General features: G+C 66.3%; 54 protein-coding genes, 1 tRNA gene and 1 pseudogene (2 of these 56 running past the window's edge). 27 read left to right on the forward strand and 29 right to left on the reverse strand.

The window, feature by feature from the left end; genetic code table 11:
* Window positions 1-1,324, forward strand: partial view of a glycosyltransferase family 4 protein gene (locus AC1RU4_RS07475; RefSeq protein WP_492890423.1) — the 3' portion only. The gene continues 341 nt to the left of window position 1, outside the view; 1,324 of the gene's 1,665 nt are visible here — the last part of the coding sequence; the start codon falls outside the window, past its left edge; it ends in the stop codon at window positions 1,322-1,324.
* 26 nt (window positions 1,325-1,350) lie between these two features.
* Here AC1RU4_RS07475 and AC1RU4_RS07480 read toward each other — a convergent pair whose 3' ends face one another.
* The 3 genes from AC1RU4_RS07480 to AC1RU4_RS07490 form a co-directional block, all read right to left on the reverse strand.
* The gene (locus AC1RU4_RS07480) at window positions 1,351-1,827 is read right to left on the reverse strand and encodes a DUF192 domain-containing protein (RefSeq protein WP_492890424.1); all 477 of its coding nucleotides are present in this window, start codon (window positions 1,825-1,827) and stop codon (window positions 1,351-1,353) included.
* 124 nt (window positions 1,828-1,951) lie between these two features.
* Entirely contained in the window at window positions 1,952-2,554 is a 603-nt protein-coding gene (locus tag AC1RU4_RS07485) for a cold-shock protein (RefSeq protein ID WP_492890425.1), read from the reverse strand.
* A gap of 130 nt (window positions 2,555-2,684) precedes the next feature.
* On the reverse strand, window positions 2,685-3,446 hold the full coding sequence (locus tag AC1RU4_RS07490) for an SIR2 family NAD-dependent protein deacylase (protein ID WP_492890426.1): 762 nt from the start codon (window positions 3,444-3,446) through the stop codon (window positions 2,685-2,687).
* Window positions 3,447-3,503: 57 nt separating this feature from the next.
* On the opposite strand from AC1RU4_RS07490, the gene AC1RU4_RS07495 reads away from it, so the two are divergent.
* Window positions 3,504-3,926 (forward strand): VOC family protein, encoded by a 423-nt coding sequence (locus AC1RU4_RS07495; protein WP_492890427.1) that lies wholly within the window; start codon window positions 3,504-3,506, stop codon window positions 3,924-3,926.
* 70 nt (window positions 3,927-3,996) lie between these two features.
* Here AC1RU4_RS07495 and AC1RU4_RS07500 read toward each other — a convergent pair whose 3' ends face one another.
* Window positions 3,997-4,458 carry a hypothetical protein gene (locus AC1RU4_RS07500; protein WP_492890428.1) on the reverse strand — a complete coding sequence of 154 codons (462 nt, stop codon included), beginning with the start codon at window positions 4,456-4,458 and terminating at the stop codon, window positions 3,997-3,999.
* A gap of 214 nt (window positions 4,459-4,672) precedes the next feature.
* Here AC1RU4_RS07500 and AC1RU4_RS07505 point away from each other — a divergent pair, with 214 nt between their 5' ends.
* The 7 genes from AC1RU4_RS07505 to AC1RU4_RS07535 all read left to right on the forward strand — a co-directional run bounded on the left by AC1RU4_RS07505 (window position 4,673) and on the right by AC1RU4_RS07535 (window position 8,780).
* Window positions 4,673-4,945, forward strand: a complete 273-nt coding sequence (locus AC1RU4_RS07505) for a PepSY domain-containing protein (protein ID WP_492890429.1) — start codon at window positions 4,673-4,675, stop codon at window positions 4,943-4,945.
* A 2-nt stretch (window positions 4,946-4,947) separates the two neighbouring features.
* Complete coding sequence (locus AC1RU4_RS07510; RefSeq protein WP_492890430.1) at window positions 4,948-5,541, forward strand: cytochrome b/b6 domain-containing protein; 594 nt, start codon at window positions 4,948-4,950, stop codon at window positions 5,539-5,541.
* A gap of 38 nt (window positions 5,542-5,579) precedes the next feature.
* Window positions 5,580-6,257: a response regulator gene (locus AC1RU4_RS07515; protein WP_492890431.1), complete on the forward strand. Its 678-nt coding sequence runs from the start codon at window positions 5,580-5,582 to the stop codon at window positions 6,255-6,257.
* Window positions 6,254-7,609 carry a sensor histidine kinase gene (locus tag AC1RU4_RS07520; RefSeq protein ID WP_492890432.1) on the forward strand — a complete coding sequence of 452 codons (1,356 nt, stop codon included), beginning with the start codon at window positions 6,254-6,256 and terminating at the stop codon, window positions 7,607-7,609. Before AC1RU4_RS07515 ends, AC1RU4_RS07520 begins: the two co-directional genes overlap by 4 nt.
* Before the next feature lie 135 nt (window positions 7,610-7,744).
* Entirely contained in the window at window positions 7,745-8,014 is a 270-nt protein-coding gene (gene rpsU / locus AC1RU4_RS07525; protein ID WP_492890433.1) for a 30S ribosomal protein S21, read from the forward strand.
* A 188-nt stretch (window positions 8,015-8,202) separates the two neighbouring features.
* Complete coding sequence (locus AC1RU4_RS07530) at window positions 8,203-8,412, forward strand: cold-shock protein (RefSeq protein WP_492890434.1); 210 nt, start codon at window positions 8,203-8,205, stop codon at window positions 8,410-8,412.
* A 110-nt stretch (window positions 8,413-8,522) separates the two neighbouring features.
* Window positions 8,523-8,780 carry a hypothetical protein gene (locus tag AC1RU4_RS07535; RefSeq protein WP_492890435.1) on the forward strand — a complete coding sequence of 86 codons (258 nt, stop codon included), beginning with the start codon at window positions 8,523-8,525 and terminating at the stop codon, window positions 8,778-8,780.
* Window positions 8,781-9,643: 863 nt separating this feature from the next.
* On the opposite strand, the gene AC1RU4_RS07540 is transcribed toward AC1RU4_RS07535, so the two are convergent.
* Complete coding sequence (locus AC1RU4_RS07540; protein WP_492890436.1) at window positions 9,644-10,633, reverse strand: DUF6492 family protein; 990 nt, start codon at window positions 10,631-10,633, stop codon at window positions 9,644-9,646.
* 410 nt (window positions 10,634-11,043) lie between these two features.
* Here AC1RU4_RS07540 and AC1RU4_RS07545 point away from each other — a divergent pair, with 410 nt between their 5' ends.
* Window positions 11,044-12,066: an alginate lyase family protein gene (locus AC1RU4_RS07545; RefSeq protein WP_492890437.1), complete on the forward strand. Its 1,023-nt coding sequence runs from the start codon at window positions 11,044-11,046 to the stop codon at window positions 12,064-12,066.
* Between the two features lie 407 nt (window positions 12,067-12,473).
* Here AC1RU4_RS07545 and AC1RU4_RS07550 read toward each other — a convergent pair whose 3' ends face one another.
* From AC1RU4_RS07550 to AC1RU4_RS07580, 7 genes are all read right to left on the reverse strand, one after another.
* Window positions 12,474-13,211, reverse strand: coding sequence for a DUF6270 domain-containing protein (locus tag AC1RU4_RS07550; protein ID WP_492890438.1), 738 nt, complete (start codon window positions 13,209-13,211; stop codon window positions 12,474-12,476).
* Window positions 13,208-16,411, reverse strand: a complete 3,204-nt coding sequence (locus AC1RU4_RS07555) for a glycosyltransferase (protein WP_492890439.1) — start codon at window positions 16,409-16,411, stop codon at window positions 13,208-13,210. Before AC1RU4_RS07555 ends, AC1RU4_RS07550 begins: the two co-directional genes overlap by 4 nt.
* 31 nt (window positions 16,412-16,442) lie before the next feature.
* Window positions 16,443-17,144, reverse strand: coding sequence for a class I SAM-dependent methyltransferase (locus tag AC1RU4_RS07560; protein ID WP_492890440.1), 702 nt, complete (start codon window positions 17,142-17,144; stop codon window positions 16,443-16,445).
* Between the two features lie 697 nt (window positions 17,145-17,841).
* Window positions 17,842-18,462: an Isoquinoline 1-oxidoreductase subunit gene (locus AC1RU4_RS07565; protein ID WP_492890441.1), complete on the reverse strand. Its 621-nt coding sequence runs from the start codon at window positions 18,460-18,462 to the stop codon at window positions 17,842-17,844.
* Window positions 18,463-18,501: 39 nt separating this feature from the next.
* Window positions 18,502-19,017, reverse strand: a complete 516-nt coding sequence (locus AC1RU4_RS07570) for a (2Fe-2S)-binding protein (RefSeq protein ID WP_492890442.1) — start codon at window positions 19,015-19,017, stop codon at window positions 18,502-18,504.
* Complete coding sequence (locus tag AC1RU4_RS07575; RefSeq protein WP_492890443.1) at window positions 19,014-21,779, reverse strand: xanthine dehydrogenase family protein molybdopterin-binding subunit; 2,766 nt, start codon at window positions 21,777-21,779, stop codon at window positions 19,014-19,016. The genes AC1RU4_RS07570 and AC1RU4_RS07575 overlap by 4 nt, the downstream gene beginning before the upstream one ends.
* Before the next feature lie 481 nt (window positions 21,780-22,260).
* Window positions 22,261-22,632 carry a response regulator gene (locus tag AC1RU4_RS07580; protein ID WP_492890444.1) on the reverse strand — a complete coding sequence of 124 codons (372 nt, stop codon included), beginning with the start codon at window positions 22,630-22,632 and terminating at the stop codon, window positions 22,261-22,263.
* Between the two features lie 106 nt (window positions 22,633-22,738).
* Here AC1RU4_RS07580 and AC1RU4_RS07585 point away from each other — a divergent pair, with 106 nt between their 5' ends.
* Both AC1RU4_RS07585 and AC1RU4_RS07590 read left to right on the forward strand, forming a co-directional pair.
* On the forward strand, window positions 22,739-23,038 hold the full coding sequence (locus tag AC1RU4_RS07585; RefSeq protein ID WP_492890445.1) for a DUF3572 domain-containing protein: 300 nt from the start codon (window positions 22,739-22,741) through the stop codon (window positions 23,036-23,038).
* A gap of 18 nt (window positions 23,039-23,056) precedes the next feature.
* Complete coding sequence (locus AC1RU4_RS07590) at window positions 23,057-24,388, forward strand: DNA polymerase IV (protein ID WP_492890446.1); 1,332 nt, start codon at window positions 23,057-23,059, stop codon at window positions 24,386-24,388.
* On the opposite strand, the gene AC1RU4_RS07595 is transcribed toward AC1RU4_RS07590, so the two are convergent.
* Window positions 24,345-25,169, reverse strand: coding sequence for a cell envelope integrity EipB family protein (locus tag AC1RU4_RS07595; RefSeq protein ID WP_492890447.1), 825 nt, complete (start codon window positions 25,167-25,169; stop codon window positions 24,345-24,347). The two genes, AC1RU4_RS07590 and AC1RU4_RS07595, sit on opposite strands and share 44 nt — an antisense overlap.
* Window positions 25,170-25,315: 146 nt before the next feature.
* Between AC1RU4_RS07595 and AC1RU4_RS07600 the strand changes: the two genes are divergently transcribed.
* The 4 genes from AC1RU4_RS07600 (at window position 25,316) to AC1RU4_RS07615 (ending at window position 28,359) form a co-directional block, all read left to right on the forward strand.
* Window positions 25,316-25,777, forward strand: a complete 462-nt coding sequence (locus tag AC1RU4_RS07600) for a RidA family protein (protein WP_492890448.1) — start codon at window positions 25,316-25,318, stop codon at window positions 25,775-25,777.
* Between the two features lie 7 nt (window positions 25,778-25,784).
* Window positions 25,785-26,531 (forward strand): glycerophosphodiester phosphodiesterase family protein, encoded by a 747-nt coding sequence (locus AC1RU4_RS07605; protein ID WP_492890449.1) that lies wholly within the window; start codon window positions 25,785-25,787, stop codon window positions 26,529-26,531.
* A gap of 122 nt (window positions 26,532-26,653) precedes the next feature.
* Window positions 26,654-27,889 (forward strand): GNAT family N-acetyltransferase, encoded by a 1,236-nt coding sequence (locus tag AC1RU4_RS07610; RefSeq protein WP_492890450.1) that lies wholly within the window; start codon window positions 26,654-26,656, stop codon window positions 27,887-27,889.
* 47 nt (window positions 27,890-27,936) lie between these two features.
* Complete coding sequence (locus AC1RU4_RS07615; RefSeq protein ID WP_492890451.1) at window positions 27,937-28,359, forward strand: HIT family protein; 423 nt, start codon at window positions 27,937-27,939, stop codon at window positions 28,357-28,359.
* A gap of 20 nt (window positions 28,360-28,379) precedes the next feature.
* Here the strand turns inward: AC1RU4_RS07615 and AC1RU4_RS07620 are convergent, their stop codons facing one another.
* From AC1RU4_RS07620 to AC1RU4_RS07640, 5 genes are all read right to left on the reverse strand, one after another.
* Window positions 28,380-28,730 carry an AzlD domain-containing protein gene (locus tag AC1RU4_RS07620; RefSeq protein WP_492890452.1) on the reverse strand — a complete coding sequence of 117 codons (351 nt, stop codon included), beginning with the start codon at window positions 28,728-28,730 and terminating at the stop codon, window positions 28,380-28,382.
* Window positions 28,727-29,470, reverse strand: a complete 744-nt coding sequence (locus AC1RU4_RS07625) for an AzlC family ABC transporter permease (protein ID WP_492890453.1) — start codon at window positions 29,468-29,470, stop codon at window positions 28,727-28,729. The genes AC1RU4_RS07620 and AC1RU4_RS07625 overlap by 4 nt, the downstream gene beginning before the upstream one ends.
* Before the next feature lie 151 nt (window positions 29,471-29,621).
* Window positions 29,622-32,060: an ATP-dependent Clp protease ATP-binding subunit ClpA gene (gene clpA / locus AC1RU4_RS07630; RefSeq protein ID WP_492890454.1), complete on the reverse strand. Its 2,439-nt coding sequence runs from the start codon at window positions 32,058-32,060 to the stop codon at window positions 29,622-29,624.
* Between the two features lie 31 nt (window positions 32,061-32,091).
* Window positions 32,092-32,457 (reverse strand): ATP-dependent Clp protease adapter ClpS, encoded by a 366-nt coding sequence (gene clpS / locus AC1RU4_RS07635; RefSeq protein ID WP_492890491.1) that lies wholly within the window; start codon window positions 32,455-32,457, stop codon window positions 32,092-32,094.
* 298 nt (window positions 32,458-32,755) lie between these two features.
* Entirely contained in the window at window positions 32,756-33,091 is a 336-nt protein-coding gene (locus AC1RU4_RS07640) for a phasin family protein (protein WP_492890455.1), read from the reverse strand.
* 359 nt (window positions 33,092-33,450) lie between these two features.
* On the opposite strand from AC1RU4_RS07640, the gene AC1RU4_RS07645 reads away from it, so the two are divergent.
* A complete protein-coding gene (locus AC1RU4_RS07645; RefSeq protein WP_492890456.1) occupies window positions 33,451-35,163 on the forward strand; it encodes an SPOR domain-containing protein in 1,713 nt (570 codons plus the stop codon).
* A gap of 10 nt (window positions 35,164-35,173) precedes the next feature.
* On the opposite strand, the gene AC1RU4_RS07650 is transcribed toward AC1RU4_RS07645, so the two are convergent.
* Window positions 35,174-35,875, reverse strand: a complete 702-nt coding sequence (locus AC1RU4_RS07650; protein WP_492890457.1) for a DnaJ domain-containing protein — start codon at window positions 35,873-35,875, stop codon at window positions 35,174-35,176.
* Window positions 35,872-36,645 (reverse strand): VWA domain-containing protein, encoded by a 774-nt coding sequence (locus AC1RU4_RS07655; protein WP_492890458.1) that lies wholly within the window; start codon window positions 36,643-36,645, stop codon window positions 35,872-35,874. The genes AC1RU4_RS07650 and AC1RU4_RS07655 overlap by 4 nt, the downstream gene beginning before the upstream one ends.
* Window positions 36,646-36,808: 163 nt before the next feature.
* On the opposite strand from AC1RU4_RS07655, the gene panC reads away from it, so the two are divergent.
* Window positions 36,809-37,660, forward strand: coding sequence for a pantoate--beta-alanine ligase (gene panC, locus AC1RU4_RS07660; protein WP_492890460.1), 852 nt, complete (start codon window positions 36,809-36,811; stop codon window positions 37,658-37,660).
* On the opposite strand, the gene AC1RU4_RS07665 is transcribed toward panC, so the two are convergent.
* The 4 genes from AC1RU4_RS07665 to AC1RU4_RS07680 form a co-directional block, all read right to left on the reverse strand.
* Window positions 37,657-37,824 carry a hypothetical protein gene (locus tag AC1RU4_RS07665; protein WP_492890461.1) on the reverse strand — a complete coding sequence of 56 codons (168 nt, stop codon included), beginning with the start codon at window positions 37,822-37,824 and terminating at the stop codon, window positions 37,657-37,659. The genes panC and AC1RU4_RS07665 overlap by 4 nt on opposite strands.
* A 68-nt stretch (window positions 37,825-37,892) precedes the next feature.
* Complete coding sequence (locus tag AC1RU4_RS07670) at window positions 37,893-38,324, reverse strand: DUF1489 family protein (RefSeq protein ID WP_492890462.1); 432 nt, start codon at window positions 38,322-38,324, stop codon at window positions 37,893-37,895.
* 45 nt (window positions 38,325-38,369) lie between these two features.
* On the reverse strand, window positions 38,370-39,041 hold the full coding sequence (locus AC1RU4_RS07675; RefSeq protein WP_492890464.1) for a glutathione S-transferase family protein: 672 nt from the start codon (window positions 39,039-39,041) through the stop codon (window positions 38,370-38,372).
* A gap of 171 nt (window positions 39,042-39,212) precedes the next feature.
* Entirely contained in the window at window positions 39,213-39,338 is a 126-nt protein-coding gene (locus AC1RU4_RS07680) for a hypothetical protein (RefSeq protein ID WP_492890465.1), read from the reverse strand.
* Between the two features lie 278 nt (window positions 39,339-39,616).
* On the opposite strand from AC1RU4_RS07680, the gene AC1RU4_RS07685 reads away from it, so the two are divergent.
* Together AC1RU4_RS07685 and AC1RU4_RS07690 are read left to right on the forward strand one after the other, a co-directional pair.
* Entirely contained in the window at window positions 39,617-40,315 is a 699-nt protein-coding gene (locus tag AC1RU4_RS07685) for a DUF599 domain-containing protein (RefSeq protein WP_492890466.1), read from the forward strand.
* Window positions 40,312-40,593 carry a DUF3253 domain-containing protein gene (locus tag AC1RU4_RS07690; RefSeq protein ID WP_492890467.1) on the forward strand — a complete coding sequence of 94 codons (282 nt, stop codon included), beginning with the start codon at window positions 40,312-40,314 and terminating at the stop codon, window positions 40,591-40,593. Before AC1RU4_RS07685 ends, AC1RU4_RS07690 begins: the two co-directional genes overlap by 4 nt.
* 3 nt (window positions 40,594-40,596) lie before the next feature.
* Here the strand turns inward: AC1RU4_RS07690 and AC1RU4_RS07695 are convergent, their stop codons facing one another.
* The 3 genes from AC1RU4_RS07695 to mgtE all read right to left on the reverse strand — a co-directional run bounded on the left by AC1RU4_RS07695 (window position 40,597) and on the right by mgtE (window position 45,265).
* Window positions 40,597-41,415 (reverse strand): YdcF family protein, encoded by an 819-nt coding sequence (locus AC1RU4_RS07695; RefSeq protein ID WP_492890468.1) that lies wholly within the window; start codon window positions 41,413-41,415, stop codon window positions 40,597-40,599.
* Window positions 41,415-43,670 (reverse strand): putative bifunctional diguanylate cyclase/phosphodiesterase, encoded by a 2,256-nt coding sequence (locus AC1RU4_RS07700; protein ID WP_492890469.1) that lies wholly within the window; start codon window positions 43,668-43,670, stop codon window positions 41,415-41,417. The genes AC1RU4_RS07695 and AC1RU4_RS07700 overlap by 1 nt, the downstream gene beginning before the upstream one ends.
* A gap of 194 nt (window positions 43,671-43,864) precedes the next feature.
* Window positions 43,865-45,265 (reverse strand): magnesium transporter, encoded by a 1,401-nt coding sequence (gene mgtE / locus AC1RU4_RS07705; RefSeq protein ID WP_492890471.1) that lies wholly within the window; start codon window positions 45,263-45,265, stop codon window positions 43,865-43,867.
* A gap of 157 nt (window positions 45,266-45,422) precedes the next feature.
* Here mgtE and AC1RU4_RS07710 point away from each other — a divergent pair, with 157 nt between their 5' ends.
* On the forward strand, window positions 45,423-45,707 hold the full coding sequence (locus AC1RU4_RS07710; RefSeq protein WP_492890472.1) for an acylphosphatase: 285 nt from the start codon (window positions 45,423-45,425) through the stop codon (window positions 45,705-45,707).
* A gap of 29 nt (window positions 45,708-45,736) precedes the next feature.
* On the opposite strand, the gene lipB is transcribed toward AC1RU4_RS07710, so the two are convergent.
* A complete protein-coding gene (gene lipB / locus AC1RU4_RS07715; RefSeq protein ID WP_492890473.1) occupies window positions 45,737-46,471 on the reverse strand; it encodes a lipoyl(octanoyl) transferase LipB in 735 nt (244 codons plus the stop codon).
* Between the two features lie 168 nt (window positions 46,472-46,639).
* Here lipB and AC1RU4_RS07720 point away from each other — a divergent pair.
* From AC1RU4_RS07720 to AC1RU4_RS07730, 3 genes and pseudogenes are all read left to right on the forward strand, one after another.
* A tRNA-Leu gene (locus tag AC1RU4_RS07720) sits at window positions 46,640-46,724 on the forward strand.
* A gap of 228 nt (window positions 46,725-46,952) precedes the next feature.
* The gene (locus AC1RU4_RS07725; protein WP_492890474.1) at window positions 46,953-48,734 is read left to right on the forward strand and encodes a monovalent cation:proton antiporter-2 (CPA2) family protein; all 1,782 of its coding nucleotides are present in this window, start codon (window positions 46,953-46,955) and stop codon (window positions 48,732-48,734) included.
* Window positions 48,735-48,807: 73 nt separating this feature from the next.
* Window positions 48,808-48,930 (forward strand): annotated as a pseudogene (locus tag AC1RU4_RS07730) (DUF924 family protein); the annotation flags it as partial.
* Between the two features lie 29 nt (window positions 48,931-48,959).
* Here the strand turns inward: AC1RU4_RS07730 and AC1RU4_RS07735 are convergent.
* A complete protein-coding gene (locus AC1RU4_RS07735; protein WP_492890475.1) occupies window positions 48,960-50,372 on the reverse strand; it encodes an alpha/beta hydrolase in 1,413 nt (470 codons plus the stop codon).
* Between the two features lie 234 nt (window positions 50,373-50,606).
* On the opposite strand from AC1RU4_RS07735, the gene AC1RU4_RS07740 reads away from it, so the two are divergent.
* The 3 genes in view from AC1RU4_RS07740 to AC1RU4_RS07750 are tightly spaced (each overlapping or abutting the next) and all read left to right on the forward strand, a layout consistent with a single transcriptional unit that may run on beyond the window.
* Entirely contained in the window at window positions 50,607-51,419 is an 813-nt protein-coding gene (locus AC1RU4_RS07740) for an ImuA family protein (RefSeq protein ID WP_492890476.1), read from the forward strand.
* The gene (locus AC1RU4_RS07745; protein ID WP_492890477.1) at window positions 51,304-52,914 is read left to right on the forward strand and encodes a Y-family DNA polymerase; all 1,611 of its coding nucleotides are present in this window, start codon (window positions 51,304-51,306) and stop codon (window positions 52,912-52,914) included. Before AC1RU4_RS07740 ends, AC1RU4_RS07745 begins: the two co-directional genes overlap by 116 nt.
* Window positions 52,911-55,498 carry the 5' portion of an error-prone DNA polymerase gene (locus tag AC1RU4_RS07750; protein ID WP_492890478.1) on the forward strand. Its footprint extends 1,108 nt past the window's final position, so only the first 2,588 of its 3,696 coding nucleotides appear in the window; the start codon lies at window positions 52,911-52,913; the stop codon falls past the right edge of the window. Before AC1RU4_RS07745 ends, AC1RU4_RS07750 begins: the two co-directional genes overlap by 4 nt.

A 55,498-nucleotide genomic window follows, 5' to 3' on the forward strand; every position in this document is an offset into this window, starting at 1 on the left:
GGAAACCACCACCCGCACGGTGCGGGGTTTCACGCAGATCCGGCGCTTCGCCGCCCGCAACGACGTCGAGTTCTGGGTGAACTCACAGTTCTCGGCCGAACAGCTCGAGCGGCTGGGCGCCGATCCCGCGCGCCTGCGGGTCGTCTACCCGACCTCGCCCATCATGCGCATCGCGGCGATCGCGCCGGTGCCGGCCCGCCTCGAGCGCACCGCCTTTGCCGGCCATGCCGACACGATACGGCTGCTGTTCGTCGGGCGCTTCGTGCCGCATAAGGGCCACAAGCACCTCGTCGCCACCGCCGCCTGCCTGCGTCATCTCACCGGGCGCCGCGTCGAGCTGCACATTGCCGGGCATGTCGACACCGCCATGCAGCGCTATGCCGACGAGGTGAAAAGCCTGGCGGCCGAGCTCGGCGTCGATCTGATCGACCATGGAGCGGTCGAGCCGGCGGCCCTGGACGCGCTGTACCACCACTCGGACGTGTTCGTCGGCCTTTCCGAACATGAGGGCTTCGGCCTGCCGGTGCTGGAGGCGATGCGCTTCGGCCTGCCGGTCGTCGGGCTCGCCACCACCGCGGCGGGCGAGGTGCTTGCCGGCCATCCGCTGGCGGTCGCCATGCCGGACCATGTCGAGATCGCCCGGCGGGTGGCGATAGCGCTGCAGCCCTCCATACGCATCGCCATAGCGGGGTGGCAGACCCATCACCTGCTGCGGCGCTTCACCGGCGCGGTTGCGGAGGCGCAATTGCAGGCCGCGGCCATGAATGCCGCCAATGCGCCGCCTTCCATCCCAGCCGCAGCCGCTGCCGACAGCGGCCCGTGCGAACTCGTCGCCGCCACCCTGGCGGCACAGGACGTTCCTCCGCTGCCCGCCGAGCTGGCGCGGACACTGCGCACCATTCCGGCCGACACGCCCGGCCGGTTCGTGACGCTGCACGACCTCGAATCGTTCGACAACCTGCTGCGCCGCGTCGACCGCCTTGCGGAGGACGACCTCTATCGCAGCGTCTGGCGCCACGGCTTCCCGTCCAAGCACCGCCTCACCAGCCGCTTCCTGCGGATGATACGGCGCGCCATGCTCAGCCTCAATTTTGGTACGGTGGTCGCGATCGAGCGCTCGCGGCGGCAGACCGACGAACGGCTGGAGCGGCTGACCCGCGAGGTGGAGACGCTGCGCGCCCAGACCGCCCGCCTGCTCGACCGGATCGACGCGTCGGCCGCCGGGGCTGCGCCCGCCGGGCGGGCGGCCGTCGACTGGCCGCCCCTGCCGCGCGCCATTTCCGGCGAGCGCCCCGCCGTGCTGCAGGTCGTGCCGGCGGAATAGGCCGGCGCGTCGACTGCACGCGAAAATCAGTTCCCCGTGAAGAAGCGATGCTGCACGCGGTCGCCAACCGCAATCGCACGCGCCTTCGCCGTGCCGGCGGGCAGTTCCAGCACCGCCCGCACCGGCTCGCCTGATTCGATCGTCTGGGTGGAGAGCGGCGTGGTGTCGGCGGCGATGCGGGCGATCCGCCCATCGGCGCGGATGAACAGCATGTCGAGCGGGACATAGGTGTTCTTCATCCACATATAGACCGGCTGCGGCACCTTGAAATCGAACAGCATCCCCGCATTGGGCGCCAGTTCGGTGCGGTACATCAGGCCTTTGGCCCGCTCATCGGCAGTAATGGCGATCTCGACATCGAACACCACCGGGCCGGAGCGGGTTTCGATGGTCGCCTTCTCGAAGCTGGCGGCCCTCGACGCCGACGGCGCCAAAGCGAGCAGGACGAGGCACAGCGCCAGCAGCGAGGCCGGCAGGACAGGCAAGCGGAAGCGAGAGGTCATGAGGCTGCGGCGCGCGGCGCCTTCCCTTCTGGGGCGGAGGATCGGACGAGGGCACCAGCGCAACATGGCGCCGATATGACCGCTCACGGCGTCGCGGCGCCACATCCCCGGCGATATGAGGCGTTCAGTGCGATGACGGCGTCGAGGAGCCGTCCGGCCGGACCTCGGCGGCCATCAACCCTTTCGGCCCGGGCCCGAAACGCACCAGCAGCGCCTGCCCCGGCCGCAATTCGGTGAGGCCGTGCCGGCGCAGCGTTTCCATGTGCACGAAGATGTCCGGCGTGCCCTCCCCGCGGGTGAGGAAGCCGAATCCGCGCAGACGGTTGAACCATTTCACCCAGGCGCGCTCGAAACCGCTGGTGGGCTGCACCGCCACATGGGTGCGCGCCTGCGGCAGCTGCGAATGGTGCAGCGCGGTCGACTCGTCCATGGAAATGACGCGCAGCGCCTGGAAGCCGCGCTCGCGCGCCACTACGTCGCAGACCACGCGGGCGCCTTCCTGCGCTGTCTGGAAGCCGCCGCGGCGCAGGCAGGTGACATGCAGCAGCACATCGCTGCCGCCCTGGTCCGGCACGATGAAGCCATAACCCTTGGAGACGTCGAACCATTTGATGGTACCGGCGAGCTGGACAACGGCGCCATCCGCGCCCAGATGATCGTCGAGGTCGTCGCCCGGCTCGCCACGCGCGTTCAAGCCATAACGTGGCGAAGATCCGTCGGACACCATCGACCCACCCCACTTTCGGCAGCGCTGCGCCTGATCTTACCCAAGCGTCGGCTTGATTCTCGCAATGCTAAGCATAGCACCCGATTCTGCCACGAAAACACCCCAATTGATTCAAAATTACCAATATCGCCTATTGGAAACCTTCCAATACGTCGCCGATATCGGCATGAATCACGAGGTCGGCAAGCGAATCGAATTCCGTCGCCTCGCGATTGATAATCACCAGTGTCGCGCCATTTCTCTTGGCTTCCAAGGGAAATCCGGCCGCCGGATAGACGACCAGCGACGAACCGATCGCCAGGAACACGTCGCATCCCCGAGTGAACCGGCGCGCGCGCATCATCGCCTCGCCAGGCATCGGCTGGCCGAAGGAAATCGTCGCCGTCTTCACCGGTCCGTCGCATTCCTCACAGCCCGGCGCCCGGCCGCCCGCGGCGTCGAAACGCTCGCGCACCCAGGCGAGTTCGTGGCGGCGCCCGCAGCCGAGGCAGGTGGCATAGGTGCTGTTGCCGTGCAGTTCGACGAGCCGGTCCTCCCCGACGCCGGATACCTGGTGCAGCCCGTCTATGTTCTGGGTGACGATGGCGGCGAGGCGGCCGTCATGCAGCAGCCGCGCCAGGGCGCGATGTCCCCTTCCCGGCGCGGCGGTGCCGAAAGCCTGCTCCATCTCGAAGCGCCGGCGCCACGCCTCGTCCCGCATCTCCCGGCTCGACAGGAAGGTATCGAAATCGATCGGCCGGTTGCGGGTCCACAATCCGCCCGGCGAGCGAAAATCGGGAATGCCGCATTCGGTGGAGATTCCGGCGCCGGTAAAGGCGACGCCGGCGCGCATGCCGGCGACGATCGCGGCGAGCTCCGCCCGTGCACTCTTGATGTCGCCGTCGAGGACCATATGTTGCTGCCGCCTGTCCAGTCGTCCGGCGTCCGCGCCGAACCATCCGAGGAACCCATGAAATATCTTCACACCATGGTGCGCGTCACCGATCTCGATGCCTCGCTCGACTTCTATGTCAACAAGCTGGGCCTCGAAGAGGTCCGCCGCAAGGAGGTTCCGCAGGGCCGCTACACGCTGGTCTTCCTCGCCGCTCCCGGCCAGAATGGCGTCGCCGAGGTCGAGCTGACCTTTAACTGGGACCCGGAAGCCTATGGCGAAGGCCGCAATTTCGGCCATCTCGCCTATGAGGTCGACGACATCTATGCCACCTGCCAGAAGCTGATGGATGCCGGCGTCACCATCAACCGCCCGCCGCGCGACGGCTACATGGCGTTCATCCGCTCGCCGGACAACATCTCCATCGAGCTGCTGCAGAAGGGCGGCAAGCGCGAGCCGCAGGAGCCCTGGACCTCGATGCCGAACACCGGCAAATGGTGAGCGAAAGCTGGTGAGCGCAACCCGGTGATCGCCACCGACGTCGACGCGAGGGCGGGAGCGTTCCCCGCCCTCACCGCTGCGCGCTGCCGGCCCTGAAGCGGGCCACGACGGCGCGCAGCCGCGTCCTCGTCCGTTCCGCGAGGCGCCAGAGCGCGCTGGCGCGCAACATGTCCAGCATCGCCCCCCGCACCTTCAGCATCAGCCCGACGCCCCAGGCGAACCAGGGGAAGGTCATCAGCTTCGGCTTGCCGGCGCTGTAGATGCGCTCGACCACCACGAAGCTGACGAGATAGGCGACGCCGAGCGCCACGGTGCCGGAAACCACATGCCCGCGCGCCGCCCAGAGCACCGCCAGGAATTTCATCGGCTCGACGATGGCGAGCGGCACGGCGAGCAGGACCAGCGTCGCCCAGCGCCCATGGCCGGCCACCCAGCCCTCGAAACGCTGCACGAACCGCCAGCCTGCCACCACGCGGAGCAGCGGGCGATAGATCGGACGCGCCAGTTCGTCCACCAGGACGACAAGCGCCACAAGGGCTTCGAAGACGAGGCGCGGGATTGATCTGAACGGTTTCGGCATGGCTTGCGAGGAGTGAGTGAGCAGCCGCATCGCGGCGAGATTAAGCCCGACACGGCATCTGGCGCTATCGGCTTCGACCGACAGCGGGCCGACAGGCTGGCGCCCCTATAGCTCGGGGCGGGACGGCGTCCGCCGCTCCCGAGAAGACAGTCAAAGGATCTGCCGCATGCGTCAGTTGATCGCCGGCCTCGTCGCCGCCTCCATTCTCGCCCCCGTCGCCGCCCTCGCCGGTCCGGCCTGCACCGCCGAGGCCAAGGACAAGTGGATGTCCGAGGATGCCATGAAGGCGAAGATTGCCGAGATGGGCTATCAGAAGATCCGCACCTTCAAGGTGACGGGCAGCTGCTATGAAATCTACGGCTTCACCAAGGACGGCAAGAAGGCCGAGGTCTATTTCAATCCGGTAACCGGCGCCGTCGTGAAGTCGGAGATCGATTGACCATGAAGCCGGACCCCTTCCCGACCGACCTCGCTCCACCCAATGGCACGGGCGGGCAGCCTGCCTTCCGGCACGTCCCGCCGCGACAGGTCCCGGTATGGGACATCGTGGTCCGGCTCTTCCACTGGACGGTGGTGACGGGCTGCGTGCTCAACCTGTTCATCCTCGAAGACGGCAAGCTCGCCCATCGGTATGTCGGATACGCCATCGCCGCCGCCCTGGCGGTGCGGGTGACCTGGGGCTTCGTCGGAACCCGCCATGCGCGTTTCTCCGATTTCGTGCCCTCCCCGTCCCGGCTCAAGACCTATGTCGCGGCGCTGGTCCGGGGACGCGAGCCGCGCCTGCTCGGCCACAATCCGGCGGCGGCCGTGATGATGCTCACGCTGATGTTCCTGCTCGCCGCCACGACGCTCACGGGGTGGATGGCCACGCTCGACGCCTTCTGGGGCGACGACTGGCTGAAGGACGTGCATGGAGCCCTCGCCAACGGCATCATGATCCTCGCCCTGATCCACGCGGCGGCGGCACTGCTGGAAAGCTGGCGCCATCGCGAGAACCTGGTCTGGTCGATGGTGACGGGCCGGAAACGTGCTTGAATGGCCGTTCGTTCATCGGCGGGCATGAGACGGCGAGCATGAGGCTGCTTCTGGTCGAGGACAGCGCGCGACTGCGCGAACTGGTCGCGGAGACGGTTCGCGATGCCGGCTGGCGGCTCGATGCGGTCGGCAGCGTGCACGAGGCCGAGGGCGCGCTCGCAAGTGCCGCCTACGACCTCGTGCTGCTCGATCTCGGCCTTCCCGACGGCGACGGACTGGATGTCCTGCATAGTCTCCGTCGCCGTCGGGATGCTACGCCGGTGCTGGTGCTGACAGCGCGGGGGGCCGTGGACGAGCGCATCGCCGGCCTCGACGCCGGCGCCGACGACTACCTGACAAAGCCCTTCAACAATGGAGAGCTGCTCGCCCGAGCCCGCGCATTGCTGCGCCGCGCGCCGCTGGCGGTGCGGCCGGTGATCGAGGCGGGCGCGCTGCGCTTCGACGTCGCCGCGCTGGAATTGCGCTGCGGCGAGGATCCGATCGCACTGGCGCCGCGCGAGCGGGCGCTCGTCGAAATCCTCATGCGCAATCTCGGCCGGGTCACGCCGAAGCGGGTGCTGGAGGAGAAGCTCTCCGATTTCCAGGACGAGATCAGCACCAACGCCATCGAGCTCGTCATTTCCCGCCTGCGCCGCAAGCTCGCCGCGCATGCCACCGGGGTCTCGGTGGAGACGGTCCGCGGGGTCGGCTACTTCATGCGCGAAATTTCGCCATGAGGCGCGGCAATGCGCGACCACTGGTCTCCATCGTCGCCCGTCGCATCCTGCTGTTCGCCGTCCTCGCCATGCTGGCGCAGCTGGCGGCCGTGCTGGCGGAATATCTGCACGATCCGCAGAATCTCGCCCGGCTGCTGATGGAGCGGGAAGCCGCGGCGATCGCCGAGGGCCTCTCCATCCACGATACGCGGCTGCGCTTCGAATTGCCGCCCAGCCTTGCGGACCGCTACGGAAAGGACGGCACCGGCTATATCGCGCGGGTACGGACCCAGTCCGGCGTCATCCTGTTCTCGCACTGCGACGAATCCTGCATCGAGCATTTCCTGCCGCTCGAACTCCATCCGCCCACCTTCTGGCTGCGCGTCCAGACCCCAGGCCTGCCATTGTCCTTCGCCGGCGGCCGCACGGTGGAGATCGACGGACGCACCGTGTTCATCGAGGTGGCGATCAGCCGCGACCCGCATAACGCCGTCCTGTCGGTGCTGAGGGACGAGGCGATCGAGCACATGCTGGTGCCGATGAGCCTCTCGCTGCTTTTCGTGCTCGGGGCGACCATCCTGTCGATCCGCACCGCCCTGTCGCCGGTCGCCAAGGCCGCGACGGCCGCCGACCATCTCGACCCGATGGATTCGCAGGCGCGTCTCGACACCGCCGGCATGCCGCGCGAGATCGAGCAGCTGGCGCGGGCGGTGAACCGCTCCTATGTCCGCATCCGCGAGCTGGTCCAGTCGCAGAAGCTGTTCACCTCGGCGATCGCCCACGAGATCCGCACCCCGCTGGCGGTGCTGACCCTGGAACTGGAGCGCATCGATCATCCGCGTGCGCGCCGCGCCGTCGCCGAGGTGGAGGAACTGGCGCGCTTCGTCGAGCAGATCGTGGCGCTCGCCCGGCTGGAGGCGGTGGACGCCGCCGCGCTGGTGGAGATCGATCTCGACAGGCTTCTGGAGGAAGTCGTCGCGTCGCTGGCCGCCTGGGTCTATGAGCGCGGCGCCAGCATCGGCTTCGAACCCGGCGGCGCTCCGGCGATCCGTGGCCACCCGGCGCTGATCAAGGATGCGGTGCGCAACCTTATCGAGAACGCGGTGCGCCATGGCGGGCCGGGCATCGCCATTCTCGTCGCCTCGCATCCCGACGGCCGCGTGACCGTCGAAGATGACGGCGTCGGCCCCGGCGAGCCGGCGACGGTCGGCGCGACGCCCCGCTACAAGCGCTCGGGCGGGCTCGGCATCGGGCTGGAGATCGTCCGGCGCATCGCCGCCGTGCATGATGGCAGCTTCGTCCTCGGCAACCGCGCGCCCAGGGGCACCTGCGCCACATTGCGCCTCGCGCCGGCCGGCCTGCCGGCGGTTTGACGGGATTTCGCCGGGCCGGCACCACAAGAGATTGATCGAAATCCGACCAAGCATCTTCCAATTGCGCCCGAGCGGCTTATAGTCCCTGCCTCGCCATGGGCTGCCAAACTCGGCAGCAGGCAGATTGGAGATATTTTGCAGGTTCTCGTTCGCGACAACAATGTCGAACAGGCGATGCGCGTGCTGAAGAAGAAGATGCAGCGCGAAGGCATTTTCCGTGAAATGAAGGCGCGCCGCGCCTATGAGAAGCCTTCCGAGCGCAAGGCGCGCGAGCAGGCCGAGGCCGTTCGCCGCGCCCGCAAGGCGGCCCGCAAGCAGGCCGTGCGCGAAGGGCTGCTCGCCCCGCCGAAGAAGAAGCCGCTCGTCGCCCGCGGCGCGCCCCGGGCTGCCTCGGCCGTAGGCTGAAATAAAAAATCCGGCACCCTTGCGAAAAGCATGGGTCCTGGGTTAATATACTACAATCGATCTTGTACGTTGAACTTTGTCTTGCGCCTTGGTGCGCCGTAGCGAGCTTCCTCTCAAATCGATTCAGCAACACGTTCGCGCTTATGTGCGAGCGATCTAAAACCTATGTCGATCGAAAGGAAATCGTCATGGCTACCGGTACTGTGAAGTGGTTCAACGGGCAGAAGGGTTACGGGTTCATTCAGCCGGATGCCGGCGGCCCGGACGTGTTCGTGCATATTTCGGCGGTTGAGCGTGCTGGCCTGCAGTCGCTGGCCGACGGTCAGAAGATCTCCTACGAGGTCGAGTCCGACCGCCGCACCGGCAAGCTCTCGGCTGGCAGCCTTAAGGCCGCGTGAGTCTTTGCCTTCGGTTTCCGACCGCGGATGTACCGGCAGGAACCGTTGAGGCAGTTGAGGGAAGGCCGGGGCATACCCGGCCTTTTTTCGTTATGGAAGGATTGAGTCCGATGGCGAAGGTCAACCGCGATACGCTGTTCAAGCCGCATCTGTCGAAGACGGAAGCGCGGGCGGATGCGGTGTCGAAGGCGGCGATGGCCATGGTCGACGAAGAGGTCGCCCGCCGCGATGCCAAGACCGAGCGCCTCCGGCTCGCCCGGCTGGAGAAGGAAGCTGTCGAGCGCGAGGCGGCGGCAGTCAAGTCGGCTGCGAAGTCGGCATCGGCCAAGCCGGCCGCGAAGTCGGTGCGCCGCGCCCGTACGGCCTGAGGAGGCCGGGCGATCCGCGCCGCGGAGAGAGGCGCCGCGACGACATTCGGCGGCCTTGATGGACAACACGGGCCGGACGCCCGGGTGCGCGCGTCGGCGCCAACCCGCGGGAAGAGCCTGCGACCGCACATTCCGAAACCACCTCCCCCAGCAGTGACGACTTCGACCCGGCAATCCGCGGCACATACGGATTGCCGTTCGATCACGAGCCATGACAGGGGGATAGGCTGCGATGGACGAAGCCATCGGAGAACACCGCTACCTTGCCACCGCCATCACCTCGGGTTCAGTGAACGTGGCATGTACTCTCGGCCTGCATGATCCGGCTTGACTGACTCTCCGCCGCAATTGGACGCCCCTGCATAGGGACGTCGGGCAACGATCGACGAGAGCAACGAATGGCCGTGCGCGCACCCTCGCCTGGCACGATGCCGGATATGCCGATCGGTCGCGGCGGGCCATCTCCGCGCAATTGGCAGGAATATCCGCTTTTTCCGCGGCCAGATCCGCACGCCCGGTCGCCGGCATAGACCGGTCTGCGATTGAACGTAACCGCCTGAGCGGGCGACGCGATCGGAACGCGTGACAACCCCGCCGCTCCGACAGATTCAATGCCTGCCGACCAGGATTGGGACATGCAAAGCGCCGCCCGGCACTCAGCGGCTCCCGACGCTACCGCCTGAAAAGCCGATCATCCGGCTTCATGGCGATCACCGCGCAACGAGGCCGGGCATTTTCCTCACGGCATTATCGGCCACGCGATCAGGTCAATGCGTCGGAGGATCGGGCCTAGGAGAGCAACACATCGATCCGGCGCAGTTTGACGGCAGCCTCTTCGGCGCCTTGGCGCTTTCTCACGCAGATCAGGATGCTACCGGGCTGGTCTCGGATACGGGCTCCCCCAATATCTGCTTGACTTCATCATCGGACGCCAGCCCGCGAGATTTCCAAATATTGGCAATCCTTCGATAATGCTGTTCTTTTATCTTTCCCTTTCGCTCCTTGTGAATCGAAAATATGGGATTATTTCCCGACTCCGCTTTATTGAGCAGCGCGTCGAATTGCTCGTCCGTACTGGGAGTTGTGGCAAATACCGTACTGGGCGCTCGAAGTCCCAACGAGTAATACCCTTCCAGGCTACCCTTACGCCTCAGCTCAAACGCATATATCAGCAGAAATTCCGTACAGGGATCCCTCTTGGTACTGAAAAAGTGTTCGACAGAGCCGAACCTTTCATCAATCTCCGCGACCAAGTCCTGGAGAGTGCTTTTCAGAACAGGGTAAGGTGTAATCGTCGGAGGCGCCGGCAATGCCGCGATTTCGGGATCAAGCCCGACGACACGCAGGCTCGCCTCTATCCATAAATACTGAAAATTGTCACTCGCGCGAACGCGAGTATATGTCTTCGGACGCCCGTCTTCGGCAAAGAACTCCTTCGACGAGACCGGATGTATGAAATGATTTTTTGCGTCGAGAATTACAATTCTCTCCGACGGACATATCCTAAAAGACAGCAGCTTGATTGCCTGCTGATGAACCCAACCGCGCCGCAACATGGAATGACGAAGAATGTCGGATTTCGTCCAGACTCGAACCTTATCCTTTAAATTTCTAAACAAAGAAATGTTGCTGTCGACAATCTCTTTCGACTTAATAGCTGCTTCATCATCATCATTTATTATGACGTTTATCGATGACACCATTTTGAGCGGAATATATTTGGCAAATGAACGCGCTTGCAATAGCCAAAGATTAACGTCACCTTGATAAGTTACCGTCACGAAATCGATAGCTTTATTTTCGCTTTGATTTGTCTCAGTTATATTTTGCAAGGCATCACCGACATTTACCATAGTCAATTCCTCTGCTCATCGCCGCCGCCAAACGATGCTCAGCAGCTGCGCACCGGCAACGATGCCGGCCGACAGCATCCAAGTCGACGGTACCAGATTTTCGGATTGGTCAGTAGGCACCGTACGTGTTTTTCGGGCCGGGCAGACCGGTGCGCTAGCCGCCAGTCGAGACCAGCGCCAATGGCTTGGGCGCCGTCGGCATTGCGACCCAACGCGCGATTCACCTGCGAGGACGCCATGTTCCGAGCGAACACGCACCCGCCCGGCCCCGCCGACCACCCCCGCCCGACCCCGGTCCTCTTGACACCCGGAGCCTTTGCTCGACAAGCTGCGCCAATTCCCAGGGACAAGGATTGCAGCCGCGCAGATTTACCGCAAGATTGATCATAATATCGAGGGAGTTCTTCCGGATGAAAACGGTTTTTAATCTGTCAGTTCCACCTCATATATATATCAGAAACATCACTTTCGCGGCAACATTGATATCTGCGATGGCGATATCGACATCGGGCGTATTGGCCCAGGCATGCCCGATCCCACCACCGCTCCCGAACGTCATTTCACTCGACAGTCCGAAGGCCAAAACGGATCGAGGAGAGAAGGTAGTTCAACAAGACATAGACATATACGAAGAACGAATAAAGCAAATAAGACGTTTCCTGAGCTTCTATATTCGGGAAGCCGACAACTCTATTCGTGTGGATCCTACTGGAAAATTGTCCATAGATAACTCAGAGTTGCCGTGCCTGAAAGAAAGCTACACTTATGCGGGCCGCGAAAATCGACTCATAAGAAAAAGCAATAGCATGAGATCGGGTTACGAACAGCAATGGGCACTTGCCGGGCTGTCCGTTTCCGCATTCAAGCTGAAACGCGCAGGAGCGCCGCTCTCACCAACTGAGCTCGAATGGCTTCAGAGGATCGCCAATCAAGTCGTTATCTTTCACGACAGGCACGGACAACTCAATAATCATGTCCTCTGGGCCGCACTCGGTGTTGGCACCACGGGCTATCTGACTGGCGATCGTCGCCTTGTGGATTGGGCCAATATGAAGGTCCGCCTCTCTCTCGCAAACACCGCGCCTGACGGAACCCTTCCACGTGAAATGGCGCGCGCCGAAAGAGCGGCCCATTACCACTTCTTCGCGGCAAGGCCGCTTTTCATTTATGCCGACATCCGCTCCTGCTTTGGAGACCCGATGGTCGATGAGCACGCGACACTCGATAACATAGAGGGTGCGCTCCGGCACATTATCTCGGATCCGCAATGGCTTGCCGAGCGAGCTGGATCTGTGCAGGACCCAGTCGAGGACACTGCCTGGCTCGATGTTTTGTCAAATGGGAAAAAACTGCCCGTTGATTTTGTCGATCCCAACATGGGAAGAAGCGGGGGTAAATTGGCGACGCTTGTTCCGGCCCTGAACTGCCAATAGAGCGTTGGGCAGGCACAGCGGACGGTGCCTGCCGCTACCCGTCGCTCGGCGGCCACTGCAACGCAGTCAAGCGCGAAGCCACCAGCCGGCATCGCGCTCCCCAACCGATCCGAACCGGCGGCGACACACTGTTGACGAACGATAGCCCTCGAAACGGCGCGTGTCGTTCAACGGACGCGATATCGTTGGCCGATCGCTCCGGGCTGGCAACCGGGACCAGGCAGGGTTTTCGCCTCCTGGCCCGAAGGCTAAAATGCGCAGCATCCACAGGGGGCCGTCGGCGACGCGCCTCCCGATCGCGTTGCAGAACCTCGGCTACACGGCAAGCCCGCTGCCGTGAAACCGAATCGGAAACACCGGCGCCGAAGCCAGTTTTTCGAACCGGACCGGGCAGGCTCTGCCCGTGCTCAGTGAGCTGGCAACAAGGACGAGATCTTACCCCAAACGTCCTTGTAATAGGCATCGACATAGTGGAAGGGCGCCGGCCCCCAGACATGCTCTTCCGCCGCGATCATCAGAGCGGGGTCGGCGCTCACAACGAGCTCACCCGGCAGCTTTGCACAAATGGCATCGTAAAGCTGATCGAGAAAAGCGTTGTGATCGTCAACCACGTCCTCGGTAACCCCGCCCCCCTTGGCCCACATGGCGCGGTGGATCACGATCGGCATGTCCCCAACGGCGTCCTTCAACTTCGTGGCCCAGATGGAGGCGCTTGCGAGGGTCGCGCTCCGTGTGGCGGTCGACGGCATGTATTTCCATGGCGGGCGCAGCTTGCCCAATGCCGCTTCGAACCCCTTGGAAGCCACGAGAACGCTTCTGTCCTTCTGCCAACTGCCAAGTCGCTCGTCGATCAGATCGATGATGCAGACATCGGCTTCCGACGCCTCGAGCCGCTTAAAGATCGACTTGTCGATGTCGATATTGAAGTTGCGCTGCTCGAAACCGGAGGAAGGAGAAGTGGGCCCTCCCGGCTCCAGCTTACCCGGACGTTCCGCCAAGGCAGCAAGGATGGTGCTGCGCGCGAGATAGGGCTTCACCGGTATGGAATCGTCGGTAGCGACGCGAATCAAATCACGACTGACGCAGGATCCCAGAATCGCGACGCTCTTGATCCCGGCAGCTTCCGATACGACCGCTTCTGTCAAAATGCAGTTCCCAAAAATCCAGACATGCGGCGCTGGAGCGAAGCGACATGGCAGTTCTGTTCGACGAACTCACGTCCGGCGCGAGCAAAATGGGCATATTGCTCCGGGTCGTTCCATATCCGGCGGATCGTTTCTTCCGCCTCGTCCGCCTCGCAATAGATGGCCGCATCGTGGAAGGTTTCCCGGAACACCGGCGGCAGCACCGCCGGAATGCCACGAGCCATGGCCTCTGCAACGTTGCGGCCGAACTCCTCGATATATTGCGTGTGCGGAAAATGGATGAGGAAATCGAGGGAATCGATGAAATCGATCACCGGAATACCGTCGAACTCCAGCACCTCCCAATTCGCCGGCACGTCTCCGAGAAGCCGCTTGGGCGTATGGGCGCCGCCGAGCAGGCGCACCGAAACATCGGTATCGGCCAGATAGGCGGCCGACAGCTTGGCGGGATTCTCCGGCCATTTGGTCCAGTGGTCGCGGGCATGGCGGCCGATGATGGGCGGACGATCGACGCCGTCCCGCACCGCCGGATCGCGCAGCGGCATGGTGATCGGCGGTAGCCAGTCCATATCCGTCATCTTGAGACCACTGTCCTGGTCCTCGAGATGGCGGCGCACCAGCGTCGAGATCGGCGCCCAGAGCGGCTGCACGCCGAACAGGCGACGGAAATCGCGCTCCACGATGAGCGGTTCATAAAACACGTTCTGCCCGCCCAGCACCTGATAAGGCAGCTGGTTCACCAGGATTACTCCGTGCTTTGCGGTGATCCTGGGAAAGCGGTCCAGCATGTACTTCATGACTGGCGGGTGATGCACGATGAGAAGGTCGCACGACACCTCCTCCTCGCAGGTGATGATATCCACCAGAGGATTCTGGTTGCGGTCGCGGTAGGCGGGATCGATGTCGGGCAGCAGCCGCAGGTCGCCGCGCGGCCAGTGGAACAGGCCGACCCGTCGGCCACTCGCCAGCGCCGCGTCAATATAGCCGAGGTTGCAGCCGCGCGTACCGCCGAGCAATGACAGATCCGAGACCAGGATCATGTCGTATTTGGGCTCCGGCCGCATATGATAGGGCAGCAGCAATTGCGGCGAGGCGAACGGCTCCTTCTTGCTCAGACGCACGCCGGGGATGACGCCTTCCGCCTCCCACTTCTTCGTCATGTACAGGACCTGACGGTCATATTCGTGGCGCACGCCGAAGGTGAGGCTGAGCAGGCTGGTCTCGCCCTGCTCGGTGAGCGATTCCGGGCGGACCAGGAAGAACGACATCGGCGTGTTCGGCAGGGCATCGACCAGCCGCTCGGCGCCGAACCTGTTGCGCAGGCGCGCCACCATCTCGGCATCGGCATTGGCACGCACGCCGTCCCACACGCCCACCTGTTCCAGATCGGTCCGCCGCAGCAGCAGCGAGGGATAGCTGCGATGCACGGTTTCAAGGTTGCGCCGGCTCGGACGGATGCCGAAGCGCAGATCCGGCGTCACGCGGCACATCATGGAGAAGGTGGCCTTCACATCCTCCGGATCCCGCTCGAGGAACGGCTTCATCTGCGCCGCGAGCATCTCGGGATGGGACCAGTCATCGCTGTCGTGGACCGTGATGAATTCGCCGGTCGCCTTCGACAACGCGCTGTTTCGGGTGATGTAGGCGCCCTGGTTCTCGTCGTTGCGGAAGATCCGCACGCGATCGTCCATCGCAGCGAACTGCTGCATCTTCTCCCAGGTTCCGTCGGGACTGCGATCCTCGACGATCACCAGCTCGAGGTTGCGCCATGTCTGGCCGAGGATCGAATTCACCGCCAGGTGCAGATGCTCCTCCGCACCATAGGCGGCCATCAGCACGCTGATCTTCGGACCGTCGGTGATGTAGCGGTCGGAAGCGTCGCAATGGAGGCTGTTGATCGACAGATCCTCCACCTCCAGATCGAGAGAGATCGGGACGAGACCATCGCGCTTAAACATCGTGTTGAAGGCGGCGAGCCGCTGCGCGCTCATCTCCTTGACCAGCGAGGGGTCGTCGATGCCCTTCCGGTAGGCGATATTGGTGCCCATCAACAGATAGTCATTGTCGTCCGGGCGCCCCTTGAGCGCATCCTCCACCCGCTTGCCCGCCGTCTCGATATCGTTGATCTGCAGCAGGGCGTTGATTTCGACGAGGCGAAAGGTCTTCCGGCGCGCGAACGGCTTGGAAAGATTACGGATTTCGCCAAGCAGCTCCACGACCTGACGAAAATCGCCCTTGACCGAAAACCAGCGCGAAAGCTCCCATGCCGCTCGCACCCGGGCTTCGGGGTGCGACAGGCGCGACTTGACGATGCGGAGCAGGGCCTCCTGGGAGACCTGCGAATAGCCGCCCCACAAGGCGCGCTCAAGATGCCCGATATCGGCCTCGATCGCCTTCAAATCCTTGGATGCGATCGCCGGCGCGGCGGGCGTCGCCGACGGCGGGACAAACGGCTTGGCCTCGGCGAAGAGCGGAATCACCATCGCTGTCGCCGCCGCATCCGACGCCAAAGGCGAGCCTGCCAACGGAATAGGTGCGGCGGGCGGAGGAGCCCCCTCTTCGCGCAGCGCCGCTATCGCGCCGATGCGCACGCCATCATGGCGAACACCGCTGCGATGATCGCCTTCCTTGACCAGCGTCGGCAACCCCAGGCGAAGGCCGACACGCCGCGAGCGAATGACAAAATCGATATGGAGAGTATCCCTGACCACGCCCGTGGCCTGCATGGCCAGGATATCCTCATAGGTCTCCCGAAGGACTTCCTGGTCTTCCGGCCGGAGAACGAACTCGCAACCGACCGCGTGCGACGGGATCGCCACATTGTTTGCGACGACCACCACAGTCGCCAGCAGCTTCCCGCCGTTCTGGCGCCGTACGATCTCGATCGTATCGACGACCCCACCGGCCTCCCCTGCATCCGAACCGAGAACAAACGCAACGGAAATCGCGTATCGAGTATCCTCGCGATCAACAGGAATCTCCGCTTCCACGCGGAGAAACCCGTTGTCCTGGATACCCAATACGCGAAGCGCCGGCACAACAACGCCGCCGCCCTCACTCAAGAGCGGCATGGACACGAACGAGTAGGCCGCCTTGGTAGCGCCTTGCCGTACCACGATCGACCAGCCGCCTCCCATAAAGGCACGCGGCCCGGAGACCATCACACCCTCAAGTGCGGTTTCGGCCAGAATAGTACTCATGCGCGACCTTCTCGGACGTAGTGTCAGCCTTTCACGGTGCGACGTAGCTAAACACGGTATTGCTGTTGATGTCACGGAACTCGGTCGGAGGAATACGCCAGCGATCGAGATCCGAATCGGAGAACCGCGCGCCGAAATTGAAGCGCGGATTGGTCTGCTGCCGAACGGTGGCGAGCGCACGCGGGAAGTCCGCAGAACCGAAAAGGCGATAACGGTCGGCGCGACCAAACCGGCTGGCCCGCTCCGCCTCGTCCAGCATCAGATCGCCACCTTCGTCGGTACGAAGACCGCGAATGGTAACGGTGAACAGATGAACGCCACCGGGATTGAGGAGACCGTCAAGCTTCGACACGACCTCGAACGGACGCGCCGTCACCAATTCCAGCACGTTGTTGTGGAGGATGACGTCATACTTGGCGGTAGCCGACTCGATAAGCGACTCGACACTCTCGTGCGATTCGCAGTCCACGAAGTCAACCGCGGTGCCATTGATCGTCTTGGCACTGTATCCCTTGCCAAACGTCTTGCTGAGAATGCGCGCCGCCGACCGGTCGGGCATGATATGAAGAATCTTATTCTTCTTGCTCTCGAAATACCCAAGGCATTTCAGCGCGAGAATCTCGGCACGCTCTCTAGCCTTCGACTTGCACTTCTTACATTCCTCCAAGTGCCTGCCGCGGAAATCAGCAAAATTTTCCCCTCCACAAATCGGACAAGAGAAAGCGATCGACATTGTATCCCCACTCAAATAAATGCCCCATCAAAAGAACCGCCAAGAAGCTTAACCCGGCTCCGACCGCATTGGCAAGATGTAATAAAACCGGCTAGCTTCGACACTCGCGCGAACAAGAAGCTGACACACTGAAAGATTGCACTACAGTGCCAGCATTCTCCAAGCATGCCCACACTTACGACCGATCTTTGCTCTCAATTCAGATTGCAACCTTTCTAATATCAATCCGACGCGCTGCAAGCCACGCCCCTCATCCGACTGATCGCCCATGCAACCCTCGTGCCGAAAGCGATGGGCCTTATGATATTTTCGCTGCCTTCTGCTGCAGCAATGTGTCAACCGATACCGGTCCAGATCGACCGTCACTCACCACCAGCCATATATTCACATGAATTTTATGGCGAACAGCAATACCGCATAATTTCGGTGACTATTGGTATATCAGTCGGGGTGATGAGCCAATAGGCAATTTCCTCATTGCTCGTGGACATGCCACACCGCCACGAGCCCGTGACGAAAGTCAGATCGTCCAAACCTCTTTTCCCCCGCCGTCGAGCCGAGGACGGCCGTTCCGGTTGCCGGAGTGTAGCCGCAAACCCGTAACAGGTTCCCGCAAGGCCCCCGACCCAGCTCGATGTCCGGTGCCGGGCGTGCGCAGGGCTGCCATGGGTGAGCGAGTCCAGGTCGCGCCGGGGCGCTAGGGGCACGCCGCCCCGGATGTCGCCCAGGCTTCCACCAGCGCGCCGGCCTGCTCCTGCGTGCCCGGCACCGGAGTGCGGCCCGGTCCGGGATGCCAGGCCCAGCCCACCAGCGTATCCTTGCCGATATGCTCGATGAGGTCGGCGACCGAGCGCCCGCCATTGCGCTTCGGATCCTTGATCTGCTCGCAGATCTGCGAAACCGTCTTGCCCTCCCACGCCATTTCGGCGGGGGCGAGATGCCAGGGTTCATGGCCGGGCATGCGGGCGGGATCGAAATTCGCCGCGCGATGGCAGCTGGAGCAACGCATTGCCGGCAGCCCGAGCCCGTCGATGCCGCGATAGACCGGCGGCTGGTGCAGCCGCGCCTCGTCGCCCTGGCGCGGACGATCGGTCGCCGGATGGCAATTGGTGCAGCGCGGATTGGTCAGCACCTTGCCGAGCTCGGTGAAATAGGCGGCCGAGCGCTTGGCCGGATCGGCGATATGCGCGAAGTCGGCCGGCGCGGCCAGCGTATCGGCGCCGCTTGCCGCAATGGTGCGACCGGCGAAACCGGTCGCCAGCGCGCTCGCCAGCACCGCCACCGCCATCAAGGCGGGAAGCCGCCATTCGCCGGACATAGACGGCATCCTTATCTGGCGCAGCATTCTCGCCGCCCCCTAGACGAGATAGCGGGAGGGGTCGGCCAGAATGACCGCGCGCACCGCCTCGTGGTATTTCACATAGCCGGAGCAGCGGCACAGATGGCCGTCCAGCGCCTCGGCAACGGTGCGCTCGACTTCGGCGCGGGCGATCTTCTCCTTCGCCAAACGCTCCAGCAGCACCTGCCCTTCATTGAGGAAGCCCGGCGTGCAATAGCCGCACTGGAAGGCGAAGTGCTCGATGAAGCTCGTCTGCAGCGCGGTCAGCGCGCCGCCGGCGGCGTGCCCCTCCACCGTGCGCAGCCTGGCGCCGTTGAAATCCACCGCAGGGGCGATGCAGGTCGGACGGGTGGCGCTGGTGCCGTCCTCGGCATCGACGATGATCGCGCAGCTGAGGCATTGCGCGGCGCCGCAGCCGAACTTGGTACCGGTCATGCCCAGCACTTCGCGCAGGAAATCGTTCATGGAGAGGTCGTCGCGCACCTCCATGGGTCCATAGGCGCGACCATTGATCGTGAGCGCGAGCGTGGTCACGCGAGAACTCCCTTGATCATCGCGGCGGTGACCGGCAGCGACTGGAAACGGTGCCCGGTGGCGTCGAAAATGGCATTGAGCAGCGCTGGGATCACCGGGATCATCACCACCTCGGCCATGCCCTTGGGCGGCTCGCGCGGCGAGAGCGGCGGCAGCACCTCGATCTCGAGATCGTGCAGCGGCAGGTCGGAGCCGCGCGCCACCACATAGCGCCCGAGATTCCAACTGCCATTGCCCGGCCCGTCCTCGAAGGGCGGCAGGTCTTCCAGCAGCGCCTGGCCGACGCCCATGGCGAAGCCGCCCTGCGCCTGGCCGACCACGACCTGCGGCACCAGCGCCTGCCCGCACTCGACCACGCTATAGGCCTTGGCGATGCGCAGCCCGCCGGTGGCACGCTCGATCTCGACACGCACCGTGGTGCCGCACATGGAGGCGAAAGAGGTGCCGATCCGGTTGTAGTCGGTTGGCGGGAAGGCTACCGCCTTGCGGTCGAGCACCTCGAAGCCGCCCGCCCCGCGGCGCACCGCCAGCGCGTCGATATCGGCGGACCAGTCGCCGCCTGGCAGCGCAAAGGTCGCCTCCGACCACGCCCAGCGCGAGAAGGCATGCGTCATGGCGCCGGTGACGCCGCCCTGCTCGTGCGCCTTGGCCGCGATCGCCTTGAGCGGCAGCGGCGACAGGCCGGAGAAGATCAGCGTCTCGCCCTGCCAGAACGCCTCGTCCCACTGGTTGATGCGCGGGTCGGTCGCCGGGATGCCCCAGAGCGCCAGCGCCGCCGGCCACAGGCCGAAGCGGAACACCACGCGCGCCGCCTCGGACGCGGCGTGCGTGCCGATATGGGCACCAATCGACGCGCTGGTGGCCGTGGAGATTTCCGGCACCCAGCGCGGATTGGCCGCCGCCTTGTCCTGCTCGGCCTGGGTGATCGAATAGGGATCGCCGGATTTGACGAGGCCGAGCGCGTCGAACACATCGATCTGCGCCACCGTGACCTGATCGGCGATGCCGCCGATATGGCCGGCAACGCGGTTGGCGAGCGCGGTGCCGATGCCGTTGCCCATCTCGACCGCGTCGCCATGGATGGAGATGCGGCCCTCGGCATCGATCTCGACAGTGCCCAGCGAGCAGTCGGCGCCGGTGCCGTAGTCCTTGGCGGCGCAGGCGACGCCGGTGCCGACCAGGACGCCGGTCGGCGCCTTCGTCTTCTCGGCCTTGCGGTCGCGCCAGATCGGGTGTCGGTCGAGCTTGTCGAGGATCTCCGGCGCCCGCACCGACACCGAATAGGGATTGCCGGTCAGGGTCCGCTCGCCGACCTTGAGCGCATTGCGGCGGCGGAACTCGATCGGGTCGAGCGGCAGCGCCGTGCACACCTCGTCGACCAGCGTCTCCAGCGCCGTCAGGCACTGCACCGTGCCGTAGCCGCGCATCGACCCGGCGGTGACGCCGCGCGTATGTTCTGCGACCGTCGTCACGTCGACCTTCGGCACGGCGTACATGCCGATGGCGCCGGTCGCCGCGACCACCGCGACGCTGACCGAATAGTTCATCAGCCCGCCGCCATCGAGCACATGGTCGGCGGCGAAGGCGGCGATCTTGCCGCTCGCGCGGTCGACCGCCATCTGCGTGCGCATCTTGAAGGCGTGGCGCTTGACGCCGCCCTGGAACTGCTGGAGGCGGTCATGCGCCAACCGCACCGGGCGACCGGGGAAGAACATCGCCGCCAGCGTGACATAAAGCGGGAACGGCGTGTGGTCGCGCCCGCCGAAGCCGCCGCCGACATAGCAGAACTGGCCGTCGATGCTCGCCGGCTTGAAGTCTGGAATCGCCTCGCCGAGCATGAAGGCGATGGCGCTTGCCGCCTCGAAGGGCGACTGCACGCCGAGCACGATCTCGAGCTTCTTCGCCCCCGGCTCATAGAAGGCCAGCCCGGCTTCCGGTTCGAGGAACATTGGATCGATGGACTGGGTCTCGAACGAACGGTCGAGCACCAGCGTGCCGGCGGCGGGCTTGGCCATCTCGTCGCGGATCGCCGCGCCATAGGTGGCGCCCTTGACATAGTCGGGGCCCTTGGCGTCCTGCACCACCGTCCAGATCGGCCGGCCGGAACTCTCGACGAAGCCGGGGCTGATCCAGCCCTCCTGGATCGGCGAATAGAGGTCCGGCGCTTCCGGGTTCGGCCCGGCGACGCGGGTGAAGCGGAAGGCACCGTAATTCGGCCCCACGATCGGCCCCGTCTGCGCGCCGAATTTCAGGTACTGCCCCTCGCGCAAGGCGACGCGGACGCGGTCATAGGCGTCGAACGCCTCGAAGATCAGCAGCGCGACCGGCTGGCCGAGATAGAGCGGCGTCCTGCCGACCGGACAGAACAGGTCGCCGGTATAGAACTCGGGCACCCGCACGCGGATGCGCGCGACGTCCTCGGCGGTGACGACGACGGAAGGCTTGGCGATCCTGGCGAGACGATCGAGGTCGAGCCCCTCGTAGATGTGGCTGGCATCCGCCGCGCGCACCAATAGCGCATGGGAGGTAGCGGCCGGCCAGCCCGGCATATCCGCGGCACGGAAATCCGAGGCGTAGAGCTTGGCGCCGGTGACCTTGGCGACGCCGTCGACGCGCCCGATCGCCGGGCGCGCCACGCCCTTGCCCGGCAATGTCTCCCGATCGAGAAAGCCCAGCGTCTCGGCGCCGGCAAAACGGGACATACTGAGCGCGATGCCGCCGGCCGCGCTCCATTTCATGAATTCCCGCCGCGACGGCAACATGGATCAACTTTCTTCACGATGTCGTCGGAAGCACGCAGAGCTTTCGCTTGGGCATCCCGCCACGCTGCAGCCGGCATCTGACAGCGAACATCGGCAGGCGCGGCCATGAATGCCACGCCACCATGTCATGCTGCATATGCGAATATACTTGTCATCCCCGCCGAGAACCCTGTTGCAGCTTGTTGTTAACGCGCGCTGGCATTCAAGAGAGCTTAGCCCTTTAAGCTTAGAGGAGTTCTCGTGTGGAGGCTAGCCTTATCAATGATTCGTTTTGAATTTATTTCAGCTTTGATGCCTGTCATCTAAATACCCTGGAGCCAGGAATCCCCGCCTCAGAGACTGAACGAAGCCATGAGCCGTCTGGCGCGATCGCCTCGCGGCCGACGCGTGCTCGTCCCGCCCCGCTTCATGCGACGGCAGAGCAGGATGGCCAGGAAATGGCGGGCGGGCGCCGGCTATGGTTGAGGACGGCGCGTGCCAATCAAGCCAGCGGCACGAACTGGCGCACCGTCTCGAGGAACTTCGCCACCGAAATCGGCTTGGAGAGATAGGCTTCGCAGCCGCCCTCGCGAATCCGTTCCTCGTCGCCCTTCATGGCGAAGGCGGTGACGGCGATCACCGGGATGGCCTTGAGGTCCGGGTCGGCCTTGAGCCAGGCGGTGACCTGCAGGCCGGACACTTCCGGCAGCTGGATATCCATCAGGATGAGGTCGGGCCTGTGACGGCGGGCGAGTTCCATCGCCTCGACGCCATGGCGGGTGCCGAGCGTCGCATAGCCGTGCGCTTCCAGCAGATCGCGAAAGAGCTTCATGTTGAGCTCGTTGTCTTCCACGATCAAAACAGTCTTGGGCATGTGACGCTCAATGTGCGATTCTTGGCTGGTTCGGCGGCGTGCATGCCCGACGGCAGGACCTTCCAGCCGTCCTGCACCCTAGCCACCATTCCTTACGGAACCACAAATGCGAAGTCATAAATCCAGACCCTTCTCGACCCGGCAGGCCGCGCGCGAGGTCGCCATCGGCGTTCTCGGCTTCATGGCGACCGACCCGGAACGGATGGGTCCCTTCCTCGCCGAAAGCGGGCTGGCACCGACCGACCTGCGCGCCATCGCCGGCGCTCCGGCCTTTCATGTGGCGCTGCTCGACCATCTCATCAACCACCAGGACATGCTGCTCGACTATGCCGCGCAGGCGAAGATCGATCCCGGCCATGTGGTGGCCGCGCGCGAGATCCTCGCCCATGCTAGCGACGAGAGCTGAGGCCGCGGCGGAGGGGAGATGACGGCGTTTCCCGCCTTCTGCCGCGATTGCCTCTCCGACGTCGGCTCGGGCGGGCGCTGCACGCAATGCGGCAGCCCGCGCGTCGTCCGGCACCCCGAGCTCGACAGCCTGCATATCGGCCATATCGATTGCGACGCCTTCTATGCGGCGGTGGAGAAGCGCGACAACCCGGCTCTGCGCGACGTTCCGGTGATCGTCGGCGGCGGCAAGCGCGGCGTCGTTTCCACCGCCTGCTATCTCGCCCGCGTGAAGGGCGTGCGGTCGGCCATGCCGATGTTCAAGGCGCTGCAGCTCTGCCCCGAGGCGGTGGTGGTGAAGCCGGACATGGCGAAATATGTCACGGTCGGCCGCGAGGTGCGCGCCCGCATGCTGGCCCTCACCCCGCTGGTCGAACCCCTGTCCATCGACGAGGCCTTCCTCGACCTCGCGGGTACCGAGCGCCTGCATGGCGAAAGCCCGGCACGCTGCCTCGCCCGCCTCGCCCGCGATGTCGAAGCCGAGATCGGCATCACCCTGTCGGTCGGTCTCGCACCCAACAAGTTCCTCGCCAAGATCGCCTCGGACCTCGACAAGCCGCGCGGCTTCGCGGTCGTCGGCGAGCAGGAGGCGGCCGGCTTCCTCGCCCCGCGCCCGGTCGGCACCATCTGGGGCGTCGGCAAGGCGACGCAGGAGCGCCTCGGGCGGGAGGGCTATCGCACCATCGGCGACCTCCAGGCCGCCGGCGAGAACACCCTCGCCCGCCGCTTCGGCAATGAGGGGCTGCGGCTCGCCCGCCTCGCCTTCGGTCGCGACACGCGCAGTGTCAATCCCGAGCGCGAGACCAAGAGCGTGTCGACGGAAACCACCTTCGACACCGACATTTCCGATTTCCGCGAGCTGGAACAGGCGCTCTATGCCCTCTGCCGCAAGCTCTCCGACCGGTTGAAGCAGGGCGGCCATGCCGGCCGCACCGTCACGCTGAAGCTGAAAACCGCCGATTTCCGGCTGATCACCCGTGCCCGCTCGCTCGACGACCCGACCCGCCTCGCCAACCGGCTGTTCGAGCATGGCCGCGATCTATTGCAGCACGAGGCGGACGGGCGGCGATTCCGGCTGATCGGCATCGGCGTGTCGGACCTCGCCGACCCCACCCTCGCCGACCCGGCCGATCTGGTCGACACGCAGAGCACCAAGGCCGGCAAGGCCGAGATCGCCGCCGACCACCTGCGCGCCCGCTTCGGCCGCGGCATTATCGAGCGCGGCATCCTGCTCGATGCCGGCAGGCCCGGCCGCGCCGGCGACAAGCCTATTTCGAGCAGGTCTCCTGAGGCAGAGCCTCGTAGGAAATGAGCGTGCCGCGGAGCGCGAACTCGCCATAGTCCAGCTTCAGCGCCCGGCTGACACCGTTGTCGAACAGATCGAAGCTGATCGTGTAGTCCGGCGTCTGCTCGTCCGAGCCGCGCTCGTAATAGCTGATCACCACGGGATAGCGGGTGCGCCCGGCGAGATCGCCGTCGGTCGCGGACTTCTCCAGCCCCGGCCCGCCGGTGAGCGGGCGTCCGATCACCGAGAGGGTGTCGTAGATCTTGCGGGCGTCCGGCGAGCCGTCATAGACGGGCGCCTCCATGACCGAATCGCCCTGTTCGGCGGCGGCCAGGATGCGGATCATGTGCTGGGTCGGCAGCAGGACGCCTTTGGTGATCTCGATGGTCTCACTCTCCGGCTTGGTCGCCTTGACGATCAGCTTGCCGTCCTTGCGCTCGGCGACGCCATCGGCCTCGTCCGGGCTGTCATTGTTGACGGTATTGAGCACGCGGAAGCGATAGGCGTTGCCGTCGCCGTCCTCCCAGGTCGCCGTGGTGATGGCGCTGCTCATCCGGCCGCTCTCGGTTTCGAGATCGGTGCTCTGGCGCAGCTGCACCGAGTAGCCATCGCAGGCATTGCCGCGCAGCTCATAGACGATCTTGCCCTGGGCCGCGTTGACGTTCTTGGCCGGCTTGCCGCTGTCGAGCGACAATTCGTAGGTCGCCCGGTGCGGCTCCAGCCGGATCGTCGCCGAGGCCGGCAGAGCGAGAGCCGGCAGGGAGGCGCCGGCGAGCGCAGTGATCCAGAGTTTCGCAGCGAAAGACATCAAGTCGATTTCCTTCCGGGATGGCGCGCGGCTTGCGCGCATCGGATCGATAGGCCAAACATCGCTACCCAAACGAAGGCGACAACATGGGCGAAATTTGGAGTGCCCGCGCCGTCGCCTCCTGTCCGACGCCAATGGAGACACATATGTCCGGCACCGTCGAATCCAAGCTCGCCTCTCTCGGTATCTCGGTGCCGGCCGCTACCGCGCCGGCAGCCAATTATGTACCGACTGTGATCAGCGGCAACCTGCTTTGGATTTCCGGCCAGATTTCCATGGTGGACGGCAAGATGATGACCGGCAAGCTCGGCGCCGATGCCGACATCGAGGCCGGCCGCGCCGCGGCGCGTCAGTGCGCCGTCAACGTCATCGCCCAGATCAAGGCGGCGCTCGGCGACCTCGACCGGGTGAAGCGGGTGGTGAAGCTGGTCGGCTTCGTCAGTTCGACGCCGGATTTCGTCGACCAGCCCAAGGTGGTGAACGGCGCCTCCGACCTGTTCGTCGAGGCCTTCGGCGATGCCGGCCGGCATGCGCGCTCGGCGGTGGGGGTGGCGGCGCTGCCGTTCAACGTCGCCGTCGAAGTCGAGGCGGTGATCGAATTCGCCTGATCGCCCGATGAACGCGCCCGCCTGGCTCGCCGCCCGTCCCGTGGCGCATCGCGCGCTGCATGATGCTTCGCGCGGGGTGATCGAGAACACGCCGTCGGCGGTCGATGCCGCCCTCGCCCGCAATTATGCGATCGAGGTCGATATCCAGCTCGCCGCAGATGGCGAGGCGGTGGTGTTCCATGACGACGATCTCGACCGGCTGACCCATGCCTGCGGCGCCACCGATGCGCTCACGGTGGGACAGCTCAAGCAGCTGGCGCTGCGCGGCACCGGCGACCGCATCATGACGCTCGGCGAGCTTCTCGAGCGCGTCGCCGGTCGGGTGCCGCTGGTGATCGAGCTCAAGAGCCGCTTCGACGGCAACACCGCGGTCGCCATCCGCGCAGCCGAGATGCTCGCCGGTTATGAGGGGCCGGCGGCGCTGATGTCCTTCGACCCGGACCTCGTCGCCGCGGTGCGCAGCCTCGCGCCCGCGATCCCGCGCGGCATCACCATGGAACGCCGCTATGACGACCCGGAATGGGACGGGCTCGGCGCCGCGACCAAGTTCGCCTATGGCAACCTGATGCATTTCCCGCGCACCCGCCCGGACTTCATCGCCCATTACGTGAAGGACCTGCCCTCGCCGGCGGTCTCCATCGCCCGGCGCGCCACCGGCCTGCCGGTGCTGACCTGGACGGTGCGCACGCCGGAGGATCGGGCGATCGCCGCCCGGCATGCCGACCAGATCATCTTCGAGGGCTTCCTGCCCTGAGCGGGCACGCTCCCGAGATCGCATTGGCGTGAAGGCTCTTCCCGAAGACGGGCAAGGCGCGCAAATTGGGCGCGTCATCCGGCCCGATCCGCCTTATCGCCCGTCGAGGTTCAGCGAGTTTCATGAAATCCGACACCATCCGCCTGCGCGTCGAGAGCGACATCGCCACGCTTCCCGCCGCGCAGTGGAACGCCTGCGCCAATCCGGTCTCCGTTCCTGCTCCCGTGGAATGCACCCAAAACGGCGCCGATCCTAAGATATACGACGAAGAAACGTCATATAACCCTTTCATATCGCATGAATTCCTGTCCTCGCTTGAGGAGTCCGGATCTGCAAGTGCCCGCACCGGCTGGCAGCCGCAGCATCTGGTGCTGGAGGGCCAGGACGGGGCGGTGCTGGCCGTCTGCCCGGCCTATCTGAAGTCGCATTCCCAGGGTGAATATATCTTCGACCACAGCTGGGCGGATGCCTATGAGCGGGCCGGGGGACATTATTACCCGAAGCTCCAGGTCGCGGTGCCGTTCACGCCTGCGACCGGCCGTCGGCTGCTGGTCCGTCCCGGCAAGGGCGCGGCAGCGGCGCGGCGGGCACTGGCGCAGGGACTGACGACGCTGTGCGGCATGCGCGGCGCCTCCTCCGTCCACGCAACCTTCCTCACGGACACGGACGCCGCCGCTTTCGGGGAAGAGGGCTACCTGCCGCGCATCGACCAGCAGTTCCACTGGACGAACCAGGACTACGGCAGCTTCGAGGATTTCCTCGGCTCCCTCGCCTCGCGCAAGCGCAAGGCCATCCGCCGCGAGCGCCGCGACGCGCTCGCCGAGGGCATCGAGATCCGCTGGCTCACCGGCAAGGACATCACCGAGGCGGATTGGGACGCCTTCTTCGCCTTCTACATGGAGACCGGCTCGCGCAAATGGGGCCGGCCCTATCTCAATCGCCGCTTCTACTCGCTGATCGGCGAGCGGATGGCCGACCGGATCCTTCTCGTCATGGCCCGCCGCGCCGGCCGCTGGATTGCCGGGGCGATCAATTTCATCGGCTCCGACACGCTCTATGGCCGGCACTGGGGCTGCATCGAGGACCACCCCTTCCTGCATTTCGAGGTCTGCTACCATCAGGCCATCGACTTCGCCATCACCCGCGGGCTTCGCACCGTCGAGGCCGGCGCGCAGGGCGAGCACAAGCTGGCGCGCGGCTATCTGCCGGTTGCCACCCGCTCGGCGCACTACATCGCCGATCCCGGCTTCCGCGAGGCGGTGGCGGCCTATCTGGAGCGCGAGCGCGCTTATTCCGACGAGGCTCGCGACGAGCTCGCGGCGCACAGCCCGTTCCGCCACATGCAGGACGAGCCTTGACCGCCGCCGCTTGGCTTGTCATCGAAGCGGGGCACAGGGAGAGCGACATGGTCTATGATCCGAACAACATCTTCGCGAAGATCCTGCGCGGCGAACTGCCGGCGCATCGCGTCTATGAGGACGACCGGGCGCTGGTGTTCCTCGACATCATGCCCCGCGCCACCGGGCATGCGCTGATCATCCCCAAGGTGCCCTGCCGTAATCTCCTCGACGTGCCGGCCGACGATCTCGCCTATCTCGCCCAGCTGGCGCAGAAAGTGGCGCGGGCGCAGATGAAGGCGTTCAAGGCCGACGGCATCACCTTCCAGCAGTTCAACGAAACCGCCGGCGGCCAGGTGGTGTTCCACCTGCACCTGCACCTGGTTCCGCGCTTCGAGGGCGTGGCCATGAAGCCGCCGCAGTCGGAAATGGAAAAGCCGGACGTGCTCGCCGCTCACGCCGAGGCGCTGCGCGCCGCCATGGCGACCTGAGAATCAGGCAACGCCCGACCTCAAGCCACTCCCAACCACCAAGCGCCGGCAACCAGCACGGCTTCGGCGATCAGAACGCCGGCAAGCACCGAGCGGCGGATCGACAGGAAGCCGGCGACGCCGGCCGCAACCGCGCCGGCCCGCAAGGCAAGCGGCAGCGCCACCAGTGCCCCGCTCGGCGTGAGCAGCAGCCGCGCGACCACCGCGGCCAGCAGCGCCGTCGCCACCGCGCGCACCCATTGCATCCAGGCGCTGTTCTCGTCGAGGCCGCGCCCCAGCACCACGCCGAGCACGCGCCAGATCTCGTTCGGCAGGAAGCCGACGAGGATCACCACCAGCATCGCCGTTGTCTCGTCGGGAAACAGCATCATGCCCGCCGCGCCTTCCACAGCCGGGCGGCGAGGAAGGCGAGCGTGCCGCCGCCGACGCCGCTCCAGAACAGGTCGAGCCCGCCGGGCGTGCCGACCACCAGCGGCGAGATCGCCGCGCCGAGGCCGATGGCGAGCCAATCGACACCCGCACGGGCATTGCGCACCAGCAGGATGGTGAAGGAAATCGGGGTGAGCAGCAGCAGGGCGACAGCGAGCGGACCGGGCAGCGAGCCCGAGAGATGGAACCCTGCCCAGGTCGTGACGACGTTGCAGGCGGTAAGCCCGCAGCCGAGGCCGATGGCATAGGACGGCCGCCCCCTGACCTCGACATCCGGCAGCAGGCGAAAGGCCTCCACCCACATCGTCACCGCCACGAAATGCGCCGCCAGCAATTCCAGCCACAGGCGCGGACGGCGCCCGCGCATCAGCGGCATCAGTGCCACCACCATCGGCATCAGCCGCACGCCGGAGAGGCACACCGCGACCGCCACCGCCGGCAGGGCCGCACCGGAGGCGATGCCGCCGACCATGATCACCTGAGCCGGCAGCGCCCAGACCAGCAGCGTCGACAGCATGCCGGCGCCGACCGGAAAGCCGACATCGTGCATCAGCCCGCCAAAGCCGAGAAAGGTCGCCATCAGCACGAAGCCGGGCACGGAGAAGGAACCGAGGACGCCGCGCAGGAAGAAGCCCGGATAGAAGGCGCGGTCGGCGGCGGCGGAAGGATCGGATGGATGCATGTGCGCACTCGTGTCCGCCGTAGATCGACCCATGCCTCGCTAGGGTCAAGCTCGACCTTCGGCAGGGTGGCGGCCGGCGGGCGCATAAAGCAAACCCGCCCGCGGGGATACCGCGGGCGGGTTCGGCAGTTGTCATCCTAACGCGCCAGGCTCATGCCTTGACGAGCGGCACCTTCGGCACCCGGGAGCCGGAAACCCGGCCGCGAGTGCCCTCGCCGCCCGCCGGCTTCCTCGCCTTGGCAGCCGGCTTGCGGCGCGGCGCACGCTTGGCCTTCGGCGGCTCGATCTTCTCCGGCTTCGGCGTCACCGGACCTTCGGGGAACTCGAAGCCGAGCGAGGAATCGCCTTCGTTGTCGGTGGTCACCACGACACGGACATGGCCGCCGTTCTTCAGCCGGCCGAACAACACCTCGTCGGCAAGCGCCTTCTTGATGTGCTCCTGGATCACCCGGCCCATCGGGCGGGCGCCCATCTGCTGGTCGTAGCCGCGCTCCACCAGCCAGGCGGTCGCCTCGTCCGACAGCTCGATGGTGACGTTGCGGTCGGCAAGCTGCGCCTCCAGCTGGAGCACGAACTTCTCCACCACCAGACCGATGACCTCGCTGGTGAGGTGGGCGAAGCCGATGATCGCATCGAGGCGGTTGCGGAATTCCGGCGCGAACAGCCGGTTGATCGCCTCGACGTCCTCACCCTCACGCTTGGAGCGCGTGAAGCCAAAGGCCGACTTCGACATGTCGGCGGCGCCCGCATTGGTCGTCATGATCAAGATGACGTTGCGGAAGCTCACCTGCTTGCCGTTATGGTCGGTCAGCTGGCCGTGATCCATGACCTGCAGCAGGATGTTGAACAGGTCGGGATGCGCCTTCTCGATCTCGTCCAGCAGCAGCACGCAATGCGGATGCTGGTCGACGCCATCGGTCAGCAGGCCGCCCTGGTCGAAGCCGACATAGCCGGGAGGCGCGCCGATCAGCCGCGAGACGGTGTGGCGTTCCATATATTCCGACATGTCGAAGCGCAGCAGCTCGACGCCGAGCGACGACGCCAGTTGCTTGGCAACCTCGGTCTTGCCGACGCCGGTCGGACCGGAGAACAGATAGGATCCGATCGGCTTTTCCGGCTCGCGCAGGCCGGCGCGGGCAAGCTTGATGGCGGACGCCAAGGCCTCGATCGCCTTGTCCTGCCCGTAGACGACGCGCTTCAACGTGGTCTCCAGCGCCGCCAGCACCTCGGTATCGTCCTTGGAGACGGTCTTTGGCGGGATGCGGGCGATGGTGGCGACGGTCGCCTCGATCTCCTTCACGCCGATGGTCTTCTTGCGCTTGGCCTCGGGGAGAAGCATCTGCGCCGCGCCGCTCTCGTCGATGATGTCGATCGCCTTGTCCGGCAGCTTGCGGTCATGGATGTAGCGCGCGGAGAGCTCCACCGCCGCCTTGATCGCCTCGTTGGTGTAGCGCAGCCGGTGATAGTCCTCGAAATAGGGCTTGAGGCCCTTGAGGATCTCGATGGCATCGGGAACGGTCGGCTCGGCGACGTCGATCTTCTGGAAGCGACGCACCAGCGCGCGATCCTTCTCGAAGTACTGGCGGTACTCCTTGTAGGTGGTCGAGCCGATGCAGCGCAGCGAGCCGGAGGCAAGCGCCGGCTTGAGCAGGTTGGAGGCATCCATCGCGCCGCCCGACGTGGCTCCCGCACCGATCACGGTGTGGATCTCGTCGATGAACATGATGGCGTTCGGATAAGCCTCGATCTCCTTGACGACCTGCTTGAGGCGCTCCTCGAAGTCGCCGCGATAGCGGGTGCCGGCGAGCAGCGAGCCCATGTCGAGCGAGAAGACGGTGGCGGTGCGCAACACCTCGGGCACCTCGCCGTCGACGATGCGACGGGCCAGCCCCTCGGCGATGGCGGTCTTGCCAACGCCGGGGTCGCCCACGAAAAGCGGATTGTTCTTGGACCGGCGGCAGAGCACCTGGATGGTCCGCTGAATCTCGCTGTCGCGGCCGATCAACGGGTCGATCTTGCCGTCGCGCGCCTTTTTGTTGAGGTTCACGCAATAGGCATCGAGCGCATCGGCCTTCTTCTTGGTCTCGTCCCCGGTCTTCGTCTCGGTCTCCTCTTCGGCACCGCGCACCGGCCGGCTCTCCGACATGCCCGCGCGCTTGGCGATGCCGTGGCTGATGTAGTTCACCGCATCGTAGCGGGTCATGTCCTGCTCTTGCAGGAAATAGGCCGCATGGCTCTCGCGCTCGGCGAAAACCGCGACGAGAACATTGGCGCCGGTCACTTCCTCGCGCCCGGACGACTGGACATGGATGACCGCGCGCTGGATGACGCGCTGGAATCCCGCCGTGGGCTTGGAATCTTCGCCGGCGTCCTGAACCAGGTTGTCCAGCTCGGTGTCGATATATTCGACGAGGTTGCGGCGCAGCTTCTCGATATCGACGTTACAGGCGCGCATCACGGCCGCCGCGTCCTGATCGTCGACCAGGGACAGCAGCAGATGCTCGAGGGTGGCATATTCGTGGTGACGTTCGTTGGCGAGCGCCAGGGCTCGATGAAGCGATTGCTCGAGGCTGCGGGAGAAGGTCGGCATGGGTACCTCTTCGTTTAGCCGCTGCGGAGCGTCACTTCTTCTCCATGACGCACTGCAAAGGATGCTGGTGCTTTCGTGCGAAGTCCATCACCTGCGTGACCTTTGTTTCGGCCACCTCGTAGGTGAAGACGCCGCACTCCCCCACGCCGTGCTGATGCACATGCAGCATGATGTGGGTGGCCTCCTCCCGGTTTTTGTTGAAGAACTGCTCCAGCACATGCACGACGAACTCCATTGGCGTGTAGTCGTCGTTCAGGAGCAATACCCGATACAGGCTCGGCCGCTTCACCTGCGGCTTCGTGCGGGTGATCACCGCCGTCCCGGGCACGCCATCGCCCCGACGGCGACGCTCGTCGTCGGCCATCAGGATATCGGCAATTCGGGAAGGCGTCGTCATTGACATGAAAGGCTCACCTCGCTCGGCTAAGCTGCCGGGCCACCCGTCTATAATAGGTACGGCCGCCCTGCATCGCCAGAGTAGCGAGAGCACGATCCGGTCGCAATCAGGTGACTGCCGGGCGATGTGACGCGGCGCCGTTCGATCTGGAAATCGGGGCGCCAAACGCAAAAGGCCCAGCGTGAGCCGGGCCTTGCGAATATCGGTATTTTTCGGGTCGATCGTCGGCCGGCGCCCATGGCCCCGCCGTAAGCAGGCGGAGCCGATGTGGCCTCGTCGGCCGAACGTCAGATCCCTGTCACTTGCTGAGCGGCAGCTTGCCGAGCATGCCTTCGTACGGCTTGTAGGTTTCCTTGGCGAGATCGGCATAGAGCTCACCGATCTTGGTCGCCTGGGCGACGAAACCCTCATAGGCATTCTTGAAATAATCGGACTGAATCTCGACGGCCTTGTCGAGGGTCTTGGCGCCGAACAGCTTCTCGGCGGCAGCGGTGCTCTCCTCGAAGGACTTCTTCGAATAGTCGGCCACTTCCACGGCGATCGCCTGAACACCCTTCGACACCGTGCCGAAGCTCTTCATGGCCAGATCGAGGTTGTCCTTGCCGAGCTTCTGAATCTCGTCGATGTTCTGCATAATCAAGTCGCTCCTGGTGCTTCCTCACGCGCCTGCGTGGACCGCCCGCGCCGCCGGGATGAACGTCCCTGCAACTAGAGATAATGCACCGCACCATCAGCGTCAAGAATTATTGTGCGACGCAACAAGGAAGCACCCCTTACCCAATTTGGCGCGTATCGGCCCTCGCCTCCTTGACGCCCGAATTTACGAGTTCGTAACCGCACTCTCCTTAACATCCGGATAGTGATCGTCCGGCAACGGTGGGGTTTCGCGCGGATCGCCAGTCGGCCCGCGCGGCATCTCATGCCGGACAATGTGAATGACCGGCGCAGCCGGCAAATGAGTGACGGGACGGGTTCATGCGGGTTCCGGGATTTATGGGTACGCGTCTCCTGCGTGCCGGCGTCGCCCTTCTGGTGCTGTCGATGGCCGGTACCGGCATTGCCGACGCCGCCGCGAAAAAGAAGAAGGTGACCCAGAAGAAGCCGGCGGTCGCCCGCGTGGTCGATACGCGCTGGCAGCGAGGCTATGCCGACATCGTGATCGACGCCAATACCGGGCGCGTCCTTCACGAGGACAATGCCGACGCGTTGCGGCATCCCGCCTCGCTCACCAAGGTCATGACGCTGTACCTGCTGTTCGAGCAGCTCGAGGCCCGGCGGCTGAGACTCGATTCCCGCCTCGACGTCTCCGCTTTCGCCTCGCGCCAGCCTCCCACGAAGCTTGGCCTGAAACCCGGCTCGACCATCTCGGTGGACGATGCCATCCAGGCCCTGATCACCCGCTCCGCCAATGACGTTGCCGTGGCCATCGCCGAGGCGATCGCCGGCGATGCAGACAGCTTTGCCGCGCTGATGACCCGCCGCGCCCACCAGCTCGGTATGTCGCGCACCATTTTCCGCAACCCGAACGGCCTGCCCAACCCGCAGCAGGTCACCACCGCCCGCGACCTCGCCACGCTCGGCCGGGCGATCCAGGAGCGGTTCCCGCGCTATTACGAGTATTTCTCGACCCGCGTCTTCACCTATCAGGGCGTGCCGATCCGCAATCATAACCGGATGCTGGGCCGCATCGAGGGCGTCGACGGCATCAAGACCGGCTATACCAATGCCTCCGGCTTCAACCTGTTGACCAGCGTCAAGCGCGACGGGCGCTACATCATCGCCGTCGTGCTCGGCGGCGCCAGCGGCGCGTCCCGCGACAACCGCATGGCCGCGCTGATCACCAGCAACTATTCGCGCGCCTTCGCCGGCCGCCAGACCGTCGCCCGCATGACCTCGGCGCCGAGCGGCGGGGACGACGCCGCTCCCGTGGCGGTAGCCGCCGCACCCGCCATGGTTCCGGTTCCCGCCGGCAAGCCGCGCCTCACCATGGCCTCGGTGGTGGAAACAGCCGCCACCGACGAGGTCGACGAGGAAGCCGCCGAATCCGCGAGCGATCCCGATCCGGTGACCACCGGCGCCGTCGCCATGCAGAATATTCCGCCGCAGCGCATTGCCATGGTCTCCCCCGTCATGCCGGAGCCGGCCCCCGCCCGCCCGCAGCCGGTGCCCCTGCCCGCTCCGTCCGTCGGCTCGGTCGCTCCGATCGTCCCGACCACCGTGAAGACCGTCGCCGTTGCCAAGCCGGCCGCGCCGACCGCCGGCTTCGCCAACCAGCCAGGCATTCTCGGCACCCTCTCCTTCAGCCCGACCACGCCGAATGGCATGGCCATGCCGCCGATGCAGACGGCCCAGGCCCAGAAGCCGGCCGCCAAGCCGGTGCGGCTCGCCAGCGCCGACCCCACCGATATCCCGCGGCAGGTCGCCGAGACCGCCTCGCGCGCCAGCGTCGCCCCGCGTTCCGGCTGGGCGATCCAGATCGGTGCCTATGGCAGCGAGGCCGATGCCCGCGCCCAGCTTGCCAAGGCGAAGGCCAAGGCCGGCTCCGCCCTCTCCAAGGTCGATCCCTATACCGAGCAGGCGACCAAGGGCTCGACCACCATCGTGCGGGCACGCTTCGCCGGGTTCGACGCCGAATCGGCCGCCCGCAAGGCGTGCCAGGCCCTGAAGCGCAGCAGCGACTTCGGCTGCATGATCTTCCGGAACTGAGGGGGACGTATCAATGGCCGCGGAGCAGGATGTCCTTAGCCTCGTTCACCCGGGCGGCGAGATAGTTCGACCCGCCCTGATCGGGATGGAGTTTCTTCATAAGGGCTCGGTGAGCCTTGCGGATATCGTCCGCCCCCGCCCCCGGCTGAAGCCCCAGCACTTCGTAGGCCTGCTGTTCCGTCATCGCTCCCTGCTGCGGCGGCGCAGCGCGCCCCCGGCCCGCTTCGCCCTCAGCGTGTTCACGCCAGCCGGGCGACCGGCGGTCCAGATAAGCTTCGAGTAGCTGCTGGCTCTCGGGATCGAGAGCCAGGGCAAGCCGCGCCACATCCGCCACGGCAAGCCCGTCGAGATCGCTCCCCGCGAGCGCGCCGGTGAGTACGCGGCCGGTCAGGCGCCCGCTATCGTGGTCCAGCACCATCTCCAGGTTCGGCGTCTTCACCGTCGAGGAGCGGCCGGACGTGCGGCGCAGGCGTTGCCAGGGAGCCCCGCCGGTGCCGATATTCCAGCCCAGCAGCGACAATCCGAAAATGCCGAGCGGCAGGGCGGTGGCGATCTGGCCGCGTGCCCCGAGGAAACCGGCGAGGAGCACCGCCGCCCAGCCGCCGACGCTGCGCGCGAGACGGGCGAGGCGCTTGGGGTCGATGGCTGCGAAGAATTTCAGTCCGTAATAGAGCAGGGCGACGATGGCGGCGCCGGCGAGAAGGTTGATCATCGTTCCCTCGGGCCCGCGCCGGACATGGCGGCAAGCAGCTGGCGGGCGCCGGCCGATGCGCCCGCCAGCTGCTTGAGCGCCTGCGGTCCGCCGGCCGCGTAGCGCGCCGCCGCGCGCAGCAGGGCCGCCAGCTCGGCGGCCGCCCCGGCGTCGAAGCGGCACCAGGCGCCGCCGGTAAGCCGGGCTATCTCACGGAACCCGCGCTCGGCGATCGGATCGCGCCCCTCCTGGAACAGGAAGACCGGCACGCCCCGCATCGCCAGCGGCCCGGCCTTGGCGCACAGATCGTCGAGTGGTTCCTCCATCGCGTCGCCGACGAACACCACGGCGCCGATGCGCGTCCTCGCAGCCTCCTTGCCGGCATGGACGAGGATGCGACCGATCTGCGTCTGGCCGCCGCGGCAATCGATGCGCGCCATCAGCTCGCCGAGCTTCCGGCCGTCGCCCACCCAGCCGGAGGCCCGGCATTCGCCGAACCCGCGGTAGTAGACCAGCTGCATGTCGAGCCCGCCGATGGCGGCGGCTTCCTCGAACATGCCGGCCTGCAAGGTGCAGGCGAGATCCCAGGTCGGCTGGCGGCTCATGGTGGCGTCGAGCGCGAAGACCAGGCGCCCGCGCCCCTCGCCCGCCACCGGCGCCCGACTGCGAATCTCGGCGAGGAAGGCGGCGACCTTGGGATCGATCGGCCCCGTCGACACGTTCGTCGCCGGCCGCACGGGTGGGGATGTCGGCGGGACGGATTTCGGCGGAACGTCTCGGTCGGCGGCCATGGCGCTTTCATCACGATTCGGCGCCGATACTAGACCGGCACATGCGTTAAGTGGGAGAGCGCACCCCGGCGGGCAAGGCGGGCATGACGGCCTGTTGACCGGCCCGGCGCCGCTGCTAGTTTCGCCGCCCGCGCTTCTACGCCTTGCAGGAACGAGTTCCGCCGTGGCCACCATCGAAACCATCCACACCGTCGCCGACCTCCGGGCTCGCATACGTGCCTGGCGCGCCGCCGGCGAGCGTGTGGCGCTCGTCCCCACCATGGGCGCTCTCCACGCCGGGCATGTCGCGCTCATGGAGGCCGCGCATCGGCAGGCGCAACGCATCGTGGTCTCGATCTTCGTCAATCCGACCCAGTTCGCACCGACCGAGGATCTCTCCCGCTATCCACGCACCCTCGATGCCGATCGCGAGAAGGCCGCCGCCGCCGGGGTCGACGTCGCCTTCGTGCCAGATGTCGCGGAAATGTATCCGACCGGCTTCTCGACCACGGTATCGCTGACCGGCCCGGCGCTCGGCCTTGAAACGGATTTCCGCCCGACCCATTTCGCCGGCGTGGCGACGGTGGTCGCCAAGCTGTTCGCGCAGGCGGCGCCGGATGTCGCGATGTTCGGCGAGAAGGACTACCAGCAACTCATGGTGGTGACCCGCATGGCGCGCGATCTCGACCTGCCGGTCGAGGTGATCGGCGTACCGACGGTGCGGGAGGCGGATGGCCTCGCCCTCTCCTCCCGCAACGTCTATCTGGGCCAGGAGGAGCGCCGTGCCGCGCCGGTCCTGTTCCGCGCGCTGAACGCGGCGGCCGGGGCCATCCGCTCCGACATGCCGATCGCCGAGGCGGTCGAGGCCGCGCGGAATACGGTGCGCGAGGCCGGGTTCGTGCTCGATTATCTCGACGCCCGTCACGCCGCGACGCTGGCGCCGGTCTCCACCCGGCAGGAAGGGCCGATCCGGCTTCTGGTGGCGGCACGGATCGGCAAGACACGCCTGATCGACAATATTGCAGTGGGTAGCTAGAAGCTCACATAGGTCAGCGTCATGCCGACAATGACCAACATAAGTCCAATACCGAGCACATAGCGCATGGCGCGGATTTCCGTCGCCTGCCTTTCCTTCGGCTTTGCCTTCACGACGACATGGCCGCTTTCCATCACCTGACGCTCGTCCGTGTCCTGGGCCATTTGTGCCTCCTGCGGCTGATTTTCCGCTGGGACAACGTTCGGGACGACCGTTTCGGTTCCATCGAAGGCTACATCAAGCCGAGCGACCTCAGCTCGCGCCGCAGTTCATCCGGCAGGGCCGCGGCCTGTTCGCCGGCCTGGTCGGGGGGAGCATCCTTGGCGGCGAGATAGCGCCAGCCCTGGAACGGCCGGTTGGGGCGCGGCTCCACCCGATGCACCAACGGCTCCAGCACCAGATGGCAGCGGCGAATGCCATCGCCGTCGACGAAGGGCCGGATCGCGGTGAGCCGCTGGCGGCAGGCCACCTCGCCCTTGATCACCCAATAGAGCGATCCTCCGTCGAGCAGTTCCCCGATCCGCGTCGGCACCATGCGGGTGGTGTGGGTCTGCTCGACGGCAAGGCCGCGTTCGTCGCGCGCCGCCATGGTCTCACCGATCCAGTCCTCGAGATCCTTGATCGATTCGGCCCCGACGCAGAGCTTCAGCAGGTGCAGCGGCATGGATGTAAGGCCCGTGGCGCGGCCGTGACCGCCGGATGCGCCTTCCTATACGCGCTTCACCACCGGCCAGTCGACCTCATCTTCCGGCAGAACCTGCGCTTCCTGCAGCGCCGCCGCCTTCCACGCGGCGAAAGCGGGATGCGCGTGGATAGCCTCGACATAGGCAGCGGCCACGTCGTCGACCGGAAGGTCATAGGTGCGGATGCGGGTCGCGACCGGAGCATACATCGCGTCGGCCGCGCTGAAGGCGCCGAACAGATAGTCTCCGCCGGCGCCGAACCGTTCCCGCGCCGTGCGCCAGCGGCGCGTCACGCCGGCGAGATCGGCTGCCGCCGCCTCGGAAAGCGGCCGTGCTTCCACCGGCCGCCACAGATTCATCGGCACCTCCGAGCGCAGCGCACCATAGCCGCCATGCATCTCGGTCGCGATGGAGCGCGCAAAGCCACGCGCCGCCGGATCGGTCGGCCAGATCGGCTTCTCGGGGAAACGTTCGGCGACGTGCTCGATGATCGCCATCGACTCCCAGATCACCGCCTCGCCGTCGATCAGCACAGGTACGCGCTGGGCCAGCGAATGCACGCCGATCCGCGCCCTGAAATCCGGGTCGCCGAGAAGAACCGTCTCCTCGTCGAACGCGATGCCGGCCGCCTTCAGCAGCAGCCAGGGCCGCAGCGACCAAGACGAATAATTCTTGTTGCCGATCAATAGCTTCAGCATCGGGGACATCCTCTCACGCGGTCGACGCCACAATGAAGGGGCGCGGCGCGACCGACAAGCAAAGAGGATTCATGACGCTCATCACCTATGGTGATGCATCGCGATGCCAGACGGCGAGAAGTCTTTGATAGACAGCGGACGCCAGCGCGCCGCCGCCCCCGATGACCCCGTTCAGCCGACGACCGAAGTCCCGGCTTCGAAACCGCCGAACAAATAGACAAGTGCCACGCCCGCCAGAAAGGCGACGACAGCCCAGCGTGCAACTCCCCAACAGGAGCGCTCGGTAAGGGAATTCATTCTGAACTCCGGATATCTTGCGACGCCGCCTTGCGACCGGAAACCACATCGGTCGTATGCGGATTGTCACAATATTTAATGAAACGTTACCGTTTTCGCAATCGCGTAACGTAAGCGCTGCACTGCATTATCCACAGACCAGCCAAGCAACGGGCGCATAACTGCTTTTCCCCGACGCTTGCCGCCCGGGTGCGCTTGAAAGCCCACGTGGCGACGCTCACCATGGCGTCCGGCCGCGATGCGACCGGCGAATCGGTCGAGCGGAGGGGGCCAAGCCCATGACCGGCTTTTCTTATCTCGACTATGCCGCGCTCGCGGTCTTCGCCTCGGCCTGGGCGGCCTATCATCAGCTGATGGAAGGTTCATGGTCGGCAGGACGCACGCTCAACCGGCGCATGGACGCGTTCCGCCAGCAATGGATGCAGCGCATGCTGGCGCGCGAGAACCGCATCGTCGACGCGCAGATCGTCGCTGCCCTGCAGAACGGCACCGCCTTTTTCGCCTCGACCTCGCTGCTGGCCATCGGCGCCTCGCTGGCGATCCTGCGCTCGACGGAGGAGGTGCTGGCGATCTTCACCCACCTGCCCTATGTGCAGATCGACCGGGCCAGCTGGGAGATCAAGACGCTGGGCATCACCCTCATCTTCGCCCATGTCTTCTTCAAGTTCGCCTGGGCCTACCGGCTGTTCAACTACACGACCATCCTGCTCGGCTCGACGCCGCCGCCGTCCGAAGCCGCCACGCCGGCGGCGCAGGCCCATGTAGCCAAGGTGGCGCGCATGGTGACGCTGGCCGGTCGTCATTTCAATCGAGGCCAGCGCTCATTCTTCTTCGCCATCAGCTATCTCGGCTGGTACATAAACGGCTGGGTACTCATCCTCGGCACGGCCGCGATCTTCGTGGTGATGGTCAACCGGCAATTCGGCAGGGACTCGCATTGGGTGCTCGACGAGACTTCATATCCGAGGACCTCATGAACGACGCCGTCGAACGCCCGCCCCTGCCCTCCGAAAGCGATGTCGAGGCGGCGATCCGCAACGCGCTCGCCGGCGCCGTGCGCACCGTCGCACCGGCCGAGCCCGCCCGTGCCCTGATTCCCCAAGGCGAATGGCAGGCGGTGCTGCCGCTGGTGCGACGGGTAGCCGTCCGCCTCGCCCGCGAAGGAACGCTCGGCATCTATCGCAAGGGCAAGCCGGTCGATCCGTCCGACTTTCGCGGCGTCTATCGTCTCGGCCCGCCGCCCGCAGCGGACTGACCGCTACGAGACGGGAGCGGGAAACAGCGCGCGGCTCCGTCCGGTCAGGCGGTAGGCGATGAGGCCGATCCACTCCCGCAGCGCGGCATCCATCATCTCCAGCCCCTCGCTTACCCGCGCGAAGGGCACCGTCCATTGCGGCGAGCCGCCGGTGCGGTAATCGACGGGATAGGCGGTCACCGCGAAGCCGGCCGCCCGGAAGCAGCCCATCGCGCGCGGCATGTGCAACGCCGAGGTGACGAGCAGCCAGCGCTCGCCTGGTGCCGGCCGCGCCAGCTCGCGCGATAGCATCGCGTTCTCCGCGGTGTTGCGCGAGGCGGTCTCGAACTCGACATGGCCGGGATCGACGCCGAGCTGAGGCAGCAGCATGCGCACGACATCGGCTTCCGACAGCGCTGGGCGATCGAAATCGCCGCTGCCGCCGGAAAAGATGATGCGGGCCTGCGGATAGCGCCGGGACAGGTCGGCGAGCGCGATCAGCCGTTCCGCCGCCTGCGTGAGAGCGGGCTGCCCGCGCGCCGCAGTGACGTCGGGCCGCTGGCTGCCGCCCAGCACGACAATGCCGGCAATCGGCGATCCGTCGTCGACAAAGACCGGGAAACGGTTTTCCAGCGGCACCGCCAATGCCCGTCCGATCGGAGACAGGCCGCAAATCAGCAGGCCTAGCACCCCCACCGCCGTCATCCAGGCGCCGGCACGGCAATGGCGCAGCCCGACGAGCAGCCCCAGGCCGGCGAGAAGCGCCAATGCGCTGGACGGCACCGCGACCATCCACATGACCTTCGCGGTATAGAAGAAAACCGACGTCGAGACGCCGTCCATCAGACGCCTGCATGACGGCTGGCTGTGCGGTCCTGCGAGTGTCGGGCCAGATCTATATAGCGCTCGAGGCTTATCACCGGCACCGGGCTGGCCAGCAGATAGCCCTGCACATGGTGGCAACCGACCGACTGAAGGTAGCGCAGTTGCTCGCGCGTCTCCACGCCCTCGGCCGTCACGGTGATGGCCAGCGCACGCGCCAGCCGCACGACGCAATCGATGATCGCGGCGGCGTCGTCGGTCTGGCCGATATTCTGGATGAAGCTGCGGTCGATCTTGATCGTGTCGACGCGGAAGCGCCTTATATAGCCGAGCGAGGAATAGCCGGAGCCGAAATCGTCGAGGGCGATGCGCACGCCCATGTTGCGAAGGGCGGCGAGCGCGGTGAACGCTTCGGGCTGGTTGCCGAGGAGCAGGTTCTCGGTGATCTCGATCTCCAGCCTTTCGGCGGGAAAGTCGGTCTCCTTGAGGATCCGCGCGATGGATCCGGCAAGATCGCGCATGCGGAAATCCACCGGCGACAGATTGACCGCGACCCGCGCGCTTCCCCAGCCCCTCCCCTGTTCGCAGGCGCGGCGCACCGCCCACATGTCGAGCTTGCTGATCAGATCGGACTGTTCGGCGATCGGCACGAATTCGGACGGAGGAATGACCCCGCGCGTCGGGTGGATCCAGCGGACCAGCGCCTCGAAGCCGACGACGGTGCGGCCGTCCACGGCGAATTGCGGTTGGTAGAACAGCGTCATCTCGTTCTCGTTGAGCGCTCGCTGCAGGTCGGTCTCGATGTCCCGCCGCTGGCGGACCTCGCGCTCCATGCGCGGCTCGAAGAGACGTACCACGCCGCGCCCGTCCGCCTTGGCGCGGTAGACCGCGATGTCGGCGAGCCGGATCAGTTCGCTCGCTTCCATGCTGTCGGTCGGGGCCACCGTCGCGCCGATCGAACCGTTGACGAGCAGTGTCTGGCCGCCGATCGAGGCGGGTCGACGCACCGTCGCAAGGATCATGTTGCCGATCGCCTCGATCTGTTCGGTTCCGCCATCGATCGGGGCCAGGATGACGAATTCGTCGCCGCCGAACCGGGACGCCAGCAGCCCTGGTGTCGGCAGCACCTTCAGCCGTGCGCCGATTTCAGCCAGCACGACGTCGCCGACATGGTGACCGAGCGTGTCGTTGATGTCCTTGAACCCGTCGAGATCGAGGAAATATACCGCCAGCTTGGTCTCGCCGTTCATCCGGCTGAGGCGGTCGCCGAGCACCCGCATCAGCATGGCGCGGTTTGCGAGGCCGCAGAGCGGATCGACATAGGCGAGCCGCGAGGCATAGGCCTCGCTCTCGGCGAGATTCTGGGTCGCCCGGCGCGCATACCACAGCACGATGGCGGCGGCGGCCAGCAGCAGGATCGTCGTTGCCACCAGCGCCGGCAGCAGGGCATGCAGCAGTGCCGTGCCGGGATTGTCGGGCTTCCACACCAGCCAGGCCGGCGCCGTCTCGCCTTCGCCGAAGGGGATCGCCACGCCATGGCGGTCGGCGCCGGGCGGATCGAAGCTGACGGCGGGCTCGGCGATCCGCGTCTCGTGCGCCAGATCGTTCAGGAAATGATCGTCGATGAACAGCACCGTCACCGCCACGGGCGGTGCTTTCTCGGGTGTGATCACCCGGCCGTAGTCGGGGGTGATGCTGATGGCGCCGACCAGCGCCGGCCGCCCTTCGACGCGCACATAGCCGGCACGGAACGCCGGCGGGACATCCGTCGCCTTGTCGGGAACGGCGGAATCCTGCTTCCGGCCGACCTGCTCGGCGAACATCTTCTGGACGCCGAGGACGAAGGGGAGGATCGCGCTGTCGTCGAAGACGGCGCGTTCGCCGGGCACCTGCTCTCCGTCGATCGAGGCATAGGCGACCACCGTGTCCAGCACGATATACGAGCGATCATGGTGCTCGGTGTCGCGCAGCCAGCGGCCGAAATTACGGTGGACCCAGTCGACGTCGAGGAAATAGGCGGTGCGCAGGACGGATTCGTCCCAATGGGCGAAGGCGGCGAGATCGCGTTGCAGCAGGCCGACCTTGCTTTCCAGTGCGTGGCCGACAAGTTCGCCCCAGCGTTGGCGCGACGCCGAATCCACCCTCTCCGCTGCGAGGAGCGCGAAGGCGCCCATGGCGACGATGGCCGCGCAGACCACGAGAGCGACCGCGAGGATGGTGCGGTCGCTCGCCTTCGCCGATACCACCCTTGCCCCGCTATCGATCGGAATGCGCATTCCCGTTTCGTCCGCTGCAATGTCCGATCGGAGGGCACGACCGCCCGCATTGGGCGCCCTCATGACGTCGACCTCTCGGGTTTCCGCGAACGTAGCGGCTGAAACTTAATGCGGCTTGAAGGGAGGTAAGATGGCAGGTAACCCGAAGCTCTCCCGCCTATGTGACATCACCGCCGCGCTTCGCGCAAATACGTTCAGAACCAAAGCGAGGCGATGCCGAGAAAGGCGAAGAAGCCGACCACGTCGGTGACGGTGGTCACGAAAGGCCCTGATGAGACCGCCGGATCGACCCCGGCGCGATTGAGCGCCAATGGAATCAGGATGCCCCCGAGTGCGGCGGCGACCAGATTGATGATCATCGCCAACGCGATGACGATGCCGAGATCGGCTATGCCGAAGCGGGCGAACACCACCACCGCCATGATCACCGCGAAGACGATGCCGTTGAACAGCCCGACGAGGAGTTCGCGGGCGATGACCCGGCGAGCGTTGCTGGCGCGGAGCTCACGGGTGGCGATGGCGCGCACGGCCACCGTCATGGTCTGCGTCGCGGCGTTGCCGCCCTGGCTGGCGACGATCGGCATGAGGACGGCCAGCGCGACGAGGCGCTGCAACTCGTCCTCGAACAGCGAGATCACCGCCGAAGCGAGGTTGGCGGCGATCAGGTTGACCAGCAGCCAGGAAAAGCGGCTGCGGGCGATGTACCAGAAACTGTCAGAGAGCTCTTCGTCGCCGGCGACGCCGCCCAGCGCCTTGAGGTCCTCGTCGGCCTCCTCCTGGATGACGTCGACAATGTCGTCGATGGTCAGCACGCCGACCAGCCGGCCGGCGCCGTCGACCACCGGCGCCGAGATCAGGTTATAGCGCTCGAAGACGCGCGCCACGTCCTCCTGGTCGTCGATGGCCTGCACGACATGACGGTCCGGCGTCACCACGTCGCCGAGCTTCATGCCGCGCTTGGTGCGCAGCAGCCGGTCGAGCGGCACCGATCCGGTGAGCCGATAGCCGGGATCGACGACGAAGACCTCGAAGAAGGTCTCCGGCAGGCCTTCGGTTTCGCCGATATAGTCGAGCGTCTGCCCGACCGTCCAGAACGGCGGCAGGGCGATGAACTCGGTCTGCATGCGCCGGCCGGCGCTCTCCTCGGGATAGTCGAGGCTGCGCTGCAGCGCCGCGCGCTCCGTCAGCGGCAGGTGACCGAGGATCTCCTGCTTGTCGGCATCGTCGAGATCTTCGAGAATATAGACGGCGTCGTCGGAATCGAGGTCGCGCACGCCCTCGACGACGGTCTTGGTCTCCAGCGCCTCGAGGATCTGGACGCGGACGGTCTCGTCGAGTTCGGTCAGCGCGGTGAAGTCGAAATCGGCGCCGAGCAGTTCGATCAGCTTGGGGCGCGCCGGCGCCGGCAGCGCTTCGAGCAAGCGAGCGAGGTCGGTCTCGTGGAAATCGGCGATCAGTTCACGCAGCGCGTCGCCGTGGCCGGCCTCGATGGCGGCCGCGACCTGCTCGATGAAGGCAGGGTCGTCGATCAGCGCCAGTTCGTCCTCGGGTTCGCGCTCGTTGGGGGCAAGGACAAGGTCGGTGTCTTCGCGCATGCCGACCTCCCAGGGTCACGGATTCGAGGAATGGAGCTGTTCTTATGAAGCATCGTCGCCGAAGGCAAATAGAGAGCCGGGCGAGCGTCGCCACCCCGACAGGCGCTTTGTCGCAAGCGCCTGTCGGGTCCCTGGCACCTTATAGGAGAGCCGCATCATGACCGCAGCAAGCAGCTTGCGCCTCGTCGTGCACGGCCGCGTCCAGGGCGTCGGCTACCGGGCATGGCTGGCGGGCGAGGCACGCCGCCTCGGCGCGCACGGCTGGATCCGCAACCGCGACGACGGCTCCGTGGAAGCGCTGATCCATGCCGACGAAGCCACGCAGGAGGCGCTGATCGCTGCCTGCCGGCGCGGGCCGCCCGCCGCGATCGTGCGCGAGATCGAGATATTCGAGGAAGCCGGCACCCCGCTGGAGGGCTTCCAGGTTCGGCCGACGCGCTAGGCGCCCCGCCTGCCAACGATGGACACGGGTCACACCGGTTCCGTGCCTGCCTCGCCCTGTGTCGGCCCGAACAGCTGCTCGAACTCGCTCCGCAGGGCGAGATCGACATCCTCCATCGATACCGGCAGCCCGAGATCGACGAGGCTGGTCACCCCGTGCTCGCGCACGCCGCAGGGCACGATGCCGCCGAAATGCGACAGGTCCGGCTCGACGTTCAGCGCCACGCCGTGCATCGTCACCCAGCGCCGCACGCGGATGCCGAGCGCGGCGATCTTGTCCTCGCCCGAGCCGGCGCGGTTTGGCCGGCGTACCCAGACACCGACCCGGTCCTCGCGGCGTTCGCCGCGGACATGGAAGGTCCACAGCGTGCGGATCAGCCACTCCTCGAGCGTCGCCACATAGCGCCGCACGTCGGGCGTGCGCCGCTTCAGGTCGAGCATGACATACGCCACGCGCTGCCCCGGCCCGTGATAGGTGAACTGCCCGCCGCGCCCGGTCTGGAAGATCGGGAATCGATCCGGCTCGACCAGGTCGTCCGGCCGGGCGCTGGTGCCGGCGGTGTAGAGCGGGGGATGCTCCAGCAGCCATACCGTCTCGGGGGCGGTGCCGGCGGCAATCCCCGCGGCGAGGGCATCCATCTCGGCGAGCGCATCGGGATAGGCGACAGGCGCCGGGGCGACGCGCCAGCGTACCGGCGGTGTCCCGGACTGGGGAAGCATGCCGGCGGCAAGGTCGTCGCGGGCGAGCGGAGCGGTGTGTTCCATGGCTCACAGATAGTGATGGCATCGACGTCTGTCTGCATGGACGGCCCGCCAATCGAACGGAGCTGTCCATAAGCGTGCGCGGCCCTTGTGGAGCCGAAGTCGATCTGTTAGACGATGCCGCGCTGCGGGGCCAGCCGACATGTTCGGCTCCCTTCGGTGCATGTGGTTGCGGTCGTGGCGGAATTGGTAGACGCGCTGCCTTGAGGTGGCAGTGGGTAACACCGTGGAGGTTCGAGTCCTCTCGACCGCACCATTCTTTCTTGAAAATCCTCTCCCGCCGAGTGCCGGCACATTGCCGGCCGGCGCCCAGGGATCGAGGCTCGGCCTCTCCCCTCCTGCCTGAAGAACATTGCAGCAGCGCTTGCCGACCCGCGAGCCCCCCGGCGGCGCTACGTATAATTGCGATCGCCCTCCGGCGCCTTTAGGTTGCCCCGCAACGGTCGACGGCAGGACGCTGGCGACGTGCGAAAGGGACGACTTGATGGCCGCCGAAGCTGCTTCCGACGCCGCCGCCCATGGCTTCCAGCTCATCCCCGTCGTGGTGCTGCTCGGCGCGGCGGTGATAGCGGTGCCCCTGTTCAAGCGGCTCGGGCTCGGGTCGGTGCTCGGTTATCTCGCCGCGGGCCTCGCCATCGGCCCGTTCGGTCTTGGCCTGTTCAGCGATCCGCAGTCGATTCTCCACGTCGCCGAGCTCGGCGTGGTGATGTTCCTGTTCATCATCGGGCTGGAGATGCAGCCCTCGCGGCTCTGGGCGATGCGCGGGGAAATCTTCGGGCTCGGCCTCGCCCAGGTCGGCGCCTGCGCCGCGCTGCTCACCTGCGTCGGCCTGGCGCTCGGCTATCCCGCGGCGTCGAGCTTCGTTGCCGGCGCCGGCTTCGTACTCACCTCCACCGCTATCGTCATGCAGGTACTGGAGGAGCGCCGCGCCTTCGGCCTGCCCAAGGGACGGCGGATCGTCGCCATCCTGCTGCTCGAGGACCTCGCCATCGTGCCGCTGCTGGCACTGGTCGCCTTTCTCGCCCCCGGCGGCGAAGACACCACCCTTGGCGACCGGCTGACCGGCATCGTCATCGGCCTCGCCTCGATCGCCGGGCTCGTCCTCGCCGGGCGCTATCTGCTCGATCCGCTGTTCCGCGTGCTTGGCAAGGCCAAGGCGCGCGAGGTGATGACGGCGGCGGCACTGCTGGTGGTGCTCGGCGCGGCGCTCGCCATGCAACTCGGCGGCCTGTCCATGGCGATGGGCGCCTTCCTCGCCGGCGTGCTGCTGTCGGAATCCACCTTCCGCCACCAGCTCGAGGCCGATGTCGAACCGTTCCGCGGCATCCTGCTCGGCCTGTTCTTCCTCGGCGTCGGCATGGCGCTCGACCTGTCGGTGATCGTCGCCAACTGGCGCCTGATCGTCGTCTCCGTCGTCTCCTACATGCTCCTGAAAATGCTCGGCATCTATGCGGTGGCACGGCTGTTCCGCGCCGGCCATCGCGAGGCGGTCGAGCGCTCCGTGCTGATGGCCCAGGGAGGCGAATTCGCCTTCGTCCTCTATGCGGCAGCGACCTCGGTGGGGCTGATCAGTGGCGAGGACAACGCCATCCTCACCGCCATCATCATCGTCTCCATGGCGCTCACCCCGCTCGGCATGATGCTGCATGACCGGCTGATGCCGAAGCCCGCGCCGTCGATGGAGGGGGTGGAACTCGTGGACAGCCTGTCGGCGAGCGTGCTGCTCATCGGCTTCGGCCGCTTCGGGCAGATCGTCAGCCAGCCGCTGCTCGGCCACAACTGCTCGATCTCCATCATCGATACCGATACCGACGCCATCCGCAATGCCCGCGATTTCGGCTTCAAGGTGCATTATGGCGACGGCCTGCGGCTCGACATCCTGCACGCCGCCGGTGCCCACGATGCGCGGGCGATCGTTATCGCGGTCAACGACCGCGAGGCCAGCCTGAAGATCACCGAACTGGTCAAGTCGGAATTTCCGCTGGTGCCGGTGCTGGCCCGCGCCTTCGACCGCGAGCACGCCATCGAGCTGATCCAGGCCGGGGTCGATTTCCAGATCCGCGAAACCTTCGAATCGGCGCTGGCGCTGGGCGAGAAGACGCTGGCGCTGATGGAGGTCGACGAGGAGGAGCGCGCCCGGGTGATGGCCGAGACCCGCCGCCGCGATGCCGACCGGCTCGCCATCGAGATTACCGGCGGCATCTATGCCGGGCGTGACCTGATCCACGGCAATACGCCGGCGGCACAACCGAAGGCATCGTCCTGACCGTGGTATCAGCCGACGCGCAGAGGGCGATCGCCGCGGTGGTCGGCTTCTGGCGGGAGGCTGGCGAGGAGCGGCGGTGCGCCATCGAGACGTCATCCGCCGCTTCGGACGATTTCCGCACCGCAAGCGCCTTCTCGGCCGCGAGACGATACCCGAGGCGGCGGCGTTCCTGGCAGATGGCGGCTTCGCCGGCTGAGCCGCGCAAACGTCGCGGCTATCCCGCCGTCACTGCATCGCGGCCTGCGGCGCCTCCGTTGCAGGCGGAGAGCTGGCGGGCGGCGAGCTGGCAGCCGCCGGCTCCCGGCGCGGGTCACCGATCCGCCAGAACGGCCGCTGGATCTCGACCAGCATGCGGCCGGGCTCGCCGGGCCTCTTGCTATCGCGGATGAGGGCCGCGAGGTCGGCCCGCACCAGCGGATCGGAGATGAAATAGCTGTGGCCGATGAACCCGGCCCGGCCGTCGAACACGATGAAATCGGCGAAGCCCTCGGTCTGCGCACCGCTCCAGGCGACGCTCGACATCTTGCCGTCGGCCAGCTTCTTGAGCGCCATCTGCCCGAGGCGTTCCTTGCTGCCGAACAGCAGCGCCGATATGTCGAGCGCCTTGTCGTTGGGCGAGGAATAGATCGTCAGATGCACCGGGCCCTGCGACGGGAACGTCCCGTCCGGGCTCGGCTTCGAGCCGAAGGGAAGGTCGGGATCGGAGATCACTCCGAACATCTTGGTGGTCGCCACGTCGAGGTCGATATCCGGGGCGAACAGCACCAGATTGGCGATCTTGTAGCGCTGCCAGAGCGAGGACTTGCTCACATAGGTCTCGATGCCCAGCTGCTGGACGGCATTGGCCAGCACATCGGTGCCGCGGCTATGGGCGATGATGTTCACCCGCTCGACGCCCTTGGTATCGGCGAGGATACGGATCGCCTTCTTCATGTCCGGCACGGAGAATTCGCCGGATTCCCGGTCCATGTTGTAGCCCATGAAGGCGCCGCCGGTGCCGCCGGCCGGCCAGGTCAGCGCGACGCAGACGAACTCGTGGCTCAGCGTGCGGCAGATGTCGCCGGTGGAGGTCACCGCGTCGTCGAAGCTGTTGTGGTAACCGTGGATGAAGATCACCAATTCCTTGCGCCGTACGGTGGCAAGCCGGCGCGTCACCTCTGCCTGCAGGGCGGCCGCCGCCTGCTCATGCGCGCTCACCGCGCCGGGCGCACGCCGTGGCCCCTTGGGGGTCGGCTCGGCGGTATAGGGTGTCGGCGGGAACTGACCGATCTCGTTCACCGCCTCGACCTTGAGGTCGCCTGCGGAGGACCCTGCCGAGGTGGCGGGCTCCAGCTCGGCCGACCCGAAGCTGATGAAGCGCGCGCGGCCTGAGCTGTAGCTGAGACCGCCATTCGGGGCGATCGACGGTGTGCGGTCGGTGACGTAGAGCACATCGAAACCCTGCGCCGGCTTCTTCGCACCGAGCATGTCGGCCTGCGTCAACTCGGGCGACAGGGTGCCCGGCAGCTCGCCGGAAGCGCAGGCACTGAGCATCAGCGCGCAGGCGAGGCCGATCAGGCCCCGTACCCAGGCGCCCGGCCGGGTCGCAGCTGGGCTGGGTACACTGCGGCACGCGGGGGACGTTGCCGTTTCACGCATGTACCAGCACCTGTCTCTTCCGCATCCGTGCCGGCGTCATGTTCTTGGAGACATGTCCCAGGCGCCATGTATTTGTTTTATAACGCTTCCGATTATCATCGATTTTCGTACTGAGCATCCTCTTTCCTCATGCAGGCGACGTGACACGCCCAGCCGACGCACGGCGTCGGTGCAGCCCGCTCTTGACTCCGGGAGCGGAACGAGTCGCTTATAAGGAACAAAAGAGGAACAAAAATGCGTGCGACACCGAGTGTTTCCGCGCTGCGGGGGATGCTTGCCGGCCTTGAGGCGGAGCATCTGCCTGCCAGCGCCAGTTTCTTCGATCTCGGCGCGCCCGGCGCGGATGGCGCGCTCGGCGGTCCGCTCGCCTGCGGCGCGCTGCACGAGGTGTTCGCGGCCGAGAGCGGCGACATGGCGGCGGCCGCCGGCTTCGCGCTGGCGCTGGCGATGCGGGCCGCCGCCGCCCGCCCGGCGGGAGCCATGCGTCCGCTGCTGTGGATCCGGCAGGACATGGTCGACGACGAAGCCGGCCATCTCGCCGCTGAAGGCCTGCGCGCACTGGGGCTCGATCCGGCACGGCTGCTGCTGGTGCGCGCCCACGGAGGCGAAGCGGCGCTGCGGGTGGCGGACGATGCCGCGCGCTGCGCCGCGCTCGGAGCGGTGCTGGTGGAGCCCTGGGGAGAGCCGAAGGCGCTCGATCTCACCGCGACGCGCCGGCTGTCGCTGCGCGCCGGCGGCTCCGGCCTCGCCGTACTGCTGCTGCGTCCGGGCGGCTATCCCGCTCCCAGCGCGGCGGCGACCCGCTGGCAGGTGCGGGCGGCACCGTCCCGTCCACTGGCGGGCGAAGCGCCGGGCGCTCCGAGCTTCCTCGTCTCGCTGCTGCGTCATCGTGCCGGCCATGCCGGCGGTTCCTGGCAATTGGAGTGGGACCGTGAGACCTGTTCCTTCCACGACATCTTCCCGCTACCTCGCGCTGTGGTTTCCGTTCCTGCCGGCCGAGCGGCTGGCGAGGCTGCGGCGCCGACCCCCTTCCGCCGCGCCGGCTGAGGCGGGGCCGCGACCGGGCCCCGCGGGTCCCCTTGTTTTCGTCGAGCGGACGACGGGCGGGCTGCGGCTCGCCGCGCTGTCGCGGGCGGCGCGGGCGCAGGGGTTGGAGCCCGGCCTGACGCTTGCCGATGCGCGGGCTCGCCTTCCCGACCTTGACGTCGTCGAGCACGACCCCGTCGCCGACGCCGGCTTCCTGGAGCAGGTGGCGGATGATTGCGACCGCTGGACCCCGCTGGTGGCGCTCGATCCGCCGGACGGGCTGGTGCTGGACATCAGCGGCTGTGCGCATCTGTTCGGCGGCGAGGCGGTGATGCGCGCCCGCCTCATTACGCATCTCAAGGCGCACGGCCTGTCCAGCTTCGCCGTCGTCGCCGGCACGCCGGAGGCCGCCCGTGCTCCCGCCCGCTGCGGGCTCGGCGGCGTCCTCGCGCCGGGCACGGAAGCGGCGCAACTCGCCGGCCTGCCCATCGCGGCGCTGGGCCTGCCGGCCGCAACGGTGAGCGGACTGTCCCGGGCCGGGCTGAAGACCATCGGCGCCCTTGCCAAGCGCCCCGGCACCCCGCTCGCCGCCCGCTTCGGCGAGGAGTTGCTAGTGCGGCTGCGGCGCACCCTCGGCCTTGAGGATGCGCGCATCGTGCCGCGCCGGCCGTTGCCCGACTGCCTCGCCGAGCGGCGCTTCGCCGAGCCAATCGCCCGCTCCACCGATATCGAAGGCGCCCTCGCCCTGCTCGTCGAGGATGTCGGGCGGATGCTTGAGAGCCGCGGCCAGGGCGGACGCGCCTTCGAGGCCTCGTTCTTCCGCACCGACGGCGCGGTGCGCCGGCTCGGGGTGGAGACCGCCCGCCCGTCGCGCGACGGCCTCGCCCTCGCTCGGCTGTTCCGCGAGCGGCTCGACGCCCTCGCCGATCCACTCGACCCCGGTTTCGGCTTCGATCTCATCCGTCTTGCCGTACTGCGCGCCGAGCCGCTCGCCGCCGCGCAGATCGGCCTCGACGGACGCGTCAACGAGGAAGAGGAGGTCGCCGCACTGATCGACCGGCTGACCACGCGGCTCGGGCGCGAGCGCGTGCTGCGCTTCGCGCTGCGCGACACCCACGATCCCACCCGCGCCGGAATGCTGGTGCCCGCGGTCGACGCCATCGCGGGCCAATCCGGTCCGCCGGAGGACAACCTGCCCCGCCCCCTTACCCTGTTCGAGCCGCCGCAGCCGATCGACGCGCTGGCAGAGGTGCCGGACGGTCCGCCTTTGCGCTTCCGCTGGCGGCGCGTGCTGCACGAGGTGGTGCGCGCCGAGGGGCCAGAACGCATCGCGCCGGAATGGTGGCGCGGCGACCCCACGACTGCGTCGGCGGCCGAGGAGATCGAGAGCGCCGGCACCCGCGACTATTATCGGGTGGAAAACCGCGAGGGCCGGCGCTTCTGGCTATTCCGCGCGGGTCTCTACGAACGCGGCGCAGGCACGCCGCGCTGGTTCCTGCACGGGCTGTTCGCATGAGCAAGATGTCCAAAAGCAAGCTGACGACGAGCGAGGCTCGCCCGGCGCCCTTCTATGCCGAGCTCGCCGTCACCACGAACTTCTCCTTCCTGCGCGGGGCTTCCCGCGCGGCGGATCTGGTGGAAGAGGCGCTCGCGCTCGGCCATGGCGGCATCGGCATCGCCGACCGCAACACCGTTGCCGGCGTCGTGCGTGCCTACGCGGCGGTGAAGGAGGCCGAGGAGGCTTGGCGGGAAGCGTGGAAGGCGGAGCGCGGGAAGATAAGCGTCGCCGCCGGAGAGGGCAGAGCCGAGACGACCGGCGGCGAGGAAGGGGCAAACCGTGGCGAGAGGGGCCCCGAGGACGACGGCGCACCCGAGCATCGCATCTCCGCCGATCAGGACGGCAGGGCTCCAGAAGGCGGAAGCCATGCGGAAGGCTGGACGGCGTCGCTCCAGTCCGACCGGAACGAGAGCGCCACGGAGCCGGGCGGCATCGACCGCACGGATATCGGGCGCATCGGCGCCATCGATCCGTTCTCGACCCTTCCCCTCCTGCCCGAAACGGACGAAGCCGCCTTCGATGGACCGCCGCCGGCTGACGAAGCCGACCCCGATATGCCGCCTCCCCGGCCCTTCAAGCTGGCGGTCGGCGCCCGCCTCGTCTTCGCCGACGGCACGCCGGACATCCTTGCCTATGCGCAGAACCGCGACGGCTGGGGTCGGCTCTGCCGCCTGCTCACGGCCGGCAACATGCGCTCCGGGCGCAAAGGCGACTGCGAGCTGCGGCTGGACGACCTCCTCGCCGATGCCGGCGGGCTGTCGCTCATCCTCATGCCGCCGCGCCGTGCCGAAGGGCTCGACGTCCTGCTTTCGCGCCTGCACGAAGCGGCGCCGGGCGCTCTGTGGCTCGCCGCCGACATGCCGCGCCGGGGCGACGACCGCCGCCGCCTCGCCGGACTCAAGGCCAGCGCGCAGGCAGCCGGCGTGCCGCTGCTGGCGGTCAATGACGTGCTCTACCACCACCCGAGCCAGCGCGACCTGCAGGATGTGCTCACCTGCATCCGCCACGGCACTACCATCGAAACCGCCGGCCGGCTGTTGGAGGCCAATGCCGAGCGGCACCTGAAATCCCCGGCCGAGATGGCGAGGCTGTTCCGCGAGGCGCCGGAGGCTCTGGAGGAAACCCGCAACTTCCTGGCGCGGATCGACTTTTCGCTCGACGAGCTGAGATACGAATACCCGGAGGAGCCGGTGCCGCCCGGCCACACGCCGCAGGGCTGGCTGGAAGAGCTGAGCTGGCGCCGCGCCGGCCTGCGCTATCCGGCTGGCATTCCGGCAAAGGTCGAACATCAACTCGGGGAGGAGCTAAAGCTGATCGCCGAGCTCGGCTACGCCCCCTATTTCCTGACCATCCGCGACATCGTCGATTTCGCCGAGCGCCGGGGCATCCTGTGCCAGGGGCGCGGTTCGGCGGCCAATTCCACCGTCTGCTACGTGCTCGGCATCACCGCGGTGAATCCGGCGGAAAACGAATTGCTCTTCGCCCGCTTCCTCTCCAGGGAGCGCAAGGAGCCGCCCGATATCGACGTCGATTTCGAGCATGAGCGGCGCGAGGAGGTGATCCAGTACATCTATAAGCGCTACGGCCGGCTGCGCGCCGGCATCGCGGCTACCGTCATTTCCTATCGCCAGCGCAGCGCCTTCCGCGATGTCGGCAAGGCGCTCGGCCTCACCGAGGATGTCACCGCCCGGCTCGCCGGCACGGTATGGGGCAGTTGGGGCGGCGAGATCGAGGCCGGCCGGGCGCGCGAGGCCGGGCTCGACCCGTCCAACCCGACCATCGCCCGCACCATCGGCCTTGCCCGGCGATTGCTCGGCTTTCCCCGCCACCTCTCCCAGCATGTCGGCGGCTTCGTGCTGGCGCGAGGCCGGCTCGACGAGATCGTGCCGATCGGCCACGCGGCCATGGAGGACCGCACCTTCATCGAATGGGACAAGGAGGACATCGACACGCTCGGCATCATGAAGGTCGACGTGCTGGCGCTCGGCATGCTCACCTGCATCCGCAAGGCTTTCGACCTGATGCGCGCGCATGAGAACGTCGATTACGGCCTCGCCGAGGTACCGGCCGACCAAGACGACGTCTACGACATGCTGTGCCGCGGCGATTCCATCGGCGTGTTCCAGGTGGAGAGCCGGGCGCAGATCAACATGCTGCCCCGCCTCAAGCCGCGGAGGCTCTACGACCTCGTCATCCAGGTGGCGATCGTCCGGCCGGGGCCGATCCAGGGCAACATGGTGCATCCCTACCTGCGCCGGCGCGCCAAGCTGGAGCCCGTGACCTACCCCTCCCCGGCCCCACCGCACGATCCCGACGAACTGAAGGAGGTGCTCTCGCGCACCGAGGGCGTGCCGCTGTTCCAAGAGCAGGCGATGCAACTCGCCATGGTCGCGGCCGATTTCTCCGATGTGGAGGCCAACAAGCTGCGCCGCGCCATGGCCACCTTCCGCAATGTCGGCACCATCAGCGAATTCCAGCACAAGCTGATCGATGGCATGAGCGCGCGCGGCTACGACCCCGCCTTTGCCGCGCGCTGCTTCGA

The sequence above is a fragment of the Ancylobacter sp. GW821-FHT10E12 genome, assembly GCF_058809335.1.

Bases quoted from the DNA above. Each gene is read 5' to 3' on its own strand.
- AC1RU4_RS07640 (WP_492890455.1), bottom strand. From the start codon at position 33,091: ATGCAGAACATCGACGAGATTCAGAAGCTCGGCAAGGACAACCTCGAT.
- AC1RU4_RS07480 (WP_492890424.1), bottom strand. From the start codon at position 1,827: ATGACCTCTCGCTTCCGCTTGCCTGTCCTGCCGGCCTCGCTGCTGGCG.
- AC1RU4_RS07725 (WP_492890474.1), top strand. From the start codon at position 46,953: ATGGCCGCCGAAGCTGCTTCCGACGCCGCCGCCCATGGCTTCCAGCTC.
- AC1RU4_RS07560 (WP_492890440.1), bottom strand. From the start codon at position 17,144: ATGTCGATCGCTTTCTCTTGTCCGATTTGTGGAGGGGAAAATTTTGCT.
- AC1RU4_RS07530 (WP_492890434.1), top strand. From the start codon at position 8,203: ATGGCTACCGGTACTGTGAAGTGGTTCAACGGGCAGAAGGGTTACGGG.
- AC1RU4_RS07695 (WP_492890468.1), bottom strand. From the start codon at position 41,415: ATGGACGGCGTCTCGACGTCGGTTTTCTTCTATACCGCGAAGGTCATG.
- AC1RU4_RS07690 (WP_492890467.1), top strand. From the start codon at position 40,312: ATGAACGACGCCGTCGAACGCCCGCCCCTGCCCTCCGAAAGCGATGTC.
- AC1RU4_RS07610 (WP_492890450.1), top strand. From the start codon at position 26,654: ATGAAATCCGACACCATCCGCCTGCGCGTCGAGAGCGACATCGCCACG.
- clpA (WP_492890454.1), bottom strand. From the start codon at position 32,060: ATGCCGACCTTCTCCCGCAGCCTCGAGCAATCGCTTCATCGAGCCCTG.
- AC1RU4_RS07645 (WP_492890456.1), top strand. From the start codon at position 33,451: ATGGGTACGCGTCTCCTGCGTGCCGGCGTCGCCCTTCTGGTGCTGTCG.
- lipB (WP_492890473.1), bottom strand. From the start codon at position 46,471: ATGGAACACACCGCTCCGCTCGCCCGCGACGACCTTGCCGCCGGCATG.
- AC1RU4_RS07600 (WP_492890448.1), top strand. From the start codon at position 25,316: ATGTCCGGCACCGTCGAATCCAAGCTCGCCTCTCTCGGTATCTCGGTG.
- AC1RU4_RS07505 (WP_492890429.1), top strand. From the start codon at position 4,673: ATGCGTCAGTTGATCGCCGGCCTCGTCGCCGCCTCCATTCTCGCCCCC.
- AC1RU4_RS07515 (WP_492890431.1), top strand. From the start codon at position 5,580: ATGAGGCTGCTTCTGGTCGAGGACAGCGCGCGACTGCGCGAACTGGTC.
- AC1RU4_RS07700 (WP_492890469.1), bottom strand. From the start codon at position 43,670: ATGCGCATTCCGATCGATAGCGGGGCAAGGGTGGTATCGGCGAAGGCG.
- AC1RU4_RS07510 (WP_492890430.1), top strand. From the start codon at position 4,948: ATGAAGCCGGACCCCTTCCCGACCGACCTCGCTCCACCCAATGGCACG.
- AC1RU4_RS07585 (WP_492890445.1), top strand. From the start codon at position 22,739: ATGCGAAGTCATAAATCCAGACCCTTCTCGACCCGGCAGGCCGCGCGC.
- AC1RU4_RS07620 (WP_492890452.1), bottom strand. From the start codon at position 28,730: ATGATGCTGTTTCCCGACGAGACAACGGCGATGCTGGTGGTGATCCTC.
- AC1RU4_RS07650 (WP_492890457.1), bottom strand. From the start codon at position 35,875: ATGATCAACCTTCTCGCCGGCGCCGCCATCGTCGCCCTGCTCTATTAC.
- AC1RU4_RS07545 (WP_492890437.1), top strand. From the start codon at position 11,044: ATGAAAACGGTTTTTAATCTGTCAGTTCCACCTCATATATATATCAGA.
- AC1RU4_RS07615 (WP_492890451.1), top strand. From the start codon at position 27,937: ATGGTCTATGATCCGAACAACATCTTCGCGAAGATCCTGCGCGGCGAA.
- AC1RU4_RS07625 (WP_492890453.1), bottom strand. From the start codon at position 29,470: ATGCATCCATCCGATCCTTCCGCCGCCGCCGACCGCGCCTTCTATCCG.
- AC1RU4_RS07665 (WP_492890461.1), bottom strand. From the start codon at position 37,824: ATGGCCCAGGACACGGACGAGCGTCAGGTGATGGAAAGCGGCCATGTC.
- AC1RU4_RS07675 (WP_492890464.1), bottom strand. From the start codon at position 39,041: ATGCTGAAGCTATTGATCGGCAACAAGAATTATTCGTCTTGGTCGCTG.
- AC1RU4_RS07485 (WP_492890425.1), bottom strand. From the start codon at position 2,554: ATGGTGTCCGACGGATCTTCGCCACGTTATGGCTTGAACGCGCGTGGC.
- AC1RU4_RS07680 (WP_492890465.1), bottom strand. From the start codon at position 39,338: ATGAATTCCCTTACCGAGCGCTCCTGTTGGGGAGTTGCACGCTGGGCT.
- AC1RU4_RS07605 (WP_492890449.1), top strand. From the start codon at position 25,785: ATGAACGCGCCCGCCTGGCTCGCCGCCCGTCCCGTGGCGCATCGCGCG.
- AC1RU4_RS07590 (WP_492890446.1), top strand. From the start codon at position 23,057: ATGACGGCGTTTCCCGCCTTCTGCCGCGATTGCCTCTCCGACGTCGGC.
- AC1RU4_RS07495 (WP_492890427.1), top strand. From the start codon at position 3,504: ATGAAATATCTTCACACCATGGTGCGCGTCACCGATCTCGATGCCTCG.
- AC1RU4_RS07670 (WP_492890462.1), bottom strand. From the start codon at position 38,324: ATGCCGCTGCACCTGCTGAAGCTCTGCGTCGGGGCCGAATCGATCAAG.
- AC1RU4_RS07655 (WP_492890458.1), bottom strand. From the start codon at position 36,645: ATGGCCGCCGACCGAGACGTTCCGCCGAAATCCGTCCCGCCGACATCC.
- AC1RU4_RS07575 (WP_492890443.1), bottom strand. From the start codon at position 21,779: ATGTTGCCGTCGCGGCGGGAATTCATGAAATGGAGCGCGGCCGGCGGC.
- AC1RU4_RS07710 (WP_492890472.1), top strand. From the start codon at position 45,423: ATGACCGCAGCAAGCAGCTTGCGCCTCGTCGTGCACGGCCGCGTCCAG.
- AC1RU4_RS07535 (WP_492890435.1), top strand. From the start codon at position 8,523: ATGGCGAAGGTCAACCGCGATACGCTGTTCAAGCCGCATCTGTCGAAG.
- mgtE (WP_492890471.1), bottom strand. From the start codon at position 45,265: ATGCGCGAAGACACCGACCTTGTCCTTGCCCCCAACGAGCGCGAACCC.
- AC1RU4_RS07580 (WP_492890444.1), bottom strand. From the start codon at position 22,632: ATGCCCAAGACTGTTTTGATCGTGGAAGACAACGAGCTCAACATGAAG.
- clpS (WP_492890491.1), bottom strand. From the start codon at position 32,457: ATGACGACGCCTTCCCGAATTGCCGATATCCTGATGGCCGACGACGAG.
- AC1RU4_RS07520 (WP_492890432.1), top strand. From the start codon at position 6,254: ATGAGGCGCGGCAATGCGCGACCACTGGTCTCCATCGTCGCCCGTCGC.
- AC1RU4_RS07735 (WP_492890475.1), bottom strand. From the start codon at position 50,372: ATGCGTGAAACGGCAACGTCCCCCGCGTGCCGCAGTGTACCCAGCCCA.
- AC1RU4_RS07740 (WP_492890476.1), top strand. From the start codon at position 50,607: ATGCGTGCGACACCGAGTGTTTCCGCGCTGCGGGGGATGCTTGCCGGC.
- AC1RU4_RS07490 (WP_492890426.1), bottom strand. From the start codon at position 3,446: ATGGTCCTCGACGGCGACATCAAGAGTGCACGGGCGGAGCTCGCCGCG.
- AC1RU4_RS07565 (WP_492890441.1), bottom strand. From the start codon at position 18,462: ATGTCCGGCGAATGGCGGCTTCCCGCCTTGATGGCGGTGGCGGTGCTG.
- AC1RU4_RS07685 (WP_492890466.1), top strand. From the start codon at position 39,617: ATGACCGGCTTTTCTTATCTCGACTATGCCGCGCTCGCGGTCTTCGCC.
- AC1RU4_RS07555 (WP_492890439.1), bottom strand. From the start codon at position 16,411: ATGAGTACTATTCTGGCCGAAACCGCACTTGAGGGTGTGATGGTCTCC.
- AC1RU4_RS07595 (WP_492890447.1), bottom strand. From the start codon at position 25,169: ATGTCTTTCGCTGCGAAACTCTGGATCACTGCGCTCGCCGGCGCCTCC.
- AC1RU4_RS07540 (WP_492890436.1), bottom strand. From the start codon at position 10,633: ATGGTAAATGTCGGTGATGCCTTGCAAAATATAACTGAGACAAATCAA.